This is a genomic window from Lysinibacillus fusiformis, assembly GCF_002845985.1.
GTDB lineage: Bacteria > Bacillota > Bacilli > Bacillales_A > Planococcaceae > Lysinibacillus > Lysinibacillus fusiformis_D.
On sequence record NZ_PDFK01000005.1, the window covers coordinates 57672 to 115342 of the forward strand.

Annotated in this window: 53 protein-coding genes (1 of these 53 only partly in view); 26 read left to right on the forward strand and 27 right to left on the reverse strand. The window is 36.3% G+C overall.

Translation table 11 applies throughout. From position 1 onward, the window contains the following. The 3 genes from CRI88_RS16310 to CRI88_RS16320 form a co-directional block, all read left to right on the forward strand. Positions 1-1264, forward strand: the 3' portion of a protein-coding gene (locus tag CRI88_RS16310) for an S-layer homology domain-containing protein (RefSeq protein ID WP_058844086.1). It extends 569 nt beyond the left edge of the window; the window shows 1264 of its 1833 coding nt (coding positions 570-1833); its start codon lies off the left edge, out of view; the stop codon is at positions 1262-1264. Between the two features lie 76 nt (positions 1265-1340). Then, entirely contained in the window at positions 1341-5144 is a 3804-nt protein-coding gene (locus tag CRI88_RS16315) for a chitobiase/beta-hexosaminidase C-terminal domain-containing protein (RefSeq protein WP_101966859.1), read from the forward strand. Positions 5145-5422: 278 nt separating this feature from the next. Further along, the gene (locus tag CRI88_RS16320; protein WP_058844088.1) at positions 5423-5629 is read left to right on the forward strand and encodes a TM2 domain-containing protein; all 207 of its coding nucleotides are present in this window, start codon (positions 5423-5425) and stop codon (positions 5627-5629) included. A gap of 175 nt (positions 5630-5804) precedes the next feature. Here CRI88_RS16320 and CRI88_RS16325 read toward each other — a convergent pair whose 3' ends face one another. From CRI88_RS16325 to CRI88_RS16340, 4 genes are all read right to left on the reverse strand, one after another. Beyond that, complete coding sequence (locus CRI88_RS16325; RefSeq protein ID WP_058844089.1) at positions 5805-6128, reverse strand: zinc-ribbon domain-containing protein; 324 nt, start codon at positions 6126-6128, stop codon at positions 5805-5807. Between the two features lie 295 nt (positions 6129-6423). After that, positions 6424-6705 (reverse strand): tryptophan-rich sensory protein, encoded by a 282-nt coding sequence (locus CRI88_RS16330; RefSeq protein ID WP_058844090.1) that lies wholly within the window; start codon positions 6703-6705, stop codon positions 6424-6426. 21 nt (positions 6706-6726) lie between these two features. Further along, the gene (locus tag CRI88_RS16335; RefSeq protein WP_058844091.1) at positions 6727-7089 is read right to left on the reverse strand and encodes a DUF2085 domain-containing protein; all 363 of its coding nucleotides are present in this window, start codon (positions 7087-7089) and stop codon (positions 6727-6729) included. A 180-nt stretch (positions 7090-7269) separates the two neighbouring features. Next, the gene (locus tag CRI88_RS16340; protein WP_058844092.1) at positions 7270-8235 is read right to left on the reverse strand and encodes a tRNA dihydrouridine synthase; all 966 of its coding nucleotides are present in this window, start codon (positions 8233-8235) and stop codon (positions 7270-7272) included. Between the two features lie 281 nt (positions 8236-8516). Here CRI88_RS16340 and CRI88_RS16345 point away from each other — a divergent pair, with 281 nt between their 5' ends. Together CRI88_RS16345 and CRI88_RS16350 are read left to right on the forward strand one after the other, a co-directional pair. Next, on the forward strand, positions 8517-10391 hold the full coding sequence (locus CRI88_RS16345) for a leucine-rich repeat domain-containing protein (RefSeq protein WP_058844093.1): 1875 nt from the start codon (positions 8517-8519) through the stop codon (positions 10389-10391). A 226-nt stretch (positions 10392-10617) separates the two neighbouring features. After that, a complete protein-coding gene (locus tag CRI88_RS16350) occupies positions 10618-11271 on the forward strand; it encodes a peptidylprolyl isomerase (protein ID WP_089933336.1) in 654 nt (217 codons plus the stop codon). A 78-nt stretch (positions 11272-11349) separates the two neighbouring features. Here CRI88_RS16350 and CRI88_RS16355 read toward each other — a convergent pair whose 3' ends face one another. Then, positions 11350-11682, reverse strand: coding sequence for a BRCT domain-containing protein (locus tag CRI88_RS16355; RefSeq protein WP_036127155.1), 333 nt, complete (start codon positions 11680-11682; stop codon positions 11350-11352). Positions 11683-11788: 106 nt separating this feature from the next. On the opposite strand from CRI88_RS16355, the gene CRI88_RS16360 reads away from it, so the two are divergent. Then, entirely contained in the window at positions 11789-13333 is a 1545-nt protein-coding gene (locus CRI88_RS16360) for a histidine kinase N-terminal 7TM domain-containing diguanylate cyclase (protein WP_036127153.1), read from the forward strand. A 58-nt stretch (positions 13334-13391) separates the two neighbouring features. Here CRI88_RS16360 and gnd read toward each other — a convergent pair whose 3' ends face one another. From gnd to CRI88_RS16380, 4 genes are read right to left on the reverse strand one after another with little or no spacing between them, the layout of a single operon-like run. Continuing rightward, positions 13392-14792: a decarboxylating NADP(+)-dependent phosphogluconate dehydrogenase gene (gene gnd / locus CRI88_RS16365; RefSeq protein WP_101966860.1), complete on the reverse strand. Its 1401-nt coding sequence runs from the start codon at positions 14790-14792 to the stop codon at positions 13392-13394. Between the two features lie 25 nt (positions 14793-14817). Continuing rightward, positions 14818-16164, reverse strand: coding sequence for a GntP family permease (locus CRI88_RS16370; protein WP_036127149.1), 1347 nt, complete (start codon positions 16162-16164; stop codon positions 14818-14820). 15 nt (positions 16165-16179) lie between these two features. After that, positions 16180-17721, reverse strand: a complete 1542-nt coding sequence (gene gntK / locus CRI88_RS16375) for a gluconokinase (RefSeq protein WP_101966861.1) — start codon at positions 17719-17721, stop codon at positions 16180-16182. Next, complete coding sequence (locus CRI88_RS16380; protein ID WP_036127145.1) at positions 17714-18445, reverse strand: GntR family transcriptional regulator; 732 nt, start codon at positions 18443-18445, stop codon at positions 17714-17716. Before CRI88_RS16380 ends, gntK begins: the two co-directional genes overlap by 8 nt. A 239-nt stretch (positions 18446-18684) precedes the next feature. On the opposite strand from CRI88_RS16380, the gene CRI88_RS16385 reads away from it, so the two are divergent. Together CRI88_RS16385 and CRI88_RS16390 are read left to right on the forward strand one after the other, a co-directional pair. Then, on the forward strand, positions 18685-18897 hold the full coding sequence (locus tag CRI88_RS16385; RefSeq protein ID WP_058844097.1) for a hypothetical protein: 213 nt from the start codon (positions 18685-18687) through the stop codon (positions 18895-18897). A 181-nt stretch (positions 18898-19078) separates the two neighbouring features. Further along, positions 19079-19354 carry a hypothetical protein gene (locus CRI88_RS16390; RefSeq protein WP_036127166.1) on the forward strand — a complete coding sequence of 92 codons (276 nt, stop codon included), beginning with the start codon at positions 19079-19081 and terminating at the stop codon, positions 19352-19354. Positions 19355-19420: 66 nt separating this feature from the next. Here the strand turns inward: CRI88_RS16390 and CRI88_RS16395 are convergent, their stop codons facing one another. Further along, the gene (locus tag CRI88_RS16395) at positions 19421-19912 is read right to left on the reverse strand and encodes a hypothetical protein (protein ID WP_036127141.1); all 492 of its coding nucleotides are present in this window, start codon (positions 19910-19912) and stop codon (positions 19421-19423) included. A gap of 157 nt (positions 19913-20069) precedes the next feature. On the opposite strand from CRI88_RS16395, the gene CRI88_RS16400 reads away from it, so the two are divergent. The 5 genes from CRI88_RS16400 (at position 20070) to CRI88_RS16415 (ending at position 24339) form a co-directional block, all read left to right on the forward strand. Beyond that, complete coding sequence (locus CRI88_RS16400) at positions 20070-20219, forward strand: hypothetical protein (protein ID WP_230593948.1); 150 nt, start codon at positions 20070-20072, stop codon at positions 20217-20219. Between the two features lie 534 nt (positions 20220-20753). Beyond that, on the forward strand, positions 20754-20948 hold the full coding sequence (locus CRI88_RS22985; RefSeq protein ID WP_257982921.1) for a DNA replication complex GINS family protein: 195 nt from the start codon (positions 20754-20756) through the stop codon (positions 20946-20948). Next, positions 20935-21153 (forward strand): hypothetical protein, encoded by a 219-nt coding sequence (locus CRI88_RS22990; protein WP_257982922.1) that lies wholly within the window; start codon positions 20935-20937, stop codon positions 21151-21153. The genes CRI88_RS22985 and CRI88_RS22990 overlap by 14 nt, the downstream gene beginning before the upstream one ends. Positions 21154-21536: 383 nt before the next feature. Continuing rightward, entirely contained in the window at positions 21537-23018 is a 1482-nt protein-coding gene (locus CRI88_RS16410) for a malate:quinone oxidoreductase (RefSeq protein ID WP_036127138.1), read from the forward strand. Between the two features lie 241 nt (positions 23019-23259). Beyond that, positions 23260-24339: an ankyrin repeat domain-containing protein gene (locus CRI88_RS16415; protein WP_101966862.1), complete on the forward strand. Its 1080-nt coding sequence runs from the start codon at positions 23260-23262 to the stop codon at positions 24337-24339. Between the two features lie 478 nt (positions 24340-24817). On the opposite strand, the gene CRI88_RS16420 is transcribed toward CRI88_RS16415, so the two are convergent. The 8 genes from CRI88_RS16420 to CRI88_RS16455 form a co-directional block, all read right to left on the reverse strand. Continuing rightward, positions 24818-25099 carry a hypothetical protein gene (locus tag CRI88_RS16420; protein ID WP_036127135.1) on the reverse strand — a complete coding sequence of 94 codons (282 nt, stop codon included), beginning with the start codon at positions 25097-25099 and terminating at the stop codon, positions 24818-24820. Further along, on the reverse strand, positions 25096-25755 hold the full coding sequence (locus CRI88_RS16425) for a hypothetical protein (RefSeq protein ID WP_101966863.1): 660 nt from the start codon (positions 25753-25755) through the stop codon (positions 25096-25098). Before CRI88_RS16425 ends, CRI88_RS16420 begins: the two co-directional genes overlap by 4 nt. Before the next feature lie 148 nt (positions 25756-25903). Then, positions 25904-26311, reverse strand: coding sequence for a MarR family transcriptional regulator (locus CRI88_RS16430; protein WP_101966864.1), 408 nt, complete (start codon positions 26309-26311; stop codon positions 25904-25906). An 86-nt stretch (positions 26312-26397) separates the two neighbouring features. Next, a complete protein-coding gene (locus CRI88_RS16435; protein WP_101966865.1) occupies positions 26398-27429 on the reverse strand; it encodes an alpha/beta fold hydrolase in 1032 nt (343 codons plus the stop codon). Between the two features lie 12 nt (positions 27430-27441). Further along, entirely contained in the window at positions 27442-28059 is a 618-nt protein-coding gene (locus CRI88_RS16440; protein WP_257982924.1) for a hypothetical protein, read from the reverse strand. Positions 28060-28100: 41 nt separating this feature from the next. Next, on the reverse strand, positions 28101-28508 hold the full coding sequence (locus CRI88_RS16445) for a permease prefix domain 1-containing protein (protein WP_101966867.1): 408 nt from the start codon (positions 28506-28508) through the stop codon (positions 28101-28103). After that, a complete protein-coding gene (locus tag CRI88_RS16450) occupies positions 28505-28834 on the reverse strand; it encodes a PadR family transcriptional regulator (protein WP_036119488.1) in 330 nt (109 codons plus the stop codon). The genes CRI88_RS16445 and CRI88_RS16450 overlap by 4 nt, the downstream gene beginning before the upstream one ends. A 183-nt stretch (positions 28835-29017) precedes the next feature. Beyond that, a complete protein-coding gene (locus CRI88_RS16455) occupies positions 29018-30208 on the reverse strand; it encodes a M14 family metallopeptidase (RefSeq protein ID WP_101966868.1) in 1191 nt (396 codons plus the stop codon). Between the two features lie 184 nt (positions 30209-30392). Between CRI88_RS16455 and CRI88_RS16460 the strand changes: the two genes are divergently transcribed. After that, on the forward strand, positions 30393-33131 hold the full coding sequence (locus CRI88_RS16460) for an ATP-binding protein (protein ID WP_101966869.1): 2739 nt from the start codon (positions 30393-30395) through the stop codon (positions 33129-33131). A 5-nt stretch (positions 33132-33136) separates the two neighbouring features. Then, positions 33137-33991: a CheR family methyltransferase gene (locus tag CRI88_RS16465; protein ID WP_058844099.1), complete on the forward strand. Its 855-nt coding sequence runs from the start codon at positions 33137-33139 to the stop codon at positions 33989-33991. Between the two features lie 42 nt (positions 33992-34033). On the opposite strand, the gene CRI88_RS16470 is transcribed toward CRI88_RS16465, so the two are convergent. Together CRI88_RS16470 and CRI88_RS16475 are read right to left on the reverse strand one after the other, a co-directional pair. Then, complete coding sequence (locus CRI88_RS16470; RefSeq protein ID WP_036119474.1) at positions 34034-35182, reverse strand: SpoIIE family protein phosphatase; 1149 nt, start codon at positions 35180-35182, stop codon at positions 34034-34036. A gap of 123 nt (positions 35183-35305) precedes the next feature. Beyond that, positions 35306-36313, reverse strand: coding sequence for an HAAS signaling domain-containing protein (locus CRI88_RS16475; RefSeq protein ID WP_089933340.1), 1008 nt, complete (start codon positions 36311-36313; stop codon positions 35306-35308). A gap of 95 nt (positions 36314-36408) precedes the next feature. On the opposite strand from CRI88_RS16475, the gene CRI88_RS22995 reads away from it, so the two are divergent. After that, entirely contained in the window at positions 36409-36540 is a 132-nt protein-coding gene (locus tag CRI88_RS22995; RefSeq protein ID WP_257982925.1) for a hypothetical protein, read from the forward strand. Positions 36541-36940: 400 nt separating this feature from the next. On the opposite strand, the gene psiE is transcribed toward CRI88_RS22995, so the two are convergent. Further along, positions 36941-37396 (reverse strand): phosphate-starvation-inducible protein PsiE, encoded by a 456-nt coding sequence (psiE, locus tag CRI88_RS16480; protein ID WP_036119468.1) that lies wholly within the window; start codon positions 37394-37396, stop codon positions 36941-36943. A gap of 220 nt (positions 37397-37616) precedes the next feature. On the opposite strand from psiE, the gene CRI88_RS16485 reads away from it, so the two are divergent. Next, the gene (locus tag CRI88_RS16485; RefSeq protein WP_036119465.1) at positions 37617-37841 is read left to right on the forward strand and encodes a hypothetical protein; all 225 of its coding nucleotides are present in this window, start codon (positions 37617-37619) and stop codon (positions 37839-37841) included. Between the two features lie 46 nt (positions 37842-37887). On the opposite strand, the gene CRI88_RS16490 is transcribed toward CRI88_RS16485, so the two are convergent. Then, complete coding sequence (locus tag CRI88_RS16490; protein WP_058844102.1) at positions 37888-39618, reverse strand: methyl-accepting chemotaxis protein; 1731 nt, start codon at positions 39616-39618, stop codon at positions 37888-37890. Positions 39619-39812: 194 nt separating this feature from the next. After that, the gene (gene guaC, locus CRI88_RS16495; protein ID WP_036119459.1) at positions 39813-40796 is read right to left on the reverse strand and encodes a GMP reductase; all 984 of its coding nucleotides are present in this window, start codon (positions 40794-40796) and stop codon (positions 39813-39815) included. A gap of 236 nt (positions 40797-41032) precedes the next feature. On the opposite strand from guaC, the gene CRI88_RS16500 reads away from it, so the two are divergent. Next, complete coding sequence (locus CRI88_RS16500) at positions 41033-41452, forward strand: VOC family protein (protein WP_036119456.1); 420 nt, start codon at positions 41033-41035, stop codon at positions 41450-41452. A 101-nt stretch (positions 41453-41553) separates the two neighbouring features. Here the strand turns inward: CRI88_RS16500 and CRI88_RS16505 are convergent, their stop codons facing one another. Both CRI88_RS16505 and CRI88_RS16510 read right to left on the reverse strand, forming a co-directional pair. Continuing rightward, the gene (locus tag CRI88_RS16505; protein WP_058844103.1) at positions 41554-43503 is read right to left on the reverse strand and encodes a methyl-accepting chemotaxis protein; all 1950 of its coding nucleotides are present in this window, start codon (positions 43501-43503) and stop codon (positions 41554-41556) included. A 268-nt stretch (positions 43504-43771) separates the two neighbouring features. After that, positions 43772-45721, reverse strand: coding sequence for a methyl-accepting chemotaxis protein (locus CRI88_RS16510; RefSeq protein WP_058844104.1), 1950 nt, complete (start codon positions 45719-45721; stop codon positions 43772-43774). Between the two features lie 226 nt (positions 45722-45947). Between CRI88_RS16510 and CRI88_RS16515 the strand changes: the two genes are divergently transcribed. Next, a complete protein-coding gene (locus CRI88_RS16515; RefSeq protein WP_036119448.1) occupies positions 45948-46328 on the forward strand; it encodes a VOC family protein in 381 nt (126 codons plus the stop codon). Between the two features lie 88 nt (positions 46329-46416). Here CRI88_RS16515 and CRI88_RS16520 read toward each other — a convergent pair whose 3' ends face one another. Then, positions 46417-47163 (reverse strand): hypothetical protein, encoded by a 747-nt coding sequence (locus CRI88_RS16520; protein WP_058844105.1) that lies wholly within the window; start codon positions 47161-47163, stop codon positions 46417-46419. A gap of 281 nt (positions 47164-47444) precedes the next feature. On the opposite strand from CRI88_RS16520, the gene CRI88_RS16525 reads away from it, so the two are divergent. From CRI88_RS16525 to CRI88_RS16545, 5 genes are all read left to right on the forward strand, one after another. Then, positions 47445-48614: an acyl-CoA dehydrogenase family protein gene (locus CRI88_RS16525; RefSeq protein WP_058844106.1), complete on the forward strand. Its 1170-nt coding sequence runs from the start codon at positions 47445-47447 to the stop codon at positions 48612-48614. Positions 48615-48644: 30 nt separating this feature from the next. Beyond that, a complete protein-coding gene (locus CRI88_RS16530; RefSeq protein WP_036123919.1) occupies positions 48645-49508 on the forward strand; it encodes a transporter substrate-binding domain-containing protein in 864 nt (287 codons plus the stop codon). A gap of 82 nt (positions 49509-49590) precedes the next feature. After that, positions 49591-50298 carry an amino acid ABC transporter permease gene (locus CRI88_RS16535; protein ID WP_036123917.1) on the forward strand — a complete coding sequence of 236 codons (708 nt, stop codon included), beginning with the start codon at positions 49591-49593 and terminating at the stop codon, positions 50296-50298. A gap of 15 nt (positions 50299-50313) precedes the next feature. After that, positions 50314-51015 (forward strand): amino acid ABC transporter permease, encoded by a 702-nt coding sequence (locus CRI88_RS16540; RefSeq protein WP_036123914.1) that lies wholly within the window; start codon positions 50314-50316, stop codon positions 51013-51015. Positions 51016-51028: 13 nt separating this feature from the next. After that, positions 51029-51784, forward strand: a complete 756-nt coding sequence (locus CRI88_RS16545; RefSeq protein WP_101966870.1) for an amino acid ABC transporter ATP-binding protein — start codon at positions 51029-51031, stop codon at positions 51782-51784. A 372-nt stretch (positions 51785-52156) separates the two neighbouring features. Here CRI88_RS16545 and helD read toward each other — a convergent pair whose 3' ends face one another. Beyond that, positions 52157-54460 carry an RNA polymerase recycling motor HelD gene (gene helD, locus CRI88_RS16550; protein WP_058845145.1) on the reverse strand — a complete coding sequence of 768 codons (2304 nt, stop codon included), beginning with the start codon at positions 54458-54460 and terminating at the stop codon, positions 52157-52159. 579 nt (positions 54461-55039) lie between these two features. Between helD and CRI88_RS16555 the strand changes: the two genes are divergently transcribed. Next, positions 55040-56452 carry a YfcC family protein gene (locus CRI88_RS16555; RefSeq protein WP_036123899.1) on the forward strand — a complete coding sequence of 471 codons (1413 nt, stop codon included), beginning with the start codon at positions 55040-55042 and terminating at the stop codon, positions 56450-56452. 22 nt (positions 56453-56474) lie between these two features. Further along, positions 56475-57653, forward strand: coding sequence for a M20 metallopeptidase family protein (locus CRI88_RS16560; protein WP_308302816.1), 1179 nt, complete (start codon positions 56475-56477; stop codon positions 57651-57653). Positions 57654-57671: the final 18 nt, after the last annotated feature.

The following is a 57671-nucleotide window of genomic DNA, read 5'->3' on the forward strand; positions in this document are numbered from 1 at the left end:
TGTAACACGAGGACAACTGGCTGCATTTATTACTCGTTCAGAAGCTGTTAGTAATCCGACTACTCAACCTTCTCAAAGTGTAACGTTTAAAGTTGAAAAATATACAGCGAATGAAATTGCTATTAATGGTAAAACTTATTTATTTGGTGATTCAGTAAAGTCAATTTTTACAACTAAAAATAAAACCGCACTAACAGGAGCAAAAATTACAGCAACTATTGAAAATGGGATTATAACAAAAGTAAATAACGTTGTTTTAAATAAGGCAGGTTCAGCAGAGATGGGCGTTGTATTCAATACAAATGCAACGCTCGATTCGATAACAATTAACGCAGATGGTGTGACTGTTAAAAATGTATCAGTTACAGGAAATGTAACCATTACCTCAAATGTTAAGAGGAAAATGGAATTTGATGGTACTACAATTACTGGCGATTTAATTATAGCTGATGCAATAGATGGTCAAAGTACACTTGTATTGAAAATCAAAAATTCGCACACAGAAAAAGTACAAGTCAAGCGTCAAAATATTTCGATTGTGACGGACACGGTGATTCCTGAAATTATCATAGCAGCTCCCATTGCTGCTATAAATATTGATGGATCAGCAACGAAGGTAACAATTGAATCTACGGCAAAACTGAATATGACTGGGAATGTAAAGTTTGAACGATTGTTGCTTCCTACGGCAGTGGAGTTAGAATTGAATGCTATTGGTTTAGTGAAATATTTAACGGTTCTAAACGCTGATGCTCGAATTACAATCGGTTCAGGTTTACTAATAAATGACTTGTCGATTCCAGCAGGTTCAACGGTAACAAAAATTATAACAAACTATGCCTCGGTTGCTTCCCAAATTAAAGCCATTATTGGAGGTTCTTCGCCAAGTACAGGGGTTCCAAATACAGGTGGAGGAAATGTGGCACCCGATCCGGTTATTCCACCAGAAAAAGTGAGTGAATTTAATGTAAAGAATGCGGAGGAATTAAAACAAGCATTAAATAAAGCTAAAGCAGGAGACTTGATTAGGTTAACAGCTCCAATGACTGCAGATGTAACGCTAACAGATTTAGTAATGATTGATTTGAATGGTCAAACCTTGCATGGGAATGTAACGCTAACAGCACCTACAGCTTCAGGGAGGTACTCTTTAATGCCATCTGGTAGTACTGGTACTATTGCAGGGGATTTAATCATTGCTGCACCAAATGTGAATATCAGTTTAGATGGGTTAACCGTTGAAGGGAACACAATAATTGAATAATAACTTCTAGTAAATTCCTTTGTAAGATAGGGAAAAAGTTGATTGTATAGATAAAAAATCATAAGGAGCTAAACGAATGAAGAAATATGAATGGAATGTCGTTTCCAAGATAGCTTTATCATTTTTACTTGTAATTTCTATGATTTTGCCTTACTTAACAATTGCAAAGGCGGAAACGACAGAAGCTATTGGAGTGGGGGAATCGGTCAGTCAATTGGATCCAACTTCTGAATTAACAATTGCTGAAGCTCGTGCAGCGGTTGGAACGGACCGCACAGTCCAAATTCAAGGGACGGTTACGACAACACCTGGTAGCTGGGGAAGTAAGGCCTTCTATGTACAGGATGATTCAGCAGGAGTATATGTTTTCTCCAGTTCTCCAGAAGCAGGGAGCTTAGCTGTTGGAGATATTGTCAAAATCACAGGGAAAACGAGTTTATATAGCGGAGAGGTTCAATTTAATTCACCGATAATTGAACGAATTTCAACTGGGACAGCACCAGCGCCACAAACAGTGAATCTACCGATTGATGACAGTATGCAAGGTGAATTAATTACACTTCAAAATATGAAGATTAAAGATTTAAAGCCATCTGGTACGTCTGGTACATTTGAATTTAAAGCAGTCGATGCAGCATATAACGAGCTGTTAATTCGCCATGATAACCGTACAGGCTATCAGTTCTCTCAATTTGAAGCAGATGGGTTCAATAACAATGATGTGATTACCGTGACAGGGATTGCTTCAATTTTTAACGGAACTTATCAATTAAAAACGTTAAGCTCGAAAAGCTTCCAATTAGTATTAAATTATGAGCCAACACAAGTAGCGAATATTAAAGCTGTTCCAGCAACAGGCGAAGTCTATGCAGGAACAAAAGTAACATTGTCTACAGATACGCCAAATGCAACAATCTATTACACGATAGATGGTTCTGAACCGTCTACAGCTAGTATGGTTTATGATGCGGCAGCTGGCATTGTTGTCAATGAAGCAATGACGATCAAAGCATTTGCTACAGCAACTGGCTTAAACGATAGCGTAATTACATCCTTAAATTTTACAGTTAAAGATGCGCCATCCACTATTTCAATTACGGAAGCTCGTCATAAAGAAATCGGACAAACTGTCATCGTATCAGGTATTGTAACAGCAAAATTAGAAACTGCTACAGCGCACATTCAAGATGAAGATGGTGCGGCGATAGCCATTTATCCTGTAGATAGTCTTACTGCTAATATCGGTGATCGGGTGACGGTGCAAGGTCAAGTAGCTGAATATAGCGGACTAAAGCAATTAACGAATATTTCGCTTGTTGGCAAGCCCGTTCCTTCTACAATACCAGAGCCACACATTATTAAAAGTATTGAGGTTGCAGAGGATAATGAATCGAAATTAGTAACGATTAAAAATGTTGCCATTACTGGTTCAGGTCAAAACTTTACCGGAACAGATGATGTAGGTACATTTGCTATTTACGATAAAACACGTGACTCAGGTTTAGTGAGTGGAAAAACGTATGGGGAAATTACAGGAATTATTGGTCAATATACAAACCACCAACTGCTTCCGATACGCATTATTGAAGATGTAACAAAGGTTCAGGATATCAAAGCATCTCACGTTGGGGGCGTAACAGCGGGCACGAAAGTCTCACTTTCTACAATGACAGAAGGAGCAACCATTTATTACACAGTGGATGGCTCAACACCAACTACAGCCAGTACAAAGTATACAGGAGAAATTCTTGTTAATAAACCAATGACGATTAAAGCGATTGCGGTGAAAGAAGGTTTAACGAACAGTGCGATTGCTACATTTGTTTATGAAATTATTGATACTAAAAATGCAAAAATTAGCGATATTCAAGGGGCAAGCCATAAATCACCATATGTCGATTTAACAGTAAATGATGTAGAGGGAATTGTTACATTCGTTATCAATTCAACTAGCTTTATTATGCAAGAAAATGGGCCGACGTTCGATGGCGTAAAATCAACAGCAATCAAGGTAAATAAGTCGGCACATAATGTAAAAGTAGGGGAAGTTATTAAAGTAGCAGGAAATGTAATAGAAGCAGGTGGAAACTCTCGATTGACAGATACGCAAATTTCAGCAACAACTATGACAAAAACGGGTACGGCAGTAATTCCAGAAGCTCTTGTGATAGGGGAGGACCTTTTCCCACCTAATAAAATTATCGATAATGATGGCTTTGCCATTTTTGACCCACAAGAAGATGGCATCGACTTTTGGGAATCCATCGAGTATATGCGGGTATCATTCCCGGATGCGAGAGTAATTGGACCGATTTATAATAATGATTCACCAATTGTTGTACCGAGTACAACAAATAATACATTTAATGTGAATGGTGGTTTAAATATTGCTGCCGACGATTATAACCCTGAAAAAATTATGCTTGAAGGGGTTTCAGGGAAAAATTATGATTCAGGTGACCGTTTTAATGAAGCGCTTATCGGATTTGTAGAAAATTTTACAGATGGCTATCGACTGAACACGAATAAAGTCTTTCCTGATGTGATAAAAGCAAACCTTCAGCAAGAAGTCACACATCTTGAACCAGTTGTGGACAAGTTAAATGTCGCTTCTTATAATATCGAAAACTTTTCGAATAATCCTGCCAATACATCTAATGAAAAAGTGGACAGAATTGCAGCGACATTTGTGAAAAACATGAAGTCACCAGATATCATTACATTAGTCGAAGTACAAGATAATGATGGGCAAATTGATTCAGGAAATGCTGATGCATCGGAAAGCTACATGCGATTAATTCATGCAATTAAAGCTGCGGGTGGTCCTGCCTATGATTGGATTGATGTCATGCCAATTAACAATACAGTAGGTGGTGCACCTGGTGGTAATATTCGTGTAGGTTACTTATATAACCCGACGCGTGTTTCATTAGTGACAGGTATAAAGGGAGTAGGTGACCAAGCGAATACGTGGACAGCAGATGGAGGTCTTGCCTTAAATCCTGGCTTTGTTGATCCATCAAAATTTGTAGATACACGTAAACCAATTGCAGCAGAATTTGAATTCCAGGAAGAGCGTGTAGTCATTATTGGAGCTCACTTAAATTCTAAAGGTGGGGATGGTTCACTTTGGGGGCCAACACAGCCGCCAGTGTTAGAATCAGTAACGAAACGTCTTCAGCTAGCTCAAGCCATCAATGACTTTATCGATAAAGGTCTTGCAATGAATCCGAATTTAAATATCATTGTAGCAGGGGACATGAATGACTTTGAATTCACACCAGCACTTGAAACGTTAAAAGGTGATGTTTTAACGAATATGGTAGATAAAGCCCCAGAAAAAGACCGTTTTACGTACTTCTTCCAAGGGAATAATCAAGTGTTGGATCATATTTTAGTTTCGAATAATCTTGCTGATGTTACCGAAATTGACTTGATTCATATTAATGCGAACTTTACAGAGGCACAAGGTCGAGCATCGGATCATGACCCAGTATTAGTTCAAATTGATTTGAAGGCAGGGAAAGAAGAAATACCAACACCAATATTACCTGAAAATGTATATAGCTTTAATAACTACAAAACAGGTAAATTAATAGTGAATCGCCCAAGTGTTTCGTTAACGTTAGGGAAAAATACAAATATTAAAAATGGGATTGCGGTATTTAGTCAATATGCTGAATTCCATGGTGAAGGATTTGCGGACAAAACGGTAACGATTAGTCCCAAAAAAGGAAATGCGATTATTGACTTTAAAGGAACGAAAATGGGTGAAATTATTATTGAAGGGGAAAATGTAAAAGAAATTCGAAATTTACCTGTTGGAGCGAACATAACATATACTAAAGGAGCTTCGGAAGAGAAAATTAAGTTTAAATAAAAACTAAGGATGCTAAACACAAATTTTATTGGCATCATCATCTTCTGAAGCAAGTAATACATTTTTAATAGTTAGGCATATTCAGATTATATGAATATGCCTATTTTTTTATTGTAAAGCTAGTCCATACGTTTTAGAAAATTTTGATATGTATATCAACAAATAAATATCCTTATTTTTATAATTAAAAGGAAAAAATGTTGAAAAATACTTTATTTGTAATATAATCATTTAATAGGGTTTAATATAGTATTTATGAATTGATTGGAGGTGCTTATATGTCAGACAGAAATTTTGTAGCAACAGTATTACTTTGTTTCTTTTTAGGAAGTCTAGGGGCTCATCGTTTTTATGTTGGTAAAATTGGTACAGGTATTTTAATGTTTTTCACATTAGGTGGATTGGGTATTTGGACATTAATCGATTTGATTATGATTATCGTTGGTAAATTTACTGATAAAGATGGTCATCTTATAAAATCTTAATAGTTAAAATGATTGAAATAAAAAACGGCTGGCTCATACATACATACTTTTAAGCTTGTTGCTTTTATTTATAGCCATACGATAAAAAGAAGGGAGACATATAAATGTCTACCCTTCTTTATTGTTTATGGTGGAATAAGCAGATTACCATACCAGACCACTGTGGCAGAATTATTTAATAATAATAGCTATCATTCATCATTTCTGCTACAACGCCTATTACAAATGCAATAATCATCATAATAACTGAAAGAGCTAGCCCACATAATGCAAAGATTAAAGCAGACTTTGCTGCTTTTGGTTGTGTGTCTTTCCATATAAAATAGAGGATAATGCCAAGTAGAGGGAAGCAGCATAAGCTGAGGACATTAACCCAAATATTTGGGTTATCATTTTTTGCTACATTTACTTGGTTGTTAAATTTTAATACGTTGACACCACAATGTAGACATATTTCGGCATTTTCGTCAACGCTAGAACCACAATTAGGACAAAACATATTAGAACCCCTTACATACTAAAAATTTCTTATTTATTAATCAACTTGCCTTGCTGTTTTTTCTTCGTTTAATGACATTAATAGGCGTAATAATTAAAGTAGATAAGCTCTTTTGACATATTTCCCATTATCATTGGCTTAAACAACTAGGAAAAACTTACAACTCCTCTAATTGCAACGTTATTAGAATCTGTAGCTTATACTAATTTTTCCTTTAAGTATAATATTACTGCTAATACACATTGCTTGATTAAAGCCTAATAAGAGACAGAATTTTGTCATATGTATACCTGATTTAATAACTCGATAATCCAATAATGAACATTATAATATAGAATAATATGGTAATTCCTATGTTAATAAAGAAGAACATTAAGGCTGATTTAGCCGCAACTGGTTTTTCGTTTTTCCAAACAAAGTACATAATTAACCCAACAAGTGGCACACAGCAAAGTGTAATTATATTAACAGCCCAGTTTGGTGTGTCTTCTCCACTTGCATTTTTTACGCGGACACCACAGTGGACACAAATTTCTGCGTATTCGGAAATATGTTCACCACAGTTTCTACAATACATAATTGTACCTCCGATATTTTGTTATAGTCTTCTTCCAACATATTGACCAAATAAAAAAAATTGGTAACCAATAGTGTAGAAAATATAAATAATGCCGATTCCACCAATTAATCCAGTAAGGAACCGTCTATTATTATTACTTGTCCATTTACCAAATAATTGACCTGTACCATCAATAGCCATTGGTAAAATTAATAAGGCTATTATCCATAAATCAAATATGCCTAAGAGTATGACTAATATGATGGATAAGAGGTAACCTACTGCCATACCAGTACATCTTGCACATAGAGGGAGTTTCCGCCCCTTATAATGGAAAGAACGGTCCGGTCTTTGATGGCAAAAGAAAAATACCCGCAGTATGAAATTAATATTATTTACCAAATTTGTAAACCCCTTTATTATTATAGCGTTTAGTATATAACATAAATAGAAATTATGGAATATACCTTATAATTTAGTTTTCACTCCCTTTTAAGGTTTAATATGTATTACAAGTAAAGTAAAAAGGAGATTGGCTTATAGCCAGTCTCCTTTAGCGTATGTCGTATCTTATCTGAAGATTTACTCAGCAGTGTAGGCTGCTAGAAGATCACGTACTTCATCGGTGGAATTTGCATTTAGTAATTGAACTCGTAATTGACTAGCGCCTTTAAAGCCGCGCACATATATTTTAAAGAAACGTTGCAATGCTTTAAATGAACGCATTTCGAATTCCTTAGAGTAGTGATCATGAAGGTTGAGGTGCAAGTATAGTAAGTTAAGGTATTCTTTGGCGTTATGCTCTGACGGCTCTTTTTCAAAAGCAAATGGGTTTGAAAATACGCCTCGGCCAATCATGACTCCATCGATGCCGTATTGCTCCACTAGTTTTAGACCTGTTAAACGGTCAGGGATATCTCCATTGATTGTCAGCAACGTTTTAGGAGCAATTTCATCGCGTAGCTTTTTGATGTCTGCAATTAGTTCCCAGTGTGCTGCGACCTTGCTCATCTCTTCTCGTGTCCGAAGATGGATAGAAAGATTAGCTATATCCTGTTTAAAAATATGACTGAGCCACGCACGCCACTCTGCTACATCTGTAAAGCCAAGTCTTGTTTTTACACTAACAGGTAAGCCACCTGCTTTTGCTGCTTGAATTATTTCTGAGGCTAGTTCAGGGTGAAGAATTAAGCCGGCTCCTTTACCTCTCTCAGCCACATTATCGGCCGGGCACCCCATATTAATATCGATACCTTTAAAGCCTAGCTCTTTCATACCGATGCTCATTTGACGAAAATGCTCAGGGGTGTCTCCCCAAATATGGGCCACAATTGGCTGCTCATCTTCAGTGAAGGCTAAGCGGTTACGTACATTTTCGAAGCCGCCAGGTTGACAATAGCTTGTTGTATTGGTGAATTCTGTAAAAAATACATCAGGCCTCCCCGCTTCACTAATGACATGACGAAATACAACATCTGTCACATCCTCCATTGGTGCTAAAATGAAAAATGGCCGTGGTAAATCAAGCCAAAAATTATGTTGATGCATTGATGAAAATCCTCACTTTCGAAAATAATACCTTTGCAAAAAGATACCATATTTACTGTCCTTCTACATAGCTAGGGGCTTAGCTTGATACAAGAAACGGTATCTTATTTGAAAGTGGGAAATTTGATGAGAAGGAAAAGGGGAAAAACCTTGATAGATCCTCGCTGCCGTTTAGGGTCTTGAACATGGTAAAAGATATAATTAGTATTTCATAGAAATATTGACATTTATTTTTCAGACAACTAAGCTTAATGAAAAATAGAGCTGGGGAGGGACTGCCAGTGGAATTAATTCAACTAAATTGTCCGAATTGTAATGGGAAAATTGAATATAAAGAAGGGCAATCATTTAAATGTCCTTTTTGTGAAACTGAAATAATGCTGAAAGAAAATAAAGTCTATTATGTAGATCAAACGATTAATCATTATTATGGTACAGCTGCTCCTAATACAGCTACACGTCCCAAAACGAATTTAAAGGCACTTCTTATTGTACCGTTTGTCTTCTTGTGTGCCATTCTTGGGTATTTTCTTTTTAGTAGTAATCAAACAGAGCATGGAAACCGTGAAGAAATAGCTGTTCGAACAATGCCTGAAAGTGAAGTGCTTCTATTCTTTTTAAGGGACATTTTTGATAAGGGTGGAGCAATGCCAACTAAAGAAGAGATTGCAAGTATTCGATATTTGGCCCCCTACTATTCTGATGATCAATGGCATTTTGATTACAGTCTAGACGATCCATTTACAAATAAGGAAGCTGAAATTTCTACCTATATCATGATGGATAAGTTATTAAATACGCAAGAAATCGAACAAAAGGACTTTGAAGCCTTTACTGGACTAACTGTATTGAAGCTCATGAATGATTATGAAATAGCACAAAGTGAAAAGGTAAGCTTTCGACATCTGAAAAACTTAAAAAGCTATACAGGTAGCTTTAATGAATCATTTAGTAAAATTGCGGAATATTTTAGCGATAAGTCTAATATTGTAGAGCTCTCTATCCAAATTCGAAGTAATGAGGAACTTGCTTTATTATTAGAGTTTCCGAATCTCCAATCACTTGAAATATCTTATGTGACTGAAGAAGTTAAGGATTTTGAGCTTCTTAATAAATTGTCACTAAAATCATTGTCTTTAAAATTTTCCAATGATTTGAAGTGGTTGTCTACATTAACTGATTTAGAGTCGTTAGCGATAGACAATAGTGAAGCGACCGATTTTAGCTCCTTCTATTCACTGAATCAATTACAAGAATTGAAGCTTACATCGGTAAGAAATTTAAAAACGCTTGATTTTTTACAAAATATGCCTAACCTACAATCGCTTGATCTCGAAAATATGAACATTGCCAATTTAGAAAAGCTTAGAAATAAATCATCTTTGACAAAGCTACGTTTATCTTCTCCAGGTCAATTTGAATTGCTTGATATTGTGAACAGTCTGACATCACTCACTGAGTTATCATTAGCTGGTTATTATGGCGATACATCGCCGATTACAGCACCCAATTTGAAGAAGGCGGAGCTAAAGGGTTCTTTTATACAAAAGTTAGAGGCACCCACTTTAAAAGATTTGACTGTTTATATAAGTGGATCGGAATCGCAATTGAATGGTGCAGCATTTCTGAAATACCCACAGCTAGAAAAGCTTACAGTCAAGGAGTATGGGGTTTTCACGGGCGTTCGTTCCTTAAATGACCTACCTAGTTTGCAAACAATTCATTTTAACGAGACCATTTTTTATGAAGAAACAGGTGACTTATTCAATTTACAGCACGTAAAGACATTAAATTGTTCTGAATGCAATTTTCAATTTAATAGTCAACAACCATTAACAAACAACGTGCTGGAACATTTAACTTTGAATGATGTATCGATTCAAATAGGTAATAGTGATTGGATAGATGAGGTTGATAAGATCATGCCTTACTTTGCTGGTCTTTCAGCTTTACGTTCGTTCACATTACAGGATAGTTCACTTCAATCGTTACATTTCATGAAAAATTGGCAACAAATCGAGGTGCTTCATTTAGAAAATAACGCTATTTCAGATGTAGAGCCTTTAGTGAATATGCCTAACCTAAAAAGGCTATATATTTTAGGAAATCAGGTTCAAAATCAATCTGTTTTAGACAAAGGAATTCTCATTTATTAAAGTCAGGTGTATTTTTAACATGAACTCACTTAGTAATCAAATTAGGTACCAGTCATAAAGGAGGCTGGTACTTGTTTTTAATAGAATAAGGCTCGAGATGAGTATAGTATTACAAACTAAATATCGGGTCGATAAGGAAGAAACGATAGGAGTATTGGATTTATTTGTCTTAAGCAATCGGATAGTTTTATAATGAATAGATGGTTAAGTAGAGGAGCTGAAAAATATGTTCGCACGTAATAAAGGTGTTTATTTAGTGTTATCATTACTAGCAATCACTTTTGTTTTAACAGGCTGTGGTACCGCTAAAGACAAAGCAAAATCTGAAGGAGACACAGTGGATTATGCGGCGGAAGTGAAGGAAAATCCAATTGTGACGATTACGATGAGCAATGATGAAAAAATTGTCATTGAATTAGAACCTACTGTCGCCCCGAATACAGTCGCTAATTTTATTTCCTTAGTGAAAGAAGGATTTTATGATGGTCTTATTTTCCAACGTGTAATTCCTGATTTTATGATTCAAGGTGGAGATCCTTTAGGGAATGGTACTGGTGGACCTGATTATTCAATTGATGGTGAGTTTTCATCAAATGGATTTGACAATAATATGAAGCATGAACGTGGTGTTATTTCGATGGCTCGTTCGCAAGATCCTAATTCTGCAGGTTCACAATTTTTCATTATGGTAAAGGAAGCATCACATCTTGATGGGGATTATGCTGCTTTTGGGAAAGTGATCGAGGGTATGGAAACAGTCGATGCCATTGTTGCGGTTGAGCGAGATGCCACAGATAAGCCGCTAGAAGATCAGCAAATGAAAAAGGTAGAAGTGGATACAAAAGGCTTTGATTATCCAGCGCCTAAGGTCAATAAATAGTTAATCTAGAATTTATTGATAAAAACAATAATATAGACATAAAAGAGTATGTAAGAGGTGAAATCTTACATACTCTTTTTACTTGTCAATTTCCTTTGGTATTGAAATAAGCCATAAAAAATCGTCCTCTATCAGTATTTGGATGTCGTGCCCTTGAGTAACTAGCTGTTCAGCCTTATGCTGTTTGCTACTGATGCCACGACGTTTATCTCCAAGAATGACGAAATCCGTTTGCTGTGTAACAGCTCCCTGCAAGGACCCTCCACAGGCTTTTACTTGTTTGGCAGCCTCTGAACGGGTCATTGTAGAAAGAGCCCCTGTAAAAACGATTTGTTTTTTATAAAAGGGGTGTGTTAGGCTTTCGGCTGAATCAGGGTGGAAAATGATTTCTAGGTTGTCCTTATTCGTCATATGGGTACTCCTTAACATTCTCTTTTCATTTTAGATAATAAATAAATCCACAAAATTTTGCATGTATGCTACATTAAAAATAAAAAATTTAAAGAGGTACATACACATGAATTCGCAATTGACTGCTTTTATTACTCTTAGCTGTACATCGGGTTTTCTAAATTTGTATTTATGTTTATACGTATTTCTACAACGCTACAATTACGCAAAAATTGCGCAATTGTTTATAGGGTATACGGCGTTAATTACGGTATATTGTTTTGCCTCTGCTTTTGGTTTAATAGCTACAACACTGGACGCAATAAAGTTTTGGACAGCCATTCAATATGTAGGCATGGCTTTTTCAACACCGCTCGGTTTATTGTTTATCATGCAATATTTGGGCTTTCATTTGTCAAGGAAAAAGATAATGGCCCTTCTAGCTATCCCTTTTATTAGTTTAATAATGGTTGCTACAAATGATATGCACCATTTTCATTATAAGATATTTGAAGTTGATCCCGTGTTAGGGGCTCCTTATGTTTATCAGGAAATCGGTATATGGTACATCATTCATGGTATATTTACGTTTGGCTGTATGTTTGTATCCTTTTTACTAATAGTAAAGTATTGGAAAGAAACAAGTAAAACTTATCGCCAACAACTGATTGCCTTAATGTGTGGTCAGTTAATTCCTATGATCACTGCTTTTATATACTTATTGGGTCTAACACCTCAAGGGGTTGATCCTGTTCCAATGGTCTTATGGATTTCTTCTCTGTTGTATTTATGGTCTATTAATTCCTCCCGTTTATTTAGTGTAATGCCTGTTGCCAAAGATGCTATATTCCAAAGTATCAATGATGGGGTCATTGTGTTAGATGAGTCGTTTCGATTAATAGAGTTTAATCAAGCATGTAGCAAGGTGTTCCCTCAACTAACTCGGTCTATGTTTGGTGTGGATTTTAGGAAGCTATGGCTTGAAGTAACTGGGCAAACGATGCCATTTACATTAGAGACGACGATGAATACGCAAGAAATAGAGCTTGATCTTATGAGTCATACTTACCAGGTACGCATATCAGCGCTACGGCATGTTAATCATGGTAATGGGCATTTACTCATTTTTACCGACATTACAGAGTTAAAGAAGCTACAACGGATGTTAGAACAACAGGCTTATTATGATGAACTGACACAAATCTATAATCGTCGAGCATTTTTTCAACAATGTAATCAAGCCTTCAGCGAGATAAGAGCATCATCAACAGCATTTACAGTAGTATTAATGGACATTGATTATTTTAAAAGTGTCAATGATACGTATGGTCATGCTGTCGGCGATCAGCTACTTGTTCATGTTGTACAGGTTTGTCAGAGTCAACTGAAAAAAGGCGAGCTTTTTGCAAGATATGGTGGTGAGGAATTTGTTCTTGCACTCAAGGGCTATTCATTGTCTAAGGGGGAAGCATTAGCTAAGCAGCTCTGTCACTGTGTAGAAACACAACCTCTTATGACTATTGAGGGGGCTATTTACGCTACTATTAGCTGTGGAGTGGCTGAAGGAACAAATGAAGAAGATACATTGTATCAGCTTTTAAATAAAGCGGATAAGGCACTGTATGGAGCAAAGCAAGCAGGGCGTAATCGAGTACATGTTTATTTAGAATAAAAAAGGCTAAAATATACGATCATTCATGGAAGGAATGATGTATATTTTAGCTTTTTAATTACCAATTTGTATGGAAAACACCTTCTGCATCAGTACGTTCATACGTATGGGCGCCAAAATAATCACGTTGTGCTTGTAACATGTTCGCATTAGATGAGCCTGTTCGATAACTATCGTAATATGTGAGAGAAGCACTTAGACATGGGAACGCATTACCTGCTTGAATGCCTTCACAAACTATTTTTCTTAAGCCGTTTTGATAGTCCTTTGTCTTTTCTGCAAAGTAAGAGTCAATTAGTAAATTATCAAGTGTAGGTTGCTGTTGGTAGGCTTCACTAATCACATTTAAAAATTCTGCACGAATAATACAGCCACTGCGGAAAATTAAGGCAATATCCTTTAATGGCAAGTTCCAGTTGTAAAGCTCAGATGTCATTTTATATTGTGTGAAGCCTTGTGCATATGCACAGATTTTACCCATATATAAGGCTTGACGTACGTTTTCTATCCACACATCTTTATCTTGATTTTGTGGATTGTAGTTCGGCCCTGACAGTATAGCTTCAGCTCGAACCCGCTCCTCTTTTAATGATGAAATATAGCGAGCGAATAAGGCTTCTGTAATAATCGATGTAGGGATACCGTTATCAATGGATTGCATACTAGTCCATTTTCCAGTACCTTTTTGACCTGCTTTATCAAGAATCATATCGATTAGTGGTAAACCTGTTACTTCATCCTTTTTTCTTAAAATTTCAGCTGTAATTTCAATCAAATAGCTTTTTAATTCGCCTTGATTCCATGTTTCAAAAGTATCAGCAATTTCCTCAACAGATAATCCTACATTTTTTCTTAAAAACGTATAGGCCTCAGCAATTAGCTGCATATCTGCATACTCGATCCCGTTATGCACCATTTTAACAAAGTGGCCTGCACCTTTAGGACCTATATACGTACAGCATGGTGTAACATCCACTTGTGCTGCGATTTTTGTAAGTATAGGTGCTACTTTGTCATAGACCTCCTGATCACCACCAGGCATGATAGATGGCCCTGTCAATGCGCCCACTTCACCGCCTGAAATCCCAATTCCTAAATAACCGATTTCTTGTGCTTTTAATTCATCATATCGACGCTCTGTATCTTGATAGTGAGAGTTACCACCGTCCATAATAATATCGCCTTTTTCAAGGAATGGCACTACAGATTGAATAACGGAATCAATAGCCTTCCCAGCTGTCACCATCAAAAATATCTTTCTTGGTTTTTCTAAAGATTGTACGAACTCTTCGATATCATAGTAAGGAGTAAGCGCTTGTCCTTCGACCTTTTGTAGTAGTTTGTCGGTTAAATCTCGTGTGTAATTATAAACGGCCACTTGCTCGCCCTTATTAGCCATGTTTAAAGCAATATTACTGCCCATAACACCTAAACCAATAACGCCTATTGTATTTAACATTGTGCTCGCTCCTTTTTTACATTTCTTAAACGAATAAACTAAGTAATAAAATAAATCCTAAACCAGCTACAGATACAATTGTTTCTAGCAACGTCCATGTAGCAAACGTTTCCTTCATGCTTAACCCAAAATATTCTTTAAACATCCAGAAACCAGCATCATTGACATGTGAAGCAATTAAGCTTCCTGCACCCGTTGCCAGCACAACCAAAGCGAGATTCACGTCACTTTGACCTAACATTGGAATGACTAGCCCTGCTGTTGTTAAAGCAGCCACTGTAGCAGACCCCAATGAAATACGTAAAATAGCGGCAATTATCCACGCAAGTAAAATCGGTGATAAGGTAGTTCCATGGAATAGCTCGGCAACGTAATCCCCAACACCCCCATCGATTAATACCTGTTTAAAGGCGCCACCGCCCCCAATGATTAAAAGCATCATACCGATATGTGAAATGGCTGTTGTACAGGATTCCATTACCTGCTTAATCGGAATTTTTCTGGCTATTCCCATTGTATAAACAGCTACTAATAAGGAGATTAGCATGGACGTACCAGCTTCACCGATGAAGCGGATACCTGCTAAGAGGCCATTATCTTCAAAGCCCATTGTTTTTTGTAGCAGTGTAATAATAGTGGCAAGGGACATTAAAATCACAGGTAATAGTGCAGTGAAGACACTTATGCCAAAGCTAGGGGTATCCTCTAATTCAAATGTTTTTTGTTCACCTAAAGAAGCAATATTCCCAGTTTTGTTGAATGATTCAGGCACTAATCTTTTCGCCAACTTTGTAAATAATGGCCCTGCTAAAATAACGGTTGGAATGGCGATGATAAAGCCATAAAGCAAGACCTCACCAATATTTGCCCCGAATTCACCAGCGATGACGGTTGGTCCTGGATGTGGTGGCAAAAATCCATGTGTGACGGATAAGGCTGCTGTCATAGGAATTCCTAAATATAAAATAGAAACTTTTAATTGTCTTGAAATGGCGAAGACAATAGGGATTAATAGCACAAGCCCTACTTCAAAGAAAAGAGCGATACCGATAATAAAGGATGCGGCTACAACAGCCCATTGGATGTTCTTTTCACCGAATTTGTTTACAAGGGTCATGGCAATGCGCTGGGCACCGCCTGAATCCGCAATTAACTTGCCAAGCATAGCTCCAAGTCCAAATATTAATGCTAAGTGACCTAGCGTACCACCTAATCCTGCTTCAATCGTTTTCACGATGACATCTAAAGGCATGTCGAGAGCCAATGCCACACCAAATGAAACAATGATTAATGAGATAAATGTATTTAATTTAAAGCCCATGATTAAAATTAATAGCGCAATAATACCAATACCTACAATAACTAATGGCATGTATTCTCCTCCTCTTTAGTCGGGCTTAATTAAGCTCCTTTGATAATGAGCAATTGACGCATAATCATCTGCTAACACTCTAGATAAACGAATGAAAATGGGGAGCAATTGTCTATATTCTTTGGCCGCCTCTTCGATTGGGGTATGTTTATAAGTGTCACCAACCATATCAGCGACAACATCAAAGGAATCAATTTTTCCAATCGCATATAAGCCTAAAATACAAGCACCGAGACAGGAACTTTCATAGCTTTCAGGTACTACTACTTCCGATTCAAAAATATCAGCCATCATTTGTCTCCAAATCTCAGAGCGTGAAAAACCACCTGTTGCTTGGATACGTGTGACAGGGCTTTCCATACACTCGAGTAATGCTAAATAGACCGTATATAAATTGTAGATAACCCCTTCGAGAGCGGCTCGTATCATATGTTCTTTTTTATGTGACATTGTTAAACCGAAAAATGAACCACGTACATCTGGATTCCATAAAGGTGCACGTTCACCTGATAAATAAGGATGGAATAGCAGTCCATCAGCACCAGGTCTTACACGTTCTGCAATTTTTGTTAACACTTCATATGGATCAATACCTAGTCTTTTGGCTGTTTCGATCTCAGAAGAAGCAAACTCATCACGAATCCAGCGTAATACCATACCACCATTGTTTACGGGTCCGCCGATAACCCAATGATTTTCTGTTAAGGCATAACAGAAAATTCTACCTTTCACATCTGTTTTGGGCTTATCGATAATAGTACGGATAGCACCACTTGTCCCAATTGTGACAGCAATTTCACCTTCTCTAATTGCGTTAACACCTAAATTGGACAGTACGCCATCACTTGCACCAATGATAAACGGTGTTTGAGGATCAATACCAATTTGTTTAGCTAAACGGACATTACAGTTAGAAAACGATTGCGTTGTAGGTACAAGAGTCGATAATTGTGCTTTCGTAATACCTGCAATGGCTAAAGCTTCTTCGTCCCAATCTAATGTATGGAGATTCATCATACCCATACATGAAGCTAAAGAATAATCCACAACGTATTGATCGAAAAACTTCTTAAAAATATATTCTTTAATGCCAATGTATTTCTTTGTTTTTTGAGCGATTTCAGGATGCTCGTTTACAAGCCAAGTAATTTTGCTTAATGGAGACATTGGATGAATAGGTGTACCAGTTCTTTTATAAACCTCATGTCCATTCCATTCATCTTTAATTTTATGTGCCCATGCCTCACTACGATTATCCGCCCAAGTGATAACAGGTGTTAAGGGTTGATCATCCTTGTCTACAGCAATAACACTATGCATAGCACTACTAAAGGAAACAAATAATAATGATTTGTCAGAATGGACTTTCATAATGTGGGTAATGGCTTGCAGCACAGCTTGAAAAATCTCTTCTGGATTTTGCTCAGCTGTTGAAATATCAGGTGTATATAATGGATACCCAATATTCTCTTGTTGAATAACCTTGCCTTGTTCACTAAATAATACGGCTTTGGTGCTAGTAGTCCCTATATCAACACCTAACATATAGTTAGTCATTTTGTGGCTCAACCCCTTTAGATAGCATTTGCTGTGACCGCCATAGATCTTCTACCTTGCCTTGAACATCATCAAAATTTTCATGTAAGGATTTAATCATGAGCTCTCGATCTTTTGCTCTGATCGCATCAATATACAGCTCATGGTTTTTCACAATACGAGTGAAATCCTCATATTTTTCTTGGAAGCGCATGCGCATAGATAACAAAATAAGGCCTTCCATTACTGGCTTTAAATTATTCCAAATCATCGTCATATAAGAATGATCGATGGAACGAATAATTGCCTCGTGGAACATAACATCCTGATAAGAAAATTCGTCGGCATCGTTATATTTAATGGCAACCTTCATCATTTCTAATGTTTTGCTCAGCTCTATTGCTAAGCTAGTTGTATCCATTTTTATGAGACGTTCAAACACGAATGTTTCAATCAACAGACGAACATCATAAATTTCTTCAATTTCTTTTTCTGATAAACCAATGACAACAGCGCCCATTTTCTCTAATCGAATGATATTTTCAGACGCTAGTATTCTTAAGGCTTCACGAATAGGTGAACGACTTACTTCAAAATCAGCTGCTAGTTTGTTTTCAGAAAGAATGGTACCGCTTTCAATTAAGCCTGAAATAATGCGCATTCTAAGTTCATAGGCTACACGATCGCCTGTTGAAGCTTTAGAAAGCCATTTTTGTGGGTATAAATAGTCCTTAGATTGGCTCATAAAATCACCCTTTTTGATTTTGAGTATACTTGTATACAAGTATTATAGTCAGAAAGAAAATAAGATTGCAAGCGACTTACTAACAATTAGAAATGGAAAAAAGCCTCAACACTATACTTAGCTAAATAAAAAATTTAATGCACATTGTTTTCTTGCTCTATGGACAAACTTGAGAATGAAAAGTTCATAAAACATTTAGTCGATGTTAGAGCTTTTCAAATACTCGATGGAGGATGGTTATGTCAAATATGAAAACAAATCGTAACAATGCAAAAGCAACTGGAACGAGTAGTGCAAACAAATCAAATAAACAGCGTCAAAAACTCCATCAGGAAGAGTTTGGAGCTGAATTTGAGCTTGATGCGTCTTCAGCACAGGTCAATAATTTTGCTGAAACACAAGGGAAAACAGGCATCAAGCAACCTGTCAGTGAACGGACTGCATGGCACTAATTGATATTTGACAACTATTCATGACATTGGGAAAAGAACTAAGGCAGCGGATGCCTTAGTTCTTTAAATATCGCCTGGGAAATATTGTGTTGGGAGGATTATTTACCATACATATTTTCGAATCAATTCATAATACTACATCTAGAACAATGAAATTTTTTAAGAAGGGAAGATGTATACATTGGCTAAACATTCCGATACAAGTTGGAAGCAAGATCATCCTAGTACATTGTTTAGTAACTCAGTGCTAAAGGCAGATCGTTTGTTGAAGCATGCTAAATTACATCCAGAGGAAATAGCGTTAGAGCATGCTTTCAATCAAATAAAGCATGCCGAAAATGCACGTTTCAATGCAGAGCAATATGGTGAACATTTAGATATTGTGCAGCAAAATAAAGAAAGCCTAGAGCAGATTAAACAGCAATTACATGAAATGAAAGATGATATGAATAGGTAATCACAGAGGAAAGCGGCTTAAATTCTCGTAATGAGGTTTAAGCCGTTGCTTATTTCAATGATGAGGTTAACACCAAACAATGATTTCGTATGGTGTGGTTTGGGCAGGAATGCTCCGAGTGGTAGGTCCATAAAAGACAATGAGGTTTCGATTGGCAGGGCTTTTAGAAAAGGGCTGCCCATTTTTAAGCGAGATAACAGTAGTAGGAGAAAGGTTTAATTGCAATAGGCCATCACTACTTAGCAATTGATGATTAAAAAAATCTACCTTTACATTTTGATAGTTGCTATCTTTAACAATAATTAAAGCACGATATTGGGGTGGATAAATCATTGGTACAGGTGCATCCCCATCATAATAGCCTGTGACCCATTCCCCTGTCGTAACGATTTCATGATGAACAAAATAAGTAGAAGGAGAAATAACAAAGTTGACGACCCCGCCAGCTCCATCTTCTAAGGTCATCATTTTATAACAACCTTCCTTATCCCCGTTTTGCCCTACTGGAAAATCACTGATTTGTGTGACGACACCACGAAAAGATTTAAAATTGACCATAGTCATTCCCTTCTTACATAATTCTAAATTGTACCGTATCATTTTAATGTATGTAGTATAGGAAATTTAGGTGACAGGCAGTAACTAGGGATTACTATTTTTTATGAACCCATCTATACTGAAAATGTTTACTATAAAGCTAGAGGAGTGGAATCTATTGAAGTGGATTTCTAAAAATAAGAAAATCTTTCTGTTTTTAATTTTTGCTGTCATTGTTATTGCTGGTGTACTCGATATTAAATATGAGGGATTATTCTTTCAGCTATTACCTACATCAATACAAACATTTTTAGCTGATTTATTCTAGCATGTTGAGAACCGTACCTAAAAGAGTGCGGTTTTTTCATTAGGATAATTTTTGCCCCACATGCAACCAATTAATTAAAACAGAAAACGTCATTATGGATTTTCTGTTGTTTGAATAGTGTAGAATAAAAAATGACATAGCAAAAAGGAAGTCCATGATCAATGGACAAATGGACATTAGCACTTGAAACATTCTTGAAAGATTGGAAAGATCGAGGGGATGTCGTAGGAGCACTAGTTTGTGGGAGTTATGTTACAGGGTAACCCTCAAAACGCTCTGATATCGATATACATATTATTTTGGCAGATCATGTGGAGTGAAAAGAAAGAAGCAATCGAGTAGTGAATGGCTTTTTAATTGAATACTTTGCGAATCCACCAGCTCAAATTCGAAAGTATTACCAAGAGATTTTAATAGACGGAGAACCATGTCGATGTTGCAATTTAAAACAAGTAGAATAGTATTTAATTATACTAGAATAATAAAAAAACTAAAAATTTGAAGCAGAAGAGTGGCTCAAAAAAATATAAAGTAATGAATAAAACAGTAATAGAAATAAAAAAATATGGAGTATGGAATGCACTGGATAATTTAAAGGACTGTTATGAGCAAGAGAGAAAAGACTTTAACTTTACCTATCATAACGAATTAGCAAATTTGTTTATGGAGTACTGTCAGTTTTTGAATGTAGAAATAGTTCCTTCTTGTCAAATCTATGCCCTATCTTGAAGATCCAATCTATTTTCAAAAATATAGTAAGCTAGCATTTCTAGATGTGGCTTTTAAAAACATGTTTGTCCATGCAATGCAGGAGGACAATGCACAACAGATGATGACATTATATGAAGCATTAGTCGATTATGTGTTACTGCAAATGAGTGGTTTTCATAGTGATGGTTGGCATATTGAAAGCCCAATCGACAGTGTATCTTGAAGAATAGGGAGCTAGTTCAAAAACAAGACGGGCGGCCTATCGCTATGTTATTATAGAGATATAATAATAAAAAGAATCTATTTTTTATGAAAATGTCAACCATTTTTAGGGCGAATATTCCATAAAGCTTAAAAAAACCAAGTTTTAACTAGAATAAAAAGTTGTTTTTTTGCTTGAGTTATGAATGGAAAGGCTCGAAAAAAGCTGATAACTCTCATATAAATAGTTGATATTTTATTCTTGAACTAATTGTGATAAACTGCAATAAGGTAATAATTGATACAGAAATGGTGTGCTCCAAGGTTGCTCCATGGCTTACAGTACTTCTAAAGCGGGAGTGCTAACATCCTTTCTGCAAATCTTAACATATAAGGAAGGTAAAAATGAGTAACAGACAAATTAAATCAGATGTTATCTTAATTGGTGCCGGAATCATGAGTGCAACTTTGGGAACATTGCTCAAAGAATTAGCACCAGATTGGAAAATTACAGTGTTTGAAAAGCTTGAGAAAGCAGGCGAAGAAAGTTCTCACGAATTGAACAATGCGGGAACTGGACATGCTGCATTATGTGAGCTGAACTACACTTCAGAGAAAAAAGACGGATCAATCGATATCAAAAAAGCGATTAATGTTAATGAACAGTTCCAAGTTTCAAGACAATTTTGGTCGTATCTTGTAAACAATAAGCTGATCAATAATCCACAAGACTTCATTATGCCTTTACCACATATGAGTTTAGTACAAGGGAAAGAAAATGTTGAGTTTCTAAAGAAACGTCATGAAACGATGATAAAAAATCCTTTATTTGAAGGAATGGAATTTTCTAATGACCCTGAAACACTAAAAAAATGGATTCCACTTATTATGGAGAATCGTCCAGCGGGTGAAGACATTGCTGCAACAAAAATTGACACGGGTACGGATGTTAACTTTGGTGCTTTAACACGTATGTTAATTGACCACTTAAAATCCAAAGATGTGGATGTTAACTACAACCATAGTGTTGAAAGTTTAAAACAAGCTAGTGATGGTTCATGGGAAGTACGTGTGCATGATTTAGACGGCTGTAAAATGGAATATCATTCAGCAAAATTTGTCTTCCTTGGAGCTGGTGGAGGAAGCCTAGAATTATTACAAAAATCAGGTATTCCTGAAGGGAAACATATTGGTGGGTTCCCAATTAGCGGTCTATTCTTAGCATGTAATAATCCAGAAGTGGCTGAACAACATCATGCAAAAGTTTACGGAAAAGCAAAAGTTGGTGCTCCACCAATGTCAGTTCCGCATCTTGATACACGTTATATTGATAATAAGAAATCATTACTATTTGGACCATTCGCAGGTTTCTCACCTAAGTTTTTAAAAACGGGTTCCAATATGGATTTATTTGCTTCTGTAAAACCGCATAATATTACAACATTATTAGCGGCAGGCGTGAAAGAGATGGGATTAACAAAATATTTAATCCAACAGCTTATGCTTTCAAAAGAACAACGTATGGAAGAGTTACGTGATTTCATTCCAAATGCGAAGAGCGATGACTGGGATATTATCGTAGCTGGTCAACGTGTACAAGTTATTAAAGATACAGAAGCTGGCGGCAAAGGAACACTCCAATTTGGTACAGAAGTTGTAAGTGCTGCTGATGGATCGATTGCAGCTTTACTTGGAGCTTCACCAGGTGCGTCTACGGCTGTGCATGTTATGCTTGAAGTTCTTAATAAATGTTTCCCTCAACATATTAAAGAGTGGGAAACAAAAATTAAAGAAATGATTCCATCTTATGGTTTATCATTAGCAGAAAACCCAGAGCTTCTAAAAGAAATTAATGCAACAACAGATAAAGCTCTTTGTTTAAAATAAAGGCAATTCATATAAGCGTTTAAGACAGGCCCTCAATCTATTCAGGATTGAGGGCTCCTTTTATTTTGCAAATATCTTTTCCTGGGAAATGTCTAACCTAGTTGCTTTTTTAATAAATGAACCTTGAAAATGAATATAAATATCAGTTGTTATTGATTAAACTGTAGTCCTATTTCCTGTTGTTTTGTAAGTAGTTGTTTTCTATACTCTTTATAAATGTATGAAGGAGGCCAATCTAAAGATGATTAAGCTACAAGACATTGGAACATTTAGGGAAATACCGGAGCTTGCAATGCATATCTATGCTGGAGATTTAACTGCGTTGCAAGAAGCCAAGGATAAAGGCTGGAATATTGAAGAGGAAATCCATTTAAGTAAGCATACATCATTAAGCCCATTGGATTTAGCATTAATTGCACAGCAATTTGATGTAGTAAAACTATTAGTTGCGTATAACGTAAATTTAAATGTTAAAAAGAATCCAGCTTTTTTACGAGCTGTTCGTTATTGTAAGGAGGAAATAGTGCGTTACCTTGTTGAACAAGGCGCAAAACTAGATGGACATAATCAAGTTGGCTCTGGAGCTTATTTACAGGCATACTATGGAAATAAAAGAAATATCCCGCTTATTCATGAACTCGGACTTGATGTGAAAGAGTATGGAGGGGCAGTATTACGACAAGCTGTATCTGATTTTGATAAGAAAACAGTCAATTATTTACTTGAACAAGGAGTAGATATTAATTACCAAAAGCCTGACATGGTCTATCCCTATGGAGCAACACCATTAACAGTTGCAACACGAATGGGCAATATCACTATGGTGAAATATTTAATTGAACGAGGTGCAAGTATCACTTTAACGGAGAAAGATGGGCAACGCCCTTATACTATTGCACTAGGTATGAAAAATAAGGAGCTTGCCAATTATTTAAAAGCACTCGAACCTATAGAGCTTCATTCGATAGAGAATAAAAGGTGTGCGTTACAAAAATATAAATTACCAAAGGAATTGCTTGATTTTCTGACAGGTGATCAATTGCATCTCAAACTTGCACCAAATGATTATGACATTCACTATATCGATTTTTTTAACCTAACGGATACAATTGAGATGAAGTTTGGTCAACAAAAGCTGCTTCTTCTTTCAGCCAATGTCGACAATTATTCTGATTTACAAGTAGTTTGGAACCCGGAAGGTGAGGGACAAGTTGGATGCTATGATGTGGAGCATGAGGAATATGCAGATTTATGCAATTTCACAGAGTTCCTAGCTAAGCCTGAGTTCTATCTTATCCAATTTCTTGAAGGGGAACTTTAGTAATATTGCGTCCATGGTTACTTTCTGAATGGGGATAGGACAGGAAAGATAATTTTCACATGTATTATCATACTGTTCATTATTTATATGTGAGGGCAAAATAAACGATTTTGGAGTATCTCTTTTCATTTTTATAATGAATGTCATATTCCCAATTGTACCTAATCAAGAAAATACGATGTATGGCTTTTATATAGGTTCATCTTGTGGTTGTCAGTATCATATTTGTGATTTTGCCCATTGGTGCTGTTTTCGCTGGATTGCATCTCCTAAGTTACTACTTACAAGTTTTGCTATTTTTCTCTATTTACTATGTCTTCTATTAAAAATGTAAAAAGGCATATTCCATTAAGAATACGCCTTTTTCTAAAACTAGTAACAAATATTAATTCATGACTTTTATTGTCAATCCTCGGAGTTCCAATTGTGCCTGAATACACTAGATTAACGAAAATGGAAGATTGTTTAATCATGTTATCTAAATTCGAAGCTTTGATAAACAAAATACCATAGAGCGTTTGATATAGGTGGCACAAAGGAATAGTAGTACAGCTACTAGCAGTGCTAGGGGGATGCTGAATAGAATTGGGAGGTCTACATCATACCAGATGCTCATTTTAATTTGATCTAGTCCGAATGTTCGTAACATGCCAGCGAGTATAGATAGAACAGCACTTACAAGTAAGCCAATGTAAAGAACGGATAAGACAACTAGGGCTAATGAGCAAAAAAAGGCTTGTAGCATTTTTAGGAATGTCATTCTTTTTCCCTCCGTATAATGTGGTATACCTTTGCGTTTGAAGCAATCGTATAATCATCTGTATAGTAAAGCGTCTCAATTAGACAGTTTTCTCCCACTCTAACTACTTCGCCGTCAACAATGTGTGCATCTGTATACGATAGTTGCAGTTGTTTTCCTTTGATTGTATGGCAACTTAACCTTTTCTTAAATAATGGAAGAAGTGTCACTCGATCTTTTTCTATCACTACATTGTCCGCTAGTAGCTTGCTAATTTCACTTTCCCCCGATAATTTCAACTGAAAATGATTAGCCACTATTTCTTCAGCTTTTACTACACCAATAGCGTCGAACCGTCTGCTCTGTAATTTCTCCTCAATTATGAATTTCCCAGAACTATTGATCTTGTGGACACATCCATTACGTATTTGAATGTTTCCAGCGTTTGTTAGTTCTTCGATCTCACAATAATCCTTTAATGTGCATGAGCCTGAACTGTTAAATACCTGGGCAGTAACAGAGCAATAAAAGGAGCTATGACCATGAGTGGACACCTTTTTTAAGTGTACTTCTTGATGTAAAGCTACAGCTCCTCGAATATTTAATTGCTCATACCCAGTATCCAGATGTTTAATGCGACCATTCGTTAGTGTTAGCGTACGAAGTTTTTGAAACATAAAAAATCACCTCATTTTAATTTAATTAATATATATTTTAATTATTAAAATATATATTAATTAAATTATATGCATCTCCCTTTTGTCAAGAACAAAAGAATTCCCTAAAATTTGAGCAATAAAAAAAGGATTTCAATTTGTTGAAATCCTAAAAAATATTATTCATTAATTGATTTACTTCACGTAAGATGTTAGCCATGTCTGCCAGTTTATCCTGAGAAAACTTTAAGAAAATTTCTTGGACCTTCTGATCACCATTATTGGTTAAAGCCATTTTGACAACACGACGATCATTATTTTCTCTAATTCGTTGAATCAGCTCTAGCTTTTCCAGCTTATCACACATGGAAGTTACAGCTCCAGGTGTTACACTAAAGAAGTCAGCGATTTCTGTTGCCTTCATTCCATTATTTATTTTTAGTTGCAGAAGTAAAATCAATTGGTTTTGTGACAATGCTTCCCCTTTAGTTAAAAGTTCCACAAACATTTTTGATTTTTGCTGAATGTCCAGCATTTCTTTCATAATGATTTCTACATTGTGTAGACTATCTGCCATATAATCACGTCCATTAAAATATTTAATAATTAAATTATATAGCAATTAAATAAATCTTTCCAAGCATAGAATAGCTCTTAAAAAATTTATTGTTTAAAAGTCACACGCATCCATTCAAAAAATCTATCTTTTTCTTCGAACTGTGGGTAGTGTGCAGAGTGTTCGTATGCTATAAATTCTTTTTTCTCGGCATCTATTTGGTCGAAGTATTTTTTAGCGGTATTCGATGATGTTTGATAGTCGTAGTCACCCATTACAAAATAGAAGGGGAGGTCTAGTCTATTAACTTTAGTAGGTAATGGATGTTGCATGACCTCTTTTAATAATGCTTCTTGAGATAATGATAGGCCTTTGTTGTAGCGGATCATATCCAATAAATTATATTCTGCACTGAATAGCATTCCTAACATATTGCCGTCAGGGTTATCAATGTTTCTTGTGGCTCCTCCATATTTATTTACGTAATGGCGGGGTGTAAATGTCTTACCCTTATTAATGTCTTCCGTTAACCTTTGTAAATATACAACATCTTCTGTGTTCCCTTTGAGTTGAGCCTGTAGGATGGTGTACTGTAAACTATCCATTTCACTTTCAATGGTATTACTCATTTGACCAATACCAATGTAGGCTTCATATTTTTCAGGAGCTTTAGCAGCTGCTTGTGTGGCAATATATGTACCATAGGAATGACCGATTAAGATGATTTTTTCTTTGTCTAGGCGATTAGCTATATAATCAGTCAGTGCTAATAAATCCTCCACAAGCAGGTCAGATGAAAGATTAGAATAGTCCTCGAAAAAATGATAGGATTTCCCGCTAGCCCGTTGATCGTAATGGACCACGGTAAATTCGGTTTCCAGCAAATCTTGATATTTTTTGGCATAGGGGATTTCAGAACAGCCAGGTCCACCGTGGACAAAGATGATCACAGGATTATCTTTGTTTTGCCCACGTATCATAATTTCATGGTCACTGTCGTTAATTGCTACCTGCTCTAATGTACTAATGCTATTAGTTCCCTTTATAGATGATGTCCATGTTGGGAATAGAAGTGCTAGTAAAAGTAAGGAGCTCATGATAATGACAAGATATTTGACGAATTTTTTAATAGCTTTCATAGAATCCCTTCTTTACATGCGTTTCGTAAAGGTAGCTTGATACATTTTTCTTTTATACACATAAAAATACATACTTAGCGGCCACCATAGCGTAACAAAAATAGGGTAGATCGCCCATATAACCGTAGGTGAAGAAACGACGTTAACAATAATGAAAAAGATACTAATTAGCAATGAAGCTGTCACGGAGAATGCTACAAACGTTTTCCGTTGAGCATGATATAAAGCTAGAGGCCACCACATAATTAAAAACGCGGGATAAATCGCCCAAGGATATTGAGGAGACAGCATGATATTCAGGAATGCATAATAAATAATTGTGGAAGCACAGCCGATGAGTGCTGTTTTTAAAGTTTTTGCTTTTTCACCTAAGTACATAAGAATCGGCCACCAGATAATTGGATAAATAGCATAGATAAACCATAAATGATTTGGTGCATATAAATAATTTTCAACGATAAGAAATGCGATAATCATTGCACTACAAACGATAGAGTATTGTTTATACATTTTATTAGACATAAAAAATAGCGTAATTGGCCATAGCAAGAGCAGCAGGCAAGGATATATAAACCACATTGTTTGCGGTGATGTCGTGTAATTGACGATCCCTAAAAAAATCATGGTCATCAGGCTCCCGGCTAAAGAAAAGTTAATAAAGTTCCTCATGTTCATTCACCCCATTTCTTACGTGACCATACAAAGTACATTGATAAAGGCCACCAAAGTATTGCGAAGATTGGATAGATGGCCCAAACTGTATGTGGAGTGTAATAAAGATTAATAAAGATAAAAAATGCAATGATTAAGCCACTCCCCCAGATGGAAAACTCTAAATTTAGTTTTTCCATGTTTTTCTTAGCAGGCTCCTTAACACCCAATTCCTTTTTCAAATCTTCAATATCTCCGAATTCTACAATCGCCTTATTGATGGCATCTTCTTGTTCCTTTCCTTGATCCATCAAGTAAAATACTTTTTCTTCAAGATTTTCAATGATTTCTTGTTTGACCATTTCAGTCTCGTTATTACGAGGAATATCCTTAAAAAGCTCATCAATATGGTTTTTTATTCTTTTCATTCAAAGCCCTCCATAAATAAATCGATTATTTCCTTTACTTCTGACCATTCTTTCACTAACTCATTTAAATAGGCTTTACCTAATGAGGTAATACGGTAATACTTTCTTTTGCCTCCATGTGAAACATCGCCATAATAGGCTTCAATAATTTCCTTTTTCTCCAGACGTTGAAAAACGGCATACAAAGTTGCTTCCTTGATTTGAAATCGATTGTTTGTACGGAGACTTATTTCCTGAGAAATTTCATAGCCATAACGATCTTTTTCTGAAATTAGCCGTAAAATAATCGAATCCAAATGTCCTCGGATAATATCACTGCGAACCATAAGTCACCTACTTTATTTATTGCTCTATCTGTCAGAGTAATAGTAGCAAACATTACTCTACCTGTCAAAGTAATTTATTTTTCCTTTTTGGCAATTATGTCCAATTCCTCTTCATGAAAAAACTCCATTCACTGAAATGCCGCAAAGGACAATTTCATAGCGAATAGAGCTCAAACAATACTTTTACATATATAATGCTGCAAGAAAAATTCCGAGGGCTTCCTCATAAATTTCGTCAAACTGACTGATTGGCAAAGGATTCGTACCGCTTCCTAGCTCAACGGTAAAGCCAGGTCTACGCCAATCTTGGATGAACCAATCTTTATAGCCTGCATAGCTTCCTGCAGATTGAATGGGTTCATAGCCGCTAACTCTACTAAATTCATTCACAAGTACCTCTGATTCTGGAGGCTCAAGATTTTCAAAGCCCCAATAAATAACACGCCCCTGTGTATGAAAGGCTAGTACTCTTGAAAAATCACGTAGTTTAGTCAAGTCAGCCATCGCAATAGCTTCAGGTTCAGATAAAGGTCTGTCACCACCATAATCTCTAGGCCCTGGTGTCTTAGGGTTACGGGCACTTTCTAACTCCCATTGTGCAGGAAATTGATCATTTAAATCGATGCCATGGATGTTTGCTTTCCAGCCAGAAAAATCAGAGCTATCATTATTCCATGTAATTAGTTGATTTCTTAATGTTGTATCATTTGGGGGACCTTGTATTACTAAATCCACTCCATCAGGATTCACCATGGGTACGATAGAAAGAGAGGTTTGCTGGTAAAGAGAGAATGGAGAGATGCCACGAATGCTACTTTGGTTGGTGAGGGCGAGCAAATAGTCGTTTAAAAATGTTAGAATAATAGGTGTAGTAATCCATTCATTTGCATGGAAGGAGCCGTTATAGTGAACACGTTTAGCTCCATTGCCAATCAACAACTCAGGTAGACCTTTCCCTAAAACGGAACTGCCAATAGTTGAATTGTGAAGAAAAGGATAAGCATCAATTAGTTTATTAAGATCATTCACCATACGGGTATACGTATAATTTTGCTTACCATCAACTAAACGCCACGTAATACGTTGTGGTATACGAATCATCTGACCAATTTGTAAGCGATTTGGATTGAGACCTGGATTAACGAGTAATAGGGCGACTAGGGGGAGGTTTTGACTCTGTGCAATTTGCCAAAAAGAGTCCCCTTGTTTCAATTGATAGTCGATGGTCACAAAACCAGGAATACGAATGCTTTGTCCAACTCTTAAAAATTGGGGATTTATATTTTCATTGGAATCTAAAATTAGTTGAAGCGGTATTTTAAACACTTCACTGAAATGCCAAAGTGAATCTCCTGGTCTTACGATTATGTCCACATGTATTCTCTCCTTAATTTAGAAATAACTCAATATAAAATGTATATGAAAAATGCATAGACTTATTAATACGAAACAGCAAAATTTCTTTGTTGCTCATGTCAAAAGAAGAGATAATCAGTTATTTTTACATGTATACTAGTAATAAAATAGAGTGAAAGAAAGGTAAAGGTAGGAAAACCAAATGTTAAATAGATTGAAATTGGGTATACGCTCTAAGATTACATTAGGTTATATCGTAATCATTCTTTGCTTACTTGCAGCCGTTGTCATATTAAATAATCAAATTAATTCTTTGCAAAAGGAAAGAAATTATATTATTAAGTACGATTCCAATGTTCAAACACTAACCAATGAAATTGAAAAATATATATTGGATATGGAATCGAGTCAGCGAGCTTTCATTATTACAGGCAAGCAAAGCTATCTTGAGCCTTATAATAAGGCAGCTGATAATTGGAAAATAGATTTTAATGATCTCTATCAGCGAATGACAGATAAACCATCACAGCAGGAAAAACTAAAAGAGATAGAGGAAACGATTGAACATTGGATTGCCACTTCGGGAGAGCCAACGATTCAATATAAAAAAGATAATAATATAGAAGCGTTAAATGAGTTTTTTAAAGTAGATACTGGGCGCCAAGATTTGGAGAAAATGCGTAAGTTATTTGATTCGTTCCGTTCAACTGAAAATGTTTATACACAGGCGAAGGCAAGTCAATTAGATAAACAAAATAATAAATTAACTAGTGGTTTATTTGGGATTTTAATTTTAGTTTCTATTATAGCAATTGTCATAGCTAGTGGCATTTCACGTTCTATTGTAAAAACGATAACAGAAGTTACACAAACCATACAAGAAATCGCAGCTACAAAAGGTGATTTTACAAGAAGAATCTATGTGAATACCAATGATGAAGTGAATGATCTTGCTAATGCAACGAATATACTGCTAGAGTCAGTCGAAAAGAGAGAATGGCTACAAAGCAATATTGCGGAAATTGTGACAAAATATCAAGGAGTTTCAGCCATCACAAAATTGGCCGAGACCTTCCTGTCAGAAATCGCGCAGAAAACAGAGGCATCCCTTGGTGCATTTTATGTTCGTGAAGTAACAGAGGACCAAGTACAATTTGTGAAAAAGGCTGCATTTGCTGACGGAGATGATCGCGTCGGTATGGAAAGCTTTAAAATAGGACAAGGATTAATTGGCCAATGTGCATTAGAAAAACGAATGTTATTTTATGATAATATTCCGCAAGACTATCGTTTAATCAGAACAGGATTAGGCGAGGTAAGACCGCATAATATTTTATTAATTCCTGTCATTTTTGAAAATGAAGTGATAGCAGTTGCAGAAATAGCGACAATGACTAAATTTAGTAAGCTACAGCAAGAATTAGTAAAGCAGGTCACAGAAACTTTTGGGCTAACAGTGAATAGTGTTTTAGGACGCATGGAAATTGTTCGTCTATTGAATGAATCTAGAGCAATGACTGAGGAGTTACAAGTTCAATCAGAAGAGCTGCAGACACAATCAGAAGAATTACAAATGCAGACCGAAGAGCTGACAATGATTAATGAGCAGCTTGAAGAACGTACAAAAGAGGCAGAGTCTAAATCAAGAGAGCTAGAAAAGGCGAAAAAGGAATTAGAAGAAAGTGCCGAGCAGCTTATCTTGAATTCAAACTACAAATCCGAGTTTTTAGCAAACATGTCACATGAATTAAGAACACCTTTAAACAGCATATTAATTTTATCGGAGATGCTAGCAGAAAATAGTCAACAAAATCTAACAGACGAGGAAATAGAGTATGCTCAAGTCATTCATTCTTCTGGAGAGGACTTACTTGCTTTAATTAATGATATTTTAGATTTATCAAAAGTCGAGGCAGGAAAGCTTGATATTATTTTTAATGAAGTGAACATGAGCGAAGTACCTGTACAAATTGAACATACCTTTGCACCTGTTGCGATGAAGAAGAATTTAGCATTCCATATTTCAAAGGCAGATCATGTTGTAGATGTATTCTATACAGATGAAAAGAGATTCCATCAAATCATAAAGAATTTATTATCCAATGCCTTTAAATTTACGGAACATGGTTCGGTAAATTTAGCTATTCATCAGCTTACACCACAGCAGTTAACAAATAATATGCAGGATATAAGTACAGATTGGCTTGAAATTACTGTATCAGATACGGGGATAGGTATTCCAAAAGACAAGCATCAGCTTATTTTTGAATCATTCCAGCAAGCCGATGGCGCTACGGTTCGAAAATATGGTGGGACTGGACTTGGTCTTTCTATTTGTAAGGAGTTTGCTAAATTGCTTGGTGGTTGGATTACGCTGCAAAGTGCTGAAGGACAGGGGAGTAGCTTTACGTTAACGATTCCAAGCTTACCAAATGGAATCGAAGAGGAGCATTGTCAAAAGCTTGCCATGAACGAAGTGGCCGTTACATTGGTAGAGGAGCCAATTGCAGAGCAGTCAAAGGAAATAGAGGGAGCCCTTCAACAAGAGGTAGAGGTTTTCCAAGGGAAAAATATTTTAATAGTAGATGATGATAACCGTAATATTTATGCATTAAAAACGGCATTAGAAAAAAGAGGTATGAGCATTCTAGTTGCTAAAGATGGGCTTGAATGCTTAGAGGTAATGCATGCTCATCCTGACATCGACCTCGTTCTGATGGATATAATGATGCCGAATATGGATGGCTATGAAGCGATGACTATTATTCGACAACAAATGAAAAGAATAGACTTACCGATCATTGCATTGACGGCAAAGGCTATGAAAAATGACCGTGATAAATCATTGCAGGCTGGCGCATCTGATTATATTAGCAAGCCATTAAATTTAGATCAATTACTATCGGTCTTAAGAGTCTGGCTCGTTTCTAAAGGGAGTTAATGAACATGGAGCAATTTCAGCCTTTGGAGCAAAAAATACAATTAAATAAACAAACAAATTTAGAAATTGATTTATTACTAGAGGCTATTTATCGTTTATCAGGCTATGATTTTCGTCAATACAATCGTTCATCCATTTCACGTAGAATTTATAATAGGATGGGGATCAATAACATTCCAACGATTTCCCGGGTACTAGAAAAGGTCATTCATGATCAAGAATTTTTAGAGCAGATGTTGAATGATTTTTCGATAAATGTAACCGAGATGTTTCGTAATCCTAGCTTTTTTAAAGCTTTTCGTGAAAAAGTAATCCCCATTTTAAGAGAGTATCCAGAAATACGTATTTGGCATGCTGGGTGTGCGACAGGTGAGGAAGTATATTCTATGGCTATTTTACTTCAGGAAGAGGGGCTTATAGAGAGGTCTATTATTTATGCAACAGATATGAATGAGCAAGTATTAGAAAAAGCGAAGAAAGGGGCTTTCCCTATTCATAAAATGCAGGCATATACGAAAAACTATATGCTTGCTGGAGGAGCCCATGCGTTTTCAGAATACTATCAAACAGATTATCAATATGCTTACTTCCATCCAACACTATTGAAAAATATTATTTTTGCTCAGCATAATTTAGTAACGGATCATTCCTTTAATGAGTTTCATGTTGTCTTGTGCAGAAATGTCCTGATTTATTTTTCACCTAAGCTACAGAGCCAGGTACACCACTTGTTTTATGAGAGTCTAAGTGACAAGGGATTTTTATGCTTAGGGGATAAAGAAACATTGCGGTTTGAAGAGATTATTTCAAAATATCGAGAAATCGTAGGCTACGAAAGAATTTATCAAAAAATGTATTAATGAGTAAGAGGCTATCTTCATGTGATAGCCTCTGCTTTTTATTTATATGGAAGTAGTGCTAGCTTGAATCATTAATACACACATATCATCAGGCTGGTTTTCTTGTTTATCTTTAGGTAATAGGTTGTCAATGAGGCATTGTGAATAATCCCACTTAGTGGATGTTAGCGTTTGCAAATGCTTTTCTGATTCGATTTCACAGGGGCCCATTGCCTCTAAAACACCATCTGTAAATAACACAATTTGAATATCTTGTTCATATTGAATACATTGCTTTTGAACTTTCATTTCATCGAAAAAGCCGACCGCACAGCTACCTTGATTTAATGGAATACATGTTTTTTCATCTATTAGTGCGTATCCAGGAGGGTGACCAGCGTTTATGTATTCGACTGTTTTTTGCTCTGTATCAATGATGAAATAAATCGCTGTAAAATAATAAAGATTATTATCTTTTCCATCTTGTAAAAGAGTCATATAACGATTCAGTTCTTTGATGACAAGCTCTGGGTCGTTTAGTTGTTTAACGGCCTCTCTTAAAACAGAGGAGATAAACATACAAACAAGCGCTGCAGATATACCGTGACCCATCATATCCAATAAAATGATAGCATAGCGATGATCGTCTATTTTGTACCAATAATACATATCGCCTGCTAAATTAGAGGATGGTAGATAAGAAACTTCTATCCGGATATCCTTCTCGTTTAATGGTGGACTGAGCAGGCTTCGTTGTACATGAGTGGCTAGATCTAGTTCATATTGAATTTTCTTGTCATGCTGGGTGTGCCAGTCTAATTCAGCTTTTAAGCGTAAGGCAACACGAATTCTTGCAAGCAGCTCCGTTTTATTAATTGGTTTTGTAATATAATCTACGCCACCAATGTCTAGTGCTTCTGCTAGTTTGTTTTTATCTTCCAGTGCTGTGACAAATATGATTTGAATATCTTTCAATCTTTCATTTTGCTTAATGCGTTTGCAGGCCTCAATACCATCTACTTCCGGCATCATAATGTCTAACAATATTAAATCTACAGAATTTCCTGTTGGATTTGGTGCATCTAATTGTAAATAATCAAATAGCTCATAAGCAGATGAAAGAGAAACACAGTTATCATAACCTGCATTTTTTAGTATTTTTTCAATGACAAATAGATTGACTTGATTGTCATCTACTAGAAGAATGGTCATAGTTAATTCCCCTTACTCTGATTGAATTGTGCAGATTATTCATGTATATAAAATACTTTCAACTTTATCATTATACAAAACATCAGAGAATAAAGGTATTTTAGCGATTTGAAGAGGGGGATTTTATACTTTCGCTTTTTTAAATCCTTGATAAATATCAAATGCATTTGCTAAAACAGCAATAATTATACTGACGAGTAAGATTTTATCTATAGTATAGGCAACCTTAGCGGATGTTGTTTCTAGGATAGCAGCCATGTAGGGAATCGAGGCACTATGAATAAAATCTTGGTGTATCGCCATTAAAATAAAGACGATCGTTCCTACACTTTGAAGTAGTGCATTCGTGATGGCGATGAGCATTGTCCACTGACCAGCACGCCATTTTATAAAGGTTAATGCGAGACTAAGAACAATACATAATAAGACGATAGGAGCAAATGATTGTAAAACATTTTGATTAAAGATTGGCATAACAAATTTCAAGCTACCATTGTCATTCGTTGTATAAATCCCTAAAAGACGATAAGCATTCCAATAGACAAAAGAAAATATTAGAATTCCAGCTAGGCTAAAAATCGTATCACTTAAAGTAATGACTTTAACTTTGGGAATGGGTTTCATTTTAACTAAATCATCAGGAGACCATTGCTTGGCGTTTTTCAAAAAGGGTAAATGAATCTTTTCAGAACCAGAGCGCTCGATGATGATGAAAACAACGGTAATCCAAAACAATACGTGAAATATTACAGCAATAATCGCCACAATAATCATGGCAAATGCCGAAATAATGGTTGAAAGAAGCGCTTCTTCACCTGAATAGAGCACAATTTTTTGGATTACATGAATAATAACCGTAATGAAAATAGCCCAAGGCATAACTAGCTTGATTGTTCTTGTATATTGATCAAAAATCTCTGGGCCAATTAAAAAACGAGGTGTATCCTGAAAGCTTGCCGCAACTTCGGTAGGACTTCCAAGTTTTTGGAGTACATCCTTAACATCGGATTCAGAATAGGACTCAGGCAGCATATCCTCAATCGTAGCTTTTAGTTCAAGCTTTATGTCTTCACGCTTATTCTTATGTAGCCTTTTAGACACTTCGTGAATATACGAATCAATTAAAGACATTTATTTTCCTCCTTTAATCATTTTCATTGTTCATTATTTCGGTGTATAGGTTATTTGTGGGATATAAAAATTAATATGAAAAATGCACAAACAACATGCAACACTTTGAAAATGGAGGGGATATGATGAGAGTAATAGAGAAGTTATTAAAAGAACAAGATGTTTTAGACTTTCTGAATATCGTTGTAAAAGACTATCCAGGAAGAATGGGACAAAAGAGCAGCTGAAAAATCGCTTGATAATTTTTTTCAGTATTATGGACTTTGGGAAAATGACAAACTCATTGGTGGTATGCAACTACATGACTTTCAATTGAACCTGTTTTCTAGTAATTGGTGGGTAGGGCTTGTTGCAGTTGTTTTATTACATAAAAAGAGAAGGTTGCTAAAGAACTCATCTAACATCTCTTTCAAATTTTTTTAGCAAAAAACATTCATTTTGTTGTTTTGTTTCCGTTTATTTTTATAAGAAAATGGGTTTTGGCTCTGGACCGAGCTTTCTTCGCTGGTGATGGGTGTAGTAACGATCCAAGAGCTATATTTATAAGACTTATTGCAGTTTTTCTATGTGTTTGAAAAGCCTACATGTATTTCGACATTTTAGAATAGGAATAGCTCTTACTACCGGTCAGTGCTCCTTTTTTATAAAAATAGAAGATCGCGTTGGTCTTTCAAGTGGTGTGATATTAATAATAAAATAGCTTATGATTAATATCAGGATAATCAATGAATAAATTAAAGTGTTTAGAGGGTGATCATGCTCCACAATAATTAAACGAATCATCGCTGTGATACCTATATATATAAAGTAGCGCAGTGGAAAATGATAATCCTCTTTAAAATATTTAATAATCATTGTGATGAACTCAAAATATAAGAAGAAAATAAGAATATTGGCAAGGAATAATTTATAATCGCCACCTTCCTTGGCGAAGATTAATATTTTAAGAAATTCGATTAGCTCCTTAAAAAGCAAAAATGATAGGATAAGAGCTAGTAGCACAAGGCAAACGTTGAGAAATAGCTGTAGAGATTTCGGCACAGCTTTAATGAGCTGCGAATAAGTAAAATTTTTTTGATTCATACATTTCCTCCAATCGAGTGTTAGTATTAGGTTTGTTAAATACATCATCATATGGCTGAGCAGTGGCTTATTATGATATAAATATAACAATTTGCCGTAAATCTTGTCTTTATTTTTTGTAAAGTTTTGGTATATTTTCATGAAAGAAAGTTTTCAAAATAATTTAGTGGTATGCTAAAATAGATGTGCATGAATATAAAATATAAAAGGGGTTTTTAAAATGGCAAAAGCTGCAAAAACTGATGCGAAAATTACACCAGAACGTTTAGAAGAAGCGTTAAACGTTCGTGATCGTCTTATTATCGAGCTACTGGTACAAGTACTTGATGAAAAATTAGTAATTGAGCGCCCTGTATTACGTGAACGTCTAGGAAACCTTGTAGAACTTGCTGATCATGATGCAGAGCTTAAGGAAACAATCCACGCAGTAATTAACAAACTATAATGTTAAGAAGAATGCTACGCCTAAACCGTAGCATTCTTTTTTCTTGTCATGTAAAGCGTTCTACTAAGTCGTACATGCGCTCTGCCTCTGTATGAAGTTCCATAGAGGAGTGCATAATCGAGTTCACTGCTGACTTTTGTTCGTCTATGGAAGCATTAATTTGTTCCGTAGCTGCGGCAGATTGAGTAGCTACACTGGCTATTTCTTTGATAGCATTCATCACCACTATGCGATTTTCCGCCATGTCGTTCATTCCCTCATCTAGTGAAACGAGATGCTTTGTAATATCCTGAATGGAGTCTGCTAGGAATGTAAAAGCTCCTTTTACTTCAGTAATCGATATGGCTTGATTTTGTGAAAGTTGGAGCGTGTGTATCATCTTTGCATCAGAGTTTGCAGTACCCACCTCAATACGTTGTAATAGATTTCTGACACGCGTAGTAGCTTCGTTTGTATCCTCCGATAAATGCCGGACTTCCTCTGCCACAATGGCAAAACCTTTACCGTGTTCACCAGCACGCGCTGCCTCTATGCTAGCATTGAGTGCCAAGAGGTTTGTTTGTTCAGATATAGATGTAATTGTTTGTACCACTTGATGAATCTCTTTCATTTGATTCGTCAAACTGGAGAAATTAGTTCTTAACTCCTCAATCACCTGTGTGAATTCACTTGAATTTTGCAGTAAACCTTCTACTTTTTGTCTACCATTTTCTTGTGATGAATTGATGATATTCATATTTTCAGTGATCTCACTATATTTATTTGTAGCAAGTGAAATAAGTGAAGATAGTGTTTCAACCTTACTAATGGCCATCTCAGCTTCTTCTGCTTGCACAACAGCCCCTTTAGAGATGTCATTGATTGCTTGATGAATTTCGTCAGCAGAAGCGGTTGTTTCCTCTGTAATAGCACTAAGCATCTCTGAAGAAACTCTCATCTGAGAGGCGCTATCCTTCGTATTGTTGACCATTTCATATAAGCTATGTTTCATATTATTCACGTTATTAGCCAGTATACCTAGTTCATCTTTTGTGGTAACAGGTATGTCATCGCCAGTTAGCTTACCTTTAGCAATATCTGAAGTAATCACCATGATTTTGCGTATATAGGTAGTCATTCGTCCAGAGAAGAACCAGAAGAGTGCCACACCAATAATCGTTGCAAGGATTGTCATACCAAGTGTGTAATAGAAAACATTTTTAGTGCCTGCATTGAAGTCCATTTCGTATGTACCAGCTGCAATGATCCACCCCCAATGTTCGTCCATTTCTACATAAGTAATTTTAGGAGCAACGATTTCAGGGGTGGAGGGTAGTGCCCAATCATAACGGACATATCCTCCCCCAGCCTTAGCTGCTTCAATCATTTCGCGTACAAAATAGCGTCCATCCTCTGTTTGTAAATCAGCAATATTTTGCCCTTCAAGAGATGGATGCGTTTCGACTATGCCGCTATCTTGAAAGGCATAGAAATAAAAATTATCCCCATATTTAACAGGATTATCGATGGATCGTTTATTGTCTTCAACTCTTTTACCAACAATTTGTGTTCTTGCACTTTCCTGAGCTTCCTCTAACGTTATATTTCCCTTTTGAACTTGAGCATCTAATTGTGCAATTAATTCAAGAATACCTAGTGTGCCATTTTTAAGACTTTGTCGACCTACTTGATCTAGTTCACCTTTCACTACGATGTAATTGACGGTTCCAACTAGTACTGTTGATATTAGAATAACTATAATGGCAAGACTAACAAGTTTATTACGTACTGATTTCATGAAACAAAACCTCCGTTCCTCCAATATAGTTATATTATAATATATAGTTTTCTAATAAAATAGAAAATTCTGATAATAAATGTCATATTTTAATATACTATGTATTCATGATGCTTATAGAACAATTGATGGGGAAGGTCTCATAAGAGAACCCCAATAAAGAACAAGTAGTTCTTTATCGGGGTTACTATGGATTAGTATACTTTATCTCCATTGAAGATAGAATTTTTTACGATAACATAATCAACATTTCGAATAGCCTCTAGTTTTGTGCCACCAGCATAAGAAATAGATGATTGTAAGTCTTGCTGCATCTCGATTAATGTATCTTTGATGCTACCTTTATGCTCAACATACATTTTCTTTCCTTCGACATTTTTGCGTTCACCTTTTTGGAATTCAGAGGCAGAGCCGAAGTATTCCTTCACCGTTTTACCATCAACCTCAATTGTTTCACCTGGTGATTCTTCATGACCAGCAAATAAAGAACCAATCATCACCATTGAAGCGCCGAAACGTACAGATTTAGCGATATCGCCATGTGTACGAATACCACCGTCAGCAATAATTGGCTTTGTAGCAGCCTTTGCACACCAACGTAGTGCAGCTAGCTGCCAGCCTCCTGTACCAAAGCCTGTTTTGATTTTAGTAATACAAACTTTACCTGGTCCAATGCCTACTTTCGTAGCATCTGCGCCAGCATTTTCTAGTTCACGTACGGCTTCAGGTGTTCCAACGTTTCCAGCAATGACAAAGCTGTTTGGTAAGTGCTTTTTAATATGCTGAATCATACGAATAACAGCATTTGAATGACCATGTGCAATATCAATTGTAATAAATTCAGGTACTAAATTAGCAGCTGCTAATTCTTCAATAAACGCATATTCATCTTCTTTTACACCAACACTGATCGAGGCAATTAAGCCCTTTCCTTGCATTTCTTGAATGAAGTTTATACGAGTTTCTGGTTGGAAACGGTGCATAATATAAAAGTAACCGTTTTCAGCAAGTTTCTTAGCAAGATTTTCGTCAATAATTGTTTGCATATTTGCAGGTACTACAGGAAGCTTAAAAGTATGCCCACCTAAAGTAACCGAAGTATCACACTCTGAACGACTTTCTACAATACATTTTGCGGGAATTAGTTGAATATCCTCATAGTCAAATACGTTATCCATTATATACACTCCTAAAATACGAATATTTTTAAAGATTTATTTTAAATTGTTCGCCATTTGGTAATTTACATGATTTTTGAGTAAATGTCAAAGCTTTTACGAAAATAAATGAAAAATTTAAAAATAAGGGGGAATAAATTTATTTGTAGATGAATGATTCCATTTATAATTTGTGCTATGTTTTGTAATCCATGTACAATAGAATTGTTTCAAAAAATGACAAGGGAGTGTTGGAAATGGCAGTAGAAGTGTATTTGATCTTTAATGGAAATTGTCGAGAGGCTGTTGCGTTTTACGAAAATGCTTTTAATACGGACAAGGCTGAAATTATGACGTTTGGAGATTCACCTCAAAATCCTGATTACCCACTACCAGAGGAAGCGAAAGATCTTGTGATGCATACAAGACTTTCTGTATTTGGTAGTAGAATTATGTTCTCAGATACATTTCCAGGCTCACCGTTCTCCGTTGGGAATAATGTTACATTAGCGGTTGTTTCCGATGACGAAGAGCAAATGCGAGCAGCATTTGATAAGCTGAAAGACGGCGGAAAAGTAACGATGGAGTTACAAGAAACATTTTGGAGTAAATGTTACGGTTCGCTGACAGATAAATTCGGTATTGAATGGCAATTTAGCCATGAGGCAAATGAATAAATAGCTAATTAAAAGCACGATGATCTTGGAAAGTCCAAAGATCATCGTGCTTTATTTTAATTCATCCATGTCTTTTGTCGAAAGCCAAGCGTTATGGATAATTAGTAATTAAATCGGTCTACATAGCCTTGTAATTCGTCCGCCATATCAAGTAAAGTTTTAGCCGAAGAAGCGATTTCCTGCATGGAGGACAATGTTTGTTCCGTTGAAGCGGCAACTTCTTCAGAGGCTGCTGCATTTAGTTTTGCATGGTCTGATAGCTCAATTGCTGTTGCGGATACTTCTTCTACAACGGCAGACATTTCTTGTGCCGAAGCTGATATATCTTCCATTTTCGGTGCAATCTCTCGAAGACTTTCAACGATACTTGTAAATTTCTTTTTCGTATCCTCAGATTGCTGTAACCCTTCTTGGACATCTGATGAAGCTTTCATCATCGTTTGCACAGATTTAGCCGTGTCCTGTTGTATGCCTGTAATAAGCGTAGAAATTTGTTCTGCTGATTGATGGGATTGTTCCGCTAATTTACGTACTTCATCTGCTACAACCGCAAAGCCTTTGCCTTGTTCACCAGCTCGGGCTGCTTCAATAGCGGCATTCAGAGCAAGAAGGTTCGTTTGGTCAGAAATGGCACTAATAATTTCTATAATGGAACCAATTTCTTTTGTTCGATCAAACAGTGATTTAATCATTGTGTCGGACTGTGTCACAGATTCATGGATGGAAACCATTTGATTCACAGTTTGTTCAACAGATTGTCCGCCTTCCTCTGCTAATTGGATAGCCTGACTGGACAGGTCTGAAACTTGTAGGGCACTATCTGCCACTTCTACAACACCTTTAGCAATTTCCTCAATGGAAACAGCATTTTGATCGATTCCAGTTGTTTGTTTTTCGGTGCTGATAGCTACCTGCTGCATAGCCTCTGTTACCTGTTCAGATGCAGCTATGTTTTGTTCAGCATTAGCTGAAAGTCCTTGGGCAGAGGTTTGAACATGCTGAGAGCTTTGGTCAACATTGCGTATCAGTTTTTTTAAGCTAACTTTCATCGAGACAAATGCCTCACCAAGCTGTCCAATTTCATCCTTTGTATGAATATCAATAAACTCCGTTAAATCGCCATCACTAATTTTTAATGCACTTTGTTGAAGTCGTTTAATAGGGTTCACAATAGATTTAATCATAGAGAGCATAAAAATAATTCCTACAATAATAGAAATACCAATGATGAGCAATGTGATAGTAAATGAAGCAGTAGCTGCCTCTGTAGCCTCTGCGATGAACATTGTACCAACTATTTTCCACCCTGTAAGTTCATTGGTTTCAAAACGTAACTGGCGATCATCTTCCGTAATCATACCTTCCTGTTGTTCGTAAACTTTTGCCATATATTCTTCTGTTGCTTGTGAGCCGCTTTCTTTATCTTTTTGCGCAATATATAGCTGATTACGATCTAGTAAGGATGCAAACCCAGTTTCTCCTATACGTGTTTTGTCTGTCAGTGCACTAAGAACCGAGATATTTACATCTAAGGCCATCACACCAGAATTATCTGGAAGAGCTTGCATGACAGTCACTACTACATTATTTGTTGATTTTGAGATATATGGTGAAGTAATGGATACTTGCCCTTTGTTCTCAATTGCTTCTACGTACCAAGGTCGTTTACGTGGATCATAATCACTTGCATAATCATGGACGGGTTCATCAATTATTTGACCATCTGCTGTTCCAATATATAACAGCTCTACCTCAGGATGAGTATTAATATATTCTTGAAAAAGTTTTTTTAATTCAATTTTTTTATCTTCTTGTAAATAAGATTGATTTATTTTTTTGGAAAAATATCCAATGTCATGAACTTTTGGCGCAATTGTATTTGTAATATTGCTGTTAAGCATACGCACACTTTCCTTAGCGCTTGCTTGTTGCTCTTCTAAAATCTGATTTTTAGTACTTTTAAAGGAGGTATACCCGATTAAAAGTGCGGGAATGAGGAGTATCATTAAAAATGCAAAAATGAGTTTCTTTCTTAAGCTAATCTGTTTCATATAGTATTCCTCCTTAAAATGACATTAGTTAATTGTCATAATTTGATAACTGGTTCAATAGACAAGTCATTCCAATGTTTAATCTGATTCTAAGAGGAAAATGAATAATAATCAACATAATTTTCTGAAAAATCTGGAAAATAAAGTTATACTATAGTACTTTTTGTAGAAAAATATTTTATTTTGTAATTTCCCCTGTTTTTATATGTCAAATTAGTACAGAAAAAATCTGAGCTCCATAATAGAACTCAGATTCTGAAAGGATAATTTAATATTCAAAACGATTTACGTAACCTTGCAATTCATCCGCCATATCAAGTAACGTTTTGGCAGAGGATGCCATGTCCTGCATAGAGGATAAAGTTTGCTCAGTAGAAGCAGCAACTTCCTCTGTAGCTGCAGCATTTAATTTGGCGTGATCTGATAATTCAATAGCTGTAGCGGAGACTTCTTCCACGACTGCAGACATTTCTTGTGCAGAGGCAGAGATATCCTCCATCTTTGGCGCAATGTTTCGTAGACTTTCAATAATGCTGGCGAATTTCTTACTTGTTGATTCTGTCAATTGTAAGCCATCCTGAACATCTGCTGAAGCCTTGACCATAGTCTGCACAGATTTAGCCGTATCCTGCTGAATACTCGTAATGAGCGCAGCAATTTGCTCTGCTGATTGGTGAGATTGCTCTGCTAATTTTCGTACTTCATCGGCTACTACGGCAAAGCCTTTGCCATGTTCTCCAGCTCTTGCTGCCTCGATAGCAGCATTGAGGGCTAGTAAATTTGTTTGGTCAGAAATGGCACTAATCATCTCTAAAATGGAACCGATTTCTTTCGTGCGATCATATAGAGTTTTAATCATTGTATCTGATTGTGTAACAGATTCATGAATAGAGTTCATTTGTTGTACAGTTTGCTCGACTGCTTGTCCACCTTCATCTGCCAGTTGGATAGCATGGCTAGAAAGGTCTAATACCTGCATAGAGCTGTCTGCGACCTCAACAACCCCTTTAGCAATTTCCTCAATGGAGATAGCATTTTGGTCAATACCTGTTGTTTGCTTTTCCGTGCTGACTGCCATTTGTTGCATAGCATCCGCAACCTGTTCAGAGGCAGCAATATTTTGTTCTGCATTGGCAGATAAATCTTGAGCAGACTTTTGAACATGCTGGGAGCTTTGGTCCACGTTGCGAATTAGTTTTTTCAAGCTAACCTTCATGGAGATAAAAGCTTCCCCAAGTTGTCCAATTTCATCTTTAGAATGAATTTCAATAAACTCTGTTAAATTACCTTCACTAATTTTCAACGCGCTTTGCTTAAGTCGATTAATTGGATTAACTACAGACTTAATCATGAAGAGCATAAACATAATACCAACTAGAATGGACACAACAATAATGATCAAGTTGATATTTAAAGTGGAGGCAGCAGCCTTTGCAGCTTCTGCAGTAAACATTGTGCCTATTATCTTCCAGCCAGTAAGTTCATTTGTAGCAAACTGTAAATGACGGTCTCTTTCAATAATTGTGCCGCTTTCTTGCTCATAAATTTTAGTGATATAGTTTTCTGTTGCCTCAGTACCACTTTCTTTTTCAGGCTGTGCGATATAGAGCTTATTGCTATCTAGAAGAGAGGCAAAACCAGTCTCTCCAATGCGGATATTATTCGTAATATCACTTAATGTAGAAATGTTAAGATCTAATCCTATGACTCCAGAACCATCTGGTAAAGCCTGCGTAATTGTAATGACAATGTCACCCGTTGATTGTGTAACATAAGGGGCAGTGATGGAGACCTCTCCATTATTATCTAAAGCTTGCTTATACCAAGGTCTTGTACGAGGATCGAAGCCATCAGGATAGTCTTGAGCAGGCTCGTCAAGTAGTTTGCCATCGGCAGTACCAATATAAATCAGCTCTACTTCAGGGTGCATATTAATGTATTCGCTTAGTAATGATTGAAGTTTCGGAATGTTATGATCTTGAAAGTAGGTTTTACTAAATTTTTTTGAAAAATATTGCACATCTTTTAGTTTGGGTTCAATGGTATTCGTAATATTAGTATTAAGAATACGTACACTTTCAGTTGCACTTGCATGTTGTTCTTCGGAAATTTGCTTTTCTGCACTTTGGTAGGAAACAATTCCAATCAACAGGGTTGGGATGAGAAGCATTGCTAAAAACGAAAAAATAAGCTTTTTTCTTAAACTTAGTTGTTTCACTTGTATTATCCTCACATAATTTTTTTAGTCTAAACTTTTCCCTAGAAGGTAAATAATTCTCATTCTATCAGAAATAAAATAAAAGTTAAGTACTTTGGAATAATAATTTACAAGTTATATATATTATGGTCAATTATTCGAAATTTCGCTAAATTGAAATCGTTAGAAGCTATATAAAGCTACAGTTTGATATATACTAATGCTCAAAAGAGGAGGGAAATAGGTTATGATTCATCAAATTGGGCAGGTAATGCTATATGTTAATGACCAAGAGGTAGCAGTAAAGTTTTGGAGAGAAAAAGTGGGGTTTGTTGTCGTTGCTGATCAGGAAGAAGCAGGGATGCGCTGGATTGAAATTGCGCCAACGAAGGATGCACAAACATCATTTGTGTTGCACAATAAAGAGATCATAGCTAAAATGCAGCCGGAGCTAAACTTAGGAACTCCGTCTATCATGTTTTATGCTGATAAAATTGAAGAAATGTACCAAGATTTTCAGGCAAAGGGCATTAAAGTGGGCGATTTAGTTATGATGCCAATGGGTAGGGTATTTAATTTTGCTGACCCTGAAAATAACTATTTTGCCTTGGTTGAAAAACAAATATAAATGATGGAATCTGCTCGTATTTTGCTTTGTTTTTAAGCAAAAATGAACAGATTCCTGTTTTTTCATCTTATTTAATAGAGAGAGTCTTCTATGATAAATCCTCTCCAAAAATACTAACCGTTTGTCGATCTATCATAAATTCATGACCATTCCATTTTAAAACATTTTCTACATAGCCTAGTCCATCGGCATGATACCTACCTGCAATTCCTTGATACCCTAAAATTTCATAGGTTCCATCTCGATCATAATCAATGGGATATAGTCCGCTAAAAGGGTCTACCCAGCCTTCTATAGGTTGCTTTAATGTACCGTCCGGATTATAAATTTCTGCTAAGTAGTCCGCTCCTTTATACTGTAAATCGATTGTGTATCTTTTAGCGGGATTCGAACTTTGAACTACAGCCTTGTAGTGATCTACATAATTAACGCTATATTTGAGTTTATTATTAAAAGACTCTGCGTCAAAAATAGAACGAACTTGATTGTTGATGGATGAAAATATTTCACCGTTTATAATTCCTCCGCTACCCCCAGTATCAGAGACAACCAGTATATCCTCAATATGATTACCAGTAAAATCGCCTAGAAAAATAGTCGGATTATAGCCCAAATTCTGTTTCAAGGGAAATTGTTGCATTTGTTGTGTTTGCACATAAAAAATAGTGAGTGTGATATTTTTCCACAGAGGGCTATCCGGTTGTTGAACGCCCACTAAAAAAATTGTTTCCAAAAAACCATCGGCATTAATATCTCCAAACTTAGTTTGAATTACTTGTGGAGCCAAATAGGATAAGGTGCCAGCACTTTGTGGCGAATTAAAATGATTAGTCATGTATACACCTCTTTCATTAGTCTTAGCATATGTTGTAAACAAAGCATGGTGCATAAATTAAAAGGTAAAATTGAAACATTGTAATTCATATTAAACTAACAAAAAAACTTGAGTTTCACCCATTGACATTTTCAAATGTGAAAAGTATTATAAATGTCAACGAATCAGAAAATTCAGTACCGAATAGTGTCTCACTACAATATGTAGGCAGAGATTTTTTTTCACTATTAATTCTTAGTAATTTTATATGATTTATATATATTAGGAAGAAGGAGATTTACTTGAAGGATTTATTTGTAAAAACAGAGCGACAACGGTTTTGGTTAGATCAGCTAGCAGCTATTGCAGAGCCAATTAAGGCTGAGGCTGTTGAGGTAGACGAACAATCTCGTTTCCCGTTTGAAGCACATCAATTGCTTTTGCAAATTGGCTATCCACAACTAACTTTACCGAAACAATATGGCGGAGAGGGTTTATCGGTCTATGATATGGTCCTTGTGCAAGAAACATTAGCAAGCTATGACGAAAATGCATCTCTTTCTCTTGGCTGGACATTAGGCGTTGTTGGTGAAATATATGAAACCCACTTATGGACTGAAGATGTATTAACAGCATTCGCTCAAGAAATAAAGAGCGGTGCCATCATTAATAGAGCAGTTAGTGAGGCAGCAACGGGTAGTCCAACACGTGGTGGTCGACCTGGAACATATGCTGTTTCGACAAAAGAGGGCTGGCTATTAAATGGACGCAAAATCTTTACGACTGCGTCACCGGTGCTCGATTATTTCCTTACCTCAGCTTGGATTGAAGAAAAGCAACAAATTGGTTTTTTCCTCATTCATAAAGATTCTGTAGGGCTAACGATTGAAGAAAATTGGGAAATGTCTGCGATGCGAGGTACTAGTAGCCATGATCTTGTGTTAAAAGATGTCATAGTGGCAACAGAGCATTTAGTAGAGTTACCAAGTCATCCTAGTGGTGGCAAGATAAATGGCTGGATACTCCATATCCCAGCAACATACTTAGGTATTGCACAGGCTGCCCGTGACTATGCGATCCATTTTGCCAATCATCATCAACCGAATAGCTTGAATGCTCCGATTAGTACGTTGCCAAATGTACAACAGCTTTTAGGAGATATTGAATTAAAGCTTCATCAAGCACGTTTTGTCTTGTATGGAGTGGCTGAGGCTTATGATGATCCAGCTAGACGTAGTTTATTAACAAATGAAATGGCTGTTGCTAAACATACAGTAACAAACATGGCAATAGATATAGTCGATAAGGCAATGCGTGTAGTGGGAGCGAAAAGCTTGCAGCTATCCAATCCATTACAACGCTATTATCGTAACGTCCGTGCAGGACTTCATAATCCGCCCATGGATGATATGACGATTATAAAGTTAGCGACTGCCGCTATTGAACAACAAAGATTAAATGGAAATTCATAATGATTACATGGAAATAAGGAGAAATGACAGATGAAAAAGAATAGATTATTTCAATTTGCCGCAATTGGTTTGGCTTCTATAGCACTTTTGACGGGGTGTAATTCAGGGGAATCAGCAGATAAGGATTCAGGTGATGGTGAACAGGTTCGTACAGTAAAGGTTGCCTACGATCAAGCCTCCAAGCCTATTAGCTATATCGACGATAATGGAAATCCAACAGGGTATGATGTAGAAGTAATGAAATTAGTAGATGAATTATTACCTGACTATCAATTTGAATACGTAGGTACAACAAGTGATGATTTGTTGATTGGTGTTGAGCAAGGGAAATATCAAGTAGGGGTTAAAAATGCCTTCTTTACACAGGAGCGTACAGAGAAATTTATTTTTCCGAAGGAATTTTTAGGGTTAAGTAGTGCGGGGCTCGTTTTACGTAAAGAGGATGAAGGTGTGAAAACATTAGCCGATTTTGCAAAAAAAGGTTATTCTTTAGCACCGATTGCTGCTAATAACGCGCAATATACAATTATCGATGAGTATAATACGGCAAATCCAGATAATAAAGTACAACTTCAAGCTGGTGATGCATTTACCGTAGACGTTGTGCAGTGGGTAAATGAAGGTCGTGTTGATGGTGGCGTCATGATTGAGGGACCATTTAAACAACAAGTGCTTGCTGAGGATGGCCCTTATTACAACTTAAAAGATGAGGTTGTCTATAACGAATTTGCTGTCATTAAAACATGGCCTCTGTTCAATAAAAAAGAGCAAGAATTTGCCAATGCCTACGATAAAGCGATAGCTCAAATTAAAGAGCAGAAAAAACCAAATGAATTAAGCACCAAGTTCTATGGTCGCGATTTATTTGAAGTGCTAGAAAATGTTAATCGTTAGTTTGAAACGGAACGAATAATAAGGCTGTTGAGTCTTTAATGCTCAGCAGTCTTTATTCATAAAAGGAAAAGTTGGTGAGGAAATGGATAAATATTTTGATGCAACCTACATTTGGAACGCAATCCCAATGTTATTACCATTTTTAAAAATGACGTTCTTAGTTGCAGGGTCCTCGATTATCTTAGGCACACTATTTGGTTTATTGTTGGCGGCAGCTAAGCTATCTTCAATAAAGTGGTTACAAAAATTCGCAAATTTATATACAACGATTATGCGTTGTACGCCATCCATCGTTTTGTTATTTCTTGTCTATTATGGTGTGCCAGCATTAGCAGAAAATGTTGGTCTTAACCTCCATTCAATTGAAACAGCTATATTCGTTGTCGTAACATTCACCTTACAATTTGCTGCAATCATGTCTGAGGTGATAAGATCAGCCTATTTAGCTATTCCAAAAGGTCAGTTTGAAGCAGCGGTTAGTGTGGGCTTAACACCATTTCAGGCATACTGTCGAATTATTTTCCCACAGGCACTTGTCGTTGCTTTGCCGAACTTTGGGAATGGTATGATTGCTTTGCTACAAGAAGGTGCACTAGCTTATACAATTGGTCTAATTGACATTGTGGGCAAGGCAAATTTAATTATTGCCAGTAACATCAATGCTCATGCCTTAGAAATTTATATTGCATTAGCCATTATTTATTGGGTGTTATCAATTATTATAGAAAAAATATTTACTATATTAGAAAAGATATTTGGGAAGGGTAAGAAAACTTTAGAAACAACTTAAGGAGGAGGCGTGAACGTGAATTATCCATTTTTACTTGAAACATTTTTCATTGCATTATCTGGTGTTCCCATTGCACTCCTTGTCACAGTTGTTGCTTTATTGATAGCTCTGCCACTTGGTTTTTTGTTGGCACTCACTAGAATTAATAAAATTCCAGTTATTCATCATCTAGCAAAAATTTACGTTTCATTCGTGCGAGGAACGCCAATCATTATACAAATCTTTATTATCTATAGTAGTATCCCGTTAATGTTAAAAATTATTTTTGAAAAATATAATATTGCGTATGATATTTATAAAATCAATCCAATTTGGTATGCGTTTATCGTGTTTGCATTCAGCTCAACAGCCATTTTAATAGAGGTCTTTCGTTCTGCGTTAAGCACTATTGAAAAGGGGCAATTAGAGGCTGCACACTCAGTAGGTTTGACAACATTCCAAGCTTATACTCGAATTATCATTCCACAAGCATTAGTAGTTGCGCTACCGAATATTTGTACAGCTACCGTCAATCTTATTAAAGCTACCTCGTTAGGCTACGCAATGTCACTTCCTGAAATTACACTAAAGGCAAAAGTAGCTGCAAATGTTGGCTACAATTACGTGGAAGCCTATCTGGATATCTTTATCGTGTACTTAATATTATGTAGTACGGTGGAGTACTTGTTTAAGCGCTATGAAAAATATTTAAGCAAATACAAAGTGGCAAATGCCTAAGGGGTGAATGAGCATGTTAGAAATTAAAAATATTCATAAATCATTTGGTGGCAATGAAATTTTAAAGGGTGTTGATTTAGCGATTGATAAAGGCGATGTTGTTGTTATTTTAGGCCCTAGTGGCTCGGGAAAAACAACATTATTACGTTGCATCAATTTTTTAGAAAAAGCGGATCAAGGACATGCGACATTTGGAGATATTCAAGTGGATTTTCAACATGTGAAGAAAAAAGACGTACATGCAATTCGCCAACGTGTCGCATTTGTCTTCCAAAATTATAATCTTTTCACTAATAAAACGGCATTAGAAAATGTGACGGAAGGTTTAATCATTGGACGTAAAATTCCTAAAGCACAGGCTGTGGACATTGGTAAAAAGGCACTTGATAAAGTAGGTTTATCGGAAAAGTATGATGCCTATCCAAGTCAACTGTCAGGCGGTCAGCAGCAGCGAGTAGGAATTGCACGTGCAGTAGCATTGAACCCAGATATTATTTTATTTGACGAACCAACGTCCGCACTTGATCCTGAATTAGTAGGTGAGGTCCTACAGGTCATGAAAAATATTGCAGCTGAAGGCACAACAATGCTTGTGGTGACACATGAAATGGGATTCGCCAAAGATGTTGCTAAACGTGTGATTTTCATGGATGGAGGCGTTGTCGTAGAAGAGGGTAGCCCTCATGATATTTTCGTAAGCCCAAAAGAGGATCGCACAAAGAAATTTTTAAAACGTGTCATTCCAGAAGATTACACTTTCTATATATAAAAACACAGGAGGATCTGTCAGTAACAGATCCTCCTGTTATGTTGTTGAAGAAAGACGAAGTAAATAGCAGAAAAAGACTTTTTGGCAAGGCGAGAGGTTGATTTCCGTTCCGCCAGCATCCTTCTCAGGGCACGTCCGATGAGCCGCTTCACGCATTCCGTTCGCTCTAGGGTCTCAGCTGTGATGCTGGCTCCACTCCAACCAACCATGTGCAAAAGTGTCTTTTCCTTCTCTTTCATACTAGACGTAGTGGGCTCGGCGCTCGCCCACAGGAAAGCAAGTAGCCTGCAACGGAAATCCATTTTCACCTTTCACAAGAATTCTATTGATAGTTTTGTTTTTCAGCACTATGACAGGAGGATCTGTTAGCTATCATTGAAGGAAATGCGTTAATTTGTTGATGGAATAAATGTGTAGCTCATGCATAGCCCTCGTGCAGGCTGTATAAAAATAGTACCGTTCGTTTTCCTTTGCGTAATTAGCAGCAGATGCATTATAAATAAGCACAGCATCAAATTCGATACCTTTCGCCATATAAGCTGGAAGTAATAAAATACCCTTTTTAAACTGCTTCGTATTATGGTTAATTAATTGAATATCTACTTGATTACTTAATTGCCCATATACTGCGGAGCATTCAGCAGCAGTTTTACAAATGACAGCAATGGTTTCAAATTTAGCAGAGAGGTGATGGATGTTTTGGGTAATTTCATCTATCAGTTCCAATTCATTAGGAACGACAGTAATTGATGGTTCTGGACCAGTTCGGTTAAATGCCTCAACTTCGCTACCATCATTTAAAATTTTTGCAGTAAGTTGAATGATTTGTTTTGTCGAACGATAGCTTTTCGTTAAAATCATTTTTTCAGCCTGCTCACCATATAATTGAGGGTCGAGCAGGGAAGGGTTATCGAAGGTATGTGGATGAATCGTTTGATGTCCATCTCCTAAAATAGTCATACGTGCTTTTGGGAATAACTGCTGTAATACAGTTAGTTGGAATGGAGAATAATCTTGCGCTTCATCAATCAATACATGATGGATCATCGTATTAGTCTGCTGCCCTTCAATTTTGTCCTGTAAATATAAAAATGGTGCTGCATCTTCATAAGCTATAAAACGTTTTGCTAAATTTGGAAGTGTCTGCTGGCAAATATCCTCCCAATCGTTTGGCATAAGATGCTGTAAATCTTTAGTAATGGGATTATTCAAATCAAAGAGTTGGCGATACGTACCTAACATATGCACAAACTTTAATTGGTGAACGGAATTGCGTAACGGTTTAAAGTATTTTTTAACAATTTGTCTCGCTAATTTTTGTCGTTCTTGATCTAAATCATCGAATGAATTTTCAGTATAGCGCCCTTCGTATAAAAGCTCACTGTAAGACTTGGAGTAGTCCTCTTTATCTAATAGTTCAGTCGCTTCTTCTACCCATTCTTTTGTACGCTCAGCCTTTTCAAATTTCGTCAGTTGCTGCAATAACCATTCTTTTACGAATTGTAGGCGATTTGGTATCGACATAGTGGAAGGGAAAGAATAGAAGTATTCAGTAATTTCCTGTGCTGTAATAATTCGTTCCCCACGAAATACGATATTTTTAAATAATAAGCCCTTATTGGATAAATAGCTTACATATTGATCCATCAAATGCTTGTAAGCAAGGCTCGCTTTATAAGATATACTACTTAATTTTGTTTGATAATGAGCTTCATCTTTTTCTGTTAAAAGGCCCTCTAATTGCTCGTACGGATATTCCAATTTAAACTGTCGACCTAATCGTTTTTCTACATACTCTATAAACGTTAATTGCTGCATATTGTCCTCGCCTAAATCAGGTAAGACCGTATGGACATATTGGTTAAAAAGTTGATTAGGTGTAATCAGTAAAATTTGATCGGCCGTCATTTCATTGCGATAGCGATACAATAGATAAGCGACTCGTTGTAAAGCCACAGCTGTTTTACCACTACCCGCAACACCCTCTACAATAAGATAGCGTGATTGAACATGGCGAATAATTTTATTTTGCTCAGCTTGAATCGTTGCAACGATACTACGAATATGCTCGTTTGCATTTTGTGCAAGGATATCAAGTAATAAATCATCCCCAATGGTAAGACCAGTATTAAACATCGATTGTAGCTGCCCGTTTTTAATAATAAATTGCCGTTTCAGTAGCATTTCACCATGAATCTCTTCTGCTGTTGTGTCGTAGGAGGCTTTACCTGGTGTGCAATCATAGTACATACTTGATATAGGTGCACGCCAATCATAAATAACTATATTTTCATCTTGTTCGTCCAATAAAGTGGCAACACCTATATAAATTTTTAATGGATCTTGCTGCCCATCTTGTAAAAAGTCAATACGAGCAAAATAGGGTGACTGTTGTAAACGTTCGTATACCTTTACATTCTGAATTGCACGCTGCTGTGCAAGCTCTGAGTCAGAGAGAAGCTCTACCTGTTGCTTAATCGCGAAAAAGGTTTCGTCAACATCTTCAGCAGTGTCTAAATTGACTCTGACATCGTTCCAAAAAGTTTTCTTCAGAGCGACAGCATTTTCCTTGAAGCTCTTTTCTTTTAGCAATAATTCGTTCTTTTTGTAATCAATGAGGTTTAAACTTTGCTCAAGATGATGTTTTTCTTCTAGCCAGTCATTTTGATTTTCCAACGTTTACTCACATTCCTCTCCATATTTTTCTCTTCTGTTAGTAGTAATCCTCACCTATAAATATGGTGAAAAGAAAATAATTGTGATTCTCCTTTAAATGGTTGTCCAAACACCTTTTTTAGTATATAAACGTATATAACCTAAGAGGAAATGTAGGGTGATTGAATCAGGAAATTTATCATACATCTACTCCGCAATGAAGTATAGTCTAATAATTATTGTAAATTTATGCTATAATAAAATTATAAAGAAACCTGCGTTTAACGATAAAGGCTGTTCCACAAATAAGTGGAGCAGTCTTTTTTATATGTAGGAAAGTCTAACATTATGCCTGTTTTTTAAGAATTTGTTATTAATATTTAGTTTTTATTTGTCCTAGAAGTAAAAATAAATTTTACTGAATTGTCGAAATATATTGACATTTCATCTTCTGTTTTTTATTCTTGTGTATAAAGTTTCCGTTAATCGGAATGTTTTTCCGTTTGGTGGAAACTTGTAGGTGTGTAAGAAATGCTTAATGGATACGTTGTCTGTGCCTCAGTTCAAAGCTAAAGAAAAAATTATTAGGGGGAGACGGTTATGGTAAACCTACAGCAAGATAAAAAAGAAGATGAACCACGGATAAAGGGAATTAATGCATTTGTATTAATGTTTATTATTATTTTAGTCATGTCGTTACTGACCTATATTTTACCAGCTGGACAATATGAAAGAGTTGAGAGTAATGGCAGAATGATAGTAGATCCAGAATCCTTTCAGTATATCAAGTCAAATCCTATTGGCTTTCTAGAAATATTCAATAGTGTGCATCTGGGAATGCTTGAGGGTGCTTCTATTATTTTATTTGTCTTTTTATTTGGAGGCGCTTTAGGGGTAATGCAAAAGACTGGAGCTATTGATTCCTTTATTAAAGTTATGGCCTCGAAATTTGGAAAACAAGAGTACGTATTAATCCCTATTCTAGTTTTAATATTTGCTAGTTTAGGGACACTAATTGGCTCAGCAGAGGATACGCTTGTCTATATAGCGATTATTATCCCGTTAACGATGGCACTCGGAATGGATGCGATTACAGGCTTTGCGATCGTCATGCTAGGTACATTAGCAACTGGCTTTACTTCAGGCATTACGAACCCATTTAACATTGGTGTAGCTCAAACTATTGCAGAGCTTCCAATGTATTCAGGAATGTCATATCGAATCATTGTGTTCATCGTTTTTTATAGTTTGACAGTACTTTATATATATAGGCATGCAAAAAAAGTGAAGAGTGACCCATCGAAAGGGATTTACGGAAAGTTTAAAAGAGAAGAGAGCATCAAAATTGATTTAGACTTTAAGATGAGCCCACGTCATTTGATAGCACTATTCGTATTATTGGGAAATTTTGTTGCATTGATTGTAGGGGTAATAAAGTATCAATGGTATATAAGTGAAATTGCCGGTGTCTTTCTATTAAGCAGCATTATTATGTCTATTATTTGTAAGATTGGACCAAATAAAATGGCTGAAGGGTTTATTTCTGGTGCCCGGGATATGGTAGAAGGGGCATTAATTATCGGATTTGCCCAAACCATTTTAGTTATTACTACAAATGGAGGATTAATTGATACTATTCTTCATTTTGTTTCAAATACTGTAAGTGTATTACCTGCTTCTATCAATGCGATAGGAATGTTTTTGCTTCAGCTCTGCTTAAATTTCTTAGTACCTTCTGGAAGTGGACAAGCTGCGTTAACGATGCCGATCATGACGCCTTTAGCCGATTTAATTGGTGTAACTAGGCAAACAGCCGTACTGGCTTTCCAGTTTGGTGATGGTATTTCAAATATGGTCATTCCAACAAGTGGTGTTTTATTAGCGGGACTAGCAATAGCAGGTATTCCATTTTCAAAATGGTTCAGATGGGTATTTCCTTACTTCCTTATACAGACAGGCTTAGCGATTGTCTTATTAGTCATTGCGCATCTCATAAATTATGGACCATTTTAATAAAATAAATAATAAATTAGGAGTGATTAGATTGATAGAAACGGCTAATTTAAAACAAAAGGTTGTTGAATGGTGTCGGCATTTGCATATGCATCCTGAATTATCACATCAAGAGCATAAGACAGCTCAATATATTTATGATCAATTAATAACGTTTCCTCATTTAGAAGTAAGACGTTTAACAGAAACAAGTGTATGTGCCTTTTTAAGAGGTACAAAAACAGAAGATAAAGGACATACCATTTTACTACGAGCTGATATTGACGCATTGCCGATTGAAGAAGAAACGGATCTACCATTCAAATCAATAAATCCAGGGGTCATGCATGCGTGTGGACATGATGCTCATCCAGCCATGTTACTTGGTGCAGCAAAGGCATTGGCTGAGCGTGGGACCAATTTTAATGGAGAAATTCGTTTTGTTTTTCAGCATGCTGAAGAGGTGACACCAGGGGGGGCTGCTCAACTAGTTGCACTAGGAATAGTAGAGAATGTCGATTATGCTTTCGCTTTACACGTGAGCCCTGATTATGAAGTAGGGCAATTTGCTATGAAAGATGGTAAATTTACTGCAGCAGCAGATGATTTTGAAATTAAAATTTATGGTCGTGGCGGTCATGCATCAACACCAGAGGTCGCTATAGATCCTTTAATAATTGGTTCTGAAATAGTTGTAGCTTTACAAACAATAGTGTCACGTAAAGTGCCAAGTACACATGCACCTGTTTTAACTGTTGCAAAATTTCACTGTGGAACGGCATTAAATATTATTGCAGATACAGCAGAGCTTGGAGGAACAATCCGTTCCCTAGATGCGAAAATTCGTGTGGATACACGAGAACATTTAGAAAAGATAGTGACAGGTATTGCAACTATGCACGGTGCAAAAGTAGACATTAATTGGGAGCTAGGTTGCCCTTCCGTCACAAATGATAAGGAATTAACGGCATTATCTCGTCGTATAGCTGGAGAGATTGTTGGTGCTACAGGTGTGAAGGTATTGCCTGAACCTATATTTGGCACAGAGGATTTTGCCGATTTTTCAGAAGTTGTTCCCTCATCTATGCAATTTATCGGGGTACATAACGTAGAGTTTGGTGAAGCGTACCCATTGCACCATCCTCGTTTTAAAGTAGATGAAGAAGCTCTTATATATGGTGTTCGTTACTTTGAAAATATAGCACGGACACTTTGCCCATAAGTGACGTAAGCTAAAAAA

Excerpts from the sequence above, each read along its gene's own strand:
- CRI88_RS16315 (WP_101966859.1), top strand. The coding sequence starts at position 1,341 with ATGAAGAAATATGAATGGAATGTCGTTTCCAAGATAGCTTTATCATTT.
- CRI88_RS16320 (WP_058844088.1), top strand. The coding sequence starts at position 5,423 with ATGTCAGACAGAAATTTTGTAGCAACAGTATTACTTTGTTTCTTTTTA.
- CRI88_RS16325 (WP_058844089.1), bottom strand. The coding sequence starts at position 6,128 with ATGTTTTGTCCTAATTGTGGTTCTAGCGTTGACGAAAATGCCGAAATA.
- CRI88_RS16330 (WP_058844090.1), bottom strand. The coding sequence starts at position 6,705 with ATGTATTGTAGAAACTGTGGTGAACATATTTCCGAATACGCAGAAATT.
- CRI88_RS16340 (WP_058844092.1), bottom strand. The coding sequence starts at position 8,235 with ATGCATCAACATAATTTTTGGCTTGATTTACCACGGCCATTTTTCATT.
- CRI88_RS16350 (WP_089933336.1), top strand. The coding sequence starts at position 10,618 with ATGTTCGCACGTAATAAAGGTGTTTATTTAGTGTTATCATTACTAGCA.
- CRI88_RS16355 (WP_036127155.1), bottom strand. The coding sequence starts at position 11,682 with ATGACGAATAAGGACAACCTAGAAATCATTTTCCACCCTGATTCAGCC.
- CRI88_RS16360 (WP_036127153.1), top strand. The coding sequence starts at position 11,789 with ATGAATTCGCAATTGACTGCTTTTATTACTCTTAGCTGTACATCGGGT.
- gnd (WP_101966860.1), bottom strand. The coding sequence starts at position 14,792 with ATGTTAAATACAATAGGCGTTATTGGTTTAGGTGTTATGGGCAGTAAT.
- CRI88_RS16370 (WP_036127149.1), bottom strand. The coding sequence starts at position 16,164 with ATGCCATTAGTTATTGTAGGTATTGGTATTATTGCGCTATTAATTTTA.
- gntK (WP_101966861.1), bottom strand. The coding sequence starts at position 17,721 with ATGACTAACTATATGTTAGGTGTTGATATAGGGACTACTAGCACCAAA.
- CRI88_RS16380 (WP_036127145.1), bottom strand. The coding sequence starts at position 18,445 with ATGAGCCAATCTAAGGACTATTTATACCCACAAAAATGGCTTTCTAAA.
- CRI88_RS16385 (WP_058844097.1), top strand. The coding sequence starts at position 18,685 with ATGTCAAATATGAAAACAAATCGTAACAATGCAAAAGCAACTGGAACG.
- CRI88_RS16395 (WP_036127141.1), bottom strand. The coding sequence starts at position 19,912 with ATGGTCAATTTTAAATCTTTTCGTGGTGTCGTCACACAAATCAGTGAT.
- CRI88_RS22985 (WP_257982921.1), top strand. The coding sequence starts at position 20,754 with ATGAATAAAACAGTAATAGAAATAAAAAAATATGGAGTATGGAATGCA.
- CRI88_RS22990 (WP_257982922.1), top strand. The coding sequence starts at position 20,935 with ATGCCCTATCTTGAAGATCCAATCTATTTTCAAAAATATAGTAAGCTA.
- CRI88_RS16410 (WP_036127138.1), top strand. The coding sequence starts at position 21,537 with ATGAGTAACAGACAAATTAAATCAGATGTTATCTTAATTGGTGCCGGA.
- CRI88_RS16415 (WP_101966862.1), top strand. The coding sequence starts at position 23,260 with ATGATTAAGCTACAAGACATTGGAACATTTAGGGAAATACCGGAGCTT.
- CRI88_RS16420 (WP_036127135.1), bottom strand. The coding sequence starts at position 25,099 with ATGACATTCCTAAAAATGCTACAAGCCTTTTTTTGCTCATTAGCCCTA.
- CRI88_RS16425 (WP_101966863.1), bottom strand. The coding sequence starts at position 25,755 with ATGTTTCAAAAACTTCGTACGCTAACACTAACGAATGGTCGCATTAAA.
- CRI88_RS16430 (WP_101966864.1), bottom strand. The coding sequence starts at position 26,311 with ATGGCAGATAGTCTACACAATGTAGAAATCATTATGAAAGAAATGCTG.
- CRI88_RS16435 (WP_101966865.1), bottom strand. The coding sequence starts at position 27,429 with ATGAAAGCTATTAAAAAATTCGTCAAATATCTTGTCATTATCATGAGC.
- CRI88_RS16440 (WP_257982924.1), bottom strand. The coding sequence starts at position 28,059 with ATGACCATGATTTTTTTAGGGATCGTCAATTACACGACATCACCGCAA.
- CRI88_RS16445 (WP_101966867.1), bottom strand. The coding sequence starts at position 28,508 with ATGAAAAGAATAAAAAACCATATTGATGAGCTTTTTAAGGATATTCCT.
- CRI88_RS16450 (WP_036119488.1), bottom strand. The coding sequence starts at position 28,834 with ATGGTTCGCAGTGATATTATCCGAGGACATTTGGATTCGATTATTTTA.
- CRI88_RS16460 (WP_101966869.1), top strand. The coding sequence starts at position 30,393 with ATGTTAAATAGATTGAAATTGGGTATACGCTCTAAGATTACATTAGGT.
- CRI88_RS16465 (WP_058844099.1), top strand. The coding sequence starts at position 33,137 with ATGGAGCAATTTCAGCCTTTGGAGCAAAAAATACAATTAAATAAACAA.
- CRI88_RS16470 (WP_036119474.1), bottom strand. The coding sequence starts at position 35,182 with ATGACCATTCTTCTAGTAGATGACAATCAAGTCAATCTATTTGTCATT.
- CRI88_RS16475 (WP_089933340.1), bottom strand. The coding sequence starts at position 36,313 with ATGTCTTTAATTGATTCGTATATTCACGAAGTGTCTAAAAGGCTACAT.
- CRI88_RS22995 (WP_257982925.1), top strand. The coding sequence starts at position 36,409 with ATGCAACACTTTGAAAATGGAGGGGATATGATGAGAGTAATAGAGAAG.
- psiE (WP_036119468.1), bottom strand. The coding sequence starts at position 37,396 with ATGAATCAAAAAAATTTTACTTATTCGCAGCTCATTAAAGCTGTGCCG.
- CRI88_RS16485 (WP_036119465.1), top strand. The coding sequence starts at position 37,617 with ATGGCAAAAGCTGCAAAAACTGATGCGAAAATTACACCAGAACGTTTA.
- CRI88_RS16490 (WP_058844102.1), bottom strand. The coding sequence starts at position 39,618 with ATGAAATCAGTACGTAATAAACTTGTTAGTCTTGCCATTATAGTTATT.
- guaC (WP_036119459.1), bottom strand. The coding sequence starts at position 40,796 with ATGGATAACGTATTTGACTATGAGGATATTCAACTAATTCCCGCAAAA.
- CRI88_RS16500 (WP_036119456.1), top strand. The coding sequence starts at position 41,033 with ATGGCAGTAGAAGTGTATTTGATCTTTAATGGAAATTGTCGAGAGGCT.
- CRI88_RS16505 (WP_058844103.1), bottom strand. The coding sequence starts at position 43,503 with ATGAAACAGATTAGCTTAAGAAAGAAACTCATTTTTGCATTTTTAATG.
- CRI88_RS16515 (WP_036119448.1), top strand. The coding sequence starts at position 45,948 with ATGATTCATCAAATTGGGCAGGTAATGCTATATGTTAATGACCAAGAG.
- CRI88_RS16520 (WP_058844105.1), bottom strand. The coding sequence starts at position 47,163 with ATGACTAATCATTTTAATTCGCCACAAAGTGCTGGCACCTTATCCTAT.
- CRI88_RS16530 (WP_036123919.1), top strand. The coding sequence starts at position 48,645 with ATGAAAAAGAATAGATTATTTCAATTTGCCGCAATTGGTTTGGCTTCT.
- CRI88_RS16535 (WP_036123917.1), top strand. The coding sequence starts at position 49,591 with ATGGATAAATATTTTGATGCAACCTACATTTGGAACGCAATCCCAATG.
- CRI88_RS16545 (WP_101966870.1), top strand. The coding sequence starts at position 51,029 with ATGTTAGAAATTAAAAATATTCATAAATCATTTGGTGGCAATGAAATT.
- CRI88_RS16555 (WP_036123899.1), top strand. The coding sequence starts at position 55,040 with ATGGTAAACCTACAGCAAGATAAAAAAGAAGATGAACCACGGATAAAG.